Origin of the sequence: Mixta mediterraneensis, from assembly GCF_030283135.1 — a bacterium.
Taxonomy (GTDB): Bacteria; Pseudomonadota; Gammaproteobacteria; order Enterobacterales; family Enterobacteriaceae; genus Pantoea; species Pantoea mediterraneensis.
The window spans coordinates 1-57,671 of sequence record NZ_JASUAZ010000007.1 but is presented as its reverse complement, the minus strand read 5'-3'; the positions used below and the strand labels follow the sequence as shown (position 1 = coordinate 57,671).

The 57,671-nt window shown below is 52.2% G+C and carries 45 protein-coding genes, 9 pseudogenes and 1 other annotated feature (1 of these 55 running past the window's edge); of the genes and pseudogenes, 20 read left to right on the top strand and 34 right to left on the bottom strand.

Annotation, left to right across the window (positions count from 1 at the left end):
• The 3 genes from QRY16_RS06895 to QRY16_RS06885 all read left to right on the top strand — a co-directional run.
• Positions 1-117, top strand: partial view of an acyl carrier protein phosphodiesterase gene (locus QRY16_RS06895; RefSeq protein WP_289776090.1) — the end only. Its footprint begins 465 nt before the window's first position; the window shows 117 of its 582 coding nt (coding positions 466-582); its start codon lies off the left edge, out of view; it ends in the stop codon at positions 115-117.
• A gap of 341 nt (positions 118-458) precedes the next feature.
• The gene (locus QRY16_RS06890) at positions 459-1,271 is read left to right on the top strand and encodes an inositol monophosphatase family protein (RefSeq protein ID WP_193403621.1); all 813 of its coding nucleotides are present in this window, start codon (positions 459-461) and stop codon (positions 1,269-1,271) included.
• Between the two features lie 15 nt (positions 1,272-1,286).
• Positions 1,287-2,561: a histidine-type phosphatase gene (locus tag QRY16_RS06885; RefSeq protein ID WP_289776089.1), complete on the top strand. Its 1,275-nt coding sequence runs from the start codon at positions 1,287-1,289 to the stop codon at positions 2,559-2,561.
• 599 nt (positions 2,562-3,160) lie between these two features.
• Here QRY16_RS06885 and proY read toward each other — a convergent pair.
• The 6 genes from proY to phoB all read right to left on the bottom strand — a co-directional run bounded on the left by proY (position 3,161) and on the right by phoB (position 10,530).
• Positions 3,161-4,516: a proline-specific permease ProY gene (gene proY / locus QRY16_RS06880; RefSeq protein ID WP_289776088.1), complete on the bottom strand. Its 1,356-nt coding sequence runs from the start codon at positions 4,514-4,516 to the stop codon at positions 3,161-3,163.
• Between the two features lie 66 nt (positions 4,517-4,582).
• A complete protein-coding gene (gene brnQ / locus QRY16_RS06875) occupies positions 4,583-5,902 on the bottom strand; it encodes a branched-chain amino acid transport system II carrier protein (RefSeq protein WP_289776087.1) in 1,320 nt (439 codons plus the stop codon).
• 389 nt (positions 5,903-6,291) lie between these two features.
• Positions 6,292-7,395: a cobalamin-independent methionine synthase II family protein gene (locus tag QRY16_RS06870; RefSeq protein ID WP_289776086.1), complete on the bottom strand. Its 1,104-nt coding sequence runs from the start codon at positions 7,393-7,395 to the stop codon at positions 6,292-6,294.
• 172 nt (positions 7,396-7,567) lie between these two features.
• Positions 7,568-8,494 (bottom strand): PstS family phosphate ABC transporter substrate-binding protein, encoded by a 927-nt coding sequence (locus QRY16_RS06865; protein ID WP_289776085.1) that lies wholly within the window; start codon positions 8,492-8,494, stop codon positions 7,568-7,570.
• An 18-nt stretch (positions 8,495-8,512) separates the two neighbouring features.
• Positions 8,513-9,826 carry a phosphate regulon sensor histidine kinase PhoR gene (gene phoR / locus QRY16_RS06860; RefSeq protein ID WP_289776084.1) on the bottom strand — a complete coding sequence of 438 codons (1,314 nt, stop codon included), beginning with the start codon at positions 9,824-9,826 and terminating at the stop codon, positions 8,513-8,515.
• Positions 9,827-9,840: 14 nt separating this feature from the next.
• The gene (gene phoB / locus QRY16_RS06855; RefSeq protein ID WP_193403628.1) at positions 9,841-10,530 is read right to left on the bottom strand and encodes a phosphate response regulator transcription factor PhoB; all 690 of its coding nucleotides are present in this window, start codon (positions 10,528-10,530) and stop codon (positions 9,841-9,843) included.
• 253 nt (positions 10,531-10,783) lie between these two features.
• Here phoB and sbcD point away from each other — a divergent pair, with 253 nt between their 5' ends.
• The 3 genes from sbcD to QRY16_RS06840 are packed head-to-tail and all read left to right on the top strand — an operon-like array spanning position 10,784 to position 16,000.
• Positions 10,784-11,983, top strand: coding sequence for an exonuclease subunit SbcD (sbcD, locus tag QRY16_RS06850; protein WP_289776083.1), 1,200 nt, complete (start codon positions 10,784-10,786; stop codon positions 11,981-11,983).
• A complete protein-coding gene (locus tag QRY16_RS06845) occupies positions 11,980-15,654 on the top strand; it encodes an SbcC/MukB-like Walker B domain-containing protein (RefSeq protein ID WP_289776082.1) in 3,675 nt (1,224 codons plus the stop codon). Before sbcD ends, QRY16_RS06845 begins: the two co-directional genes overlap by 4 nt.
• 10 nt (positions 15,655-15,664) lie before the next feature.
• Positions 15,665-16,000 carry a cell envelope integrity TolA C-terminal domain-containing protein gene (locus QRY16_RS06840; RefSeq protein ID WP_289776081.1) on the top strand — a complete coding sequence of 112 codons (336 nt, stop codon included), beginning with the start codon at positions 15,665-15,667 and terminating at the stop codon, positions 15,998-16,000.
• 308 nt (positions 16,001-16,308) lie between these two features.
• Here the strand turns inward: QRY16_RS06840 and QRY16_RS06835 are convergent.
• Positions 16,309-16,698, bottom strand: a pseudogene (locus tag QRY16_RS06835) (ROK family protein); the annotation flags it as partial.
• A gap of 118 nt (positions 16,699-16,816) precedes the next feature.
• Positions 16,817-17,740, bottom strand: coding sequence for an IS5 family transposase (locus QRY16_RS06830; RefSeq protein ID WP_289776080.1), 924 nt, complete (start codon positions 17,738-17,740; stop codon positions 16,817-16,819).
• 316 nt (positions 17,741-18,056) lie between these two features.
• On the opposite strand from QRY16_RS06830, the gene QRY16_RS06825 reads away from it, so the two are divergent.
• On the top strand, positions 18,057-19,598 hold the full coding sequence (locus QRY16_RS06825; protein WP_289776079.1) for an amidohydrolase family protein: 1,542 nt from the start codon (positions 18,057-18,059) through the stop codon (positions 19,596-19,598).
• A 194-nt stretch (positions 19,599-19,792) separates the two neighbouring features.
• Here the strand turns inward: QRY16_RS06825 and QRY16_RS06820 are convergent.
• The 3 genes from QRY16_RS06820 to QRY16_RS06810 form a co-directional block, all read right to left on the bottom strand.
• A protein-coding gene (locus tag QRY16_RS06820) for an IS3 family transposase (protein ID WP_419776114.1) occupies positions 19,793-21,006 on the bottom strand; the annotation gives its coding sequence in 2 pieces (ribosomal slippage) (positions 19,793-20,718 and positions 20,718-21,006; 1,215 coding nt in all).
• Positions 20,609-20,725: a sequence feature (AL1L pseudoknot), on the bottom strand. (Overlaps the previous gene by 117 nt.)
• A gap of 51 nt (positions 21,007-21,057) precedes the next feature.
• Positions 21,058-21,933 carry an NleE/OspZ family T3SS effector cysteine methyltransferase gene (locus QRY16_RS06815; RefSeq protein WP_289776077.1) on the bottom strand — a complete coding sequence of 292 codons (876 nt, stop codon included), beginning with the start codon at positions 21,931-21,933 and terminating at the stop codon, positions 21,058-21,060.
• Positions 21,934-21,999: 66 nt separating this feature from the next.
• Positions 22,000-22,614 (bottom strand): recombinase family protein, encoded by a 615-nt coding sequence (locus QRY16_RS06810; RefSeq protein WP_289776076.1) that lies wholly within the window; start codon positions 22,612-22,614, stop codon positions 22,000-22,002.
• Between the two features lie 161 nt (positions 22,615-22,775).
• Between QRY16_RS06810 and QRY16_RS06805 the strand changes: the two genes are divergently transcribed.
• Entirely contained in the window at positions 22,776-25,805 is a 3,030-nt protein-coding gene (locus tag QRY16_RS06805; protein ID WP_289776075.1) for a Tn3 family transposase, read from the top strand.
• A 27-nt stretch (positions 25,806-25,832) separates the two neighbouring features.
• On the opposite strand, the pseudogene QRY16_RS06800 reads toward QRY16_RS06805, so the two are convergent.
• Positions 25,833-26,369, bottom strand: a pseudogene (locus tag QRY16_RS06800) (ROK family protein); the annotation flags it as partial.
• 146 nt (positions 26,370-26,515) lie between these two features.
• On the opposite strand from QRY16_RS06800, the gene rdgC reads away from it, so the two are divergent.
• Positions 26,516-27,427, top strand: coding sequence for a recombination-associated protein RdgC (gene rdgC, locus QRY16_RS06795; protein ID WP_289776074.1), 912 nt, complete (start codon positions 26,516-26,518; stop codon positions 27,425-27,427).
• A 97-nt stretch (positions 27,428-27,524) separates the two neighbouring features.
• Here the strand turns inward: rdgC and ppnP are convergent.
• From ppnP to aroL, 6 genes and pseudogenes are all read right to left on the bottom strand, one after another.
• Positions 27,525-27,815 (bottom strand): annotated as a pseudogene (ppnP, locus tag QRY16_RS06790) (pyrimidine/purine nucleoside phosphorylase).
• A gap of 106 nt (positions 27,816-27,921) precedes the next feature.
• A pseudogene (locus QRY16_RS06785) lies at positions 27,922-28,113 on the bottom strand (AroM family protein); the annotation flags it as partial.
• A 569-nt stretch (positions 28,114-28,682) separates the two neighbouring features.
• Positions 28,683-29,876: pseudogene (locus QRY16_RS06780) on the bottom strand (OPT/YSL family transporter); the annotation flags it as partial.
• Between the two features lie 223 nt (positions 29,877-30,099).
• Complete coding sequence (locus tag QRY16_RS06775) at positions 30,100-30,852, bottom strand: IclR family transcriptional regulator (protein WP_289776073.1); 753 nt, start codon at positions 30,850-30,852, stop codon at positions 30,100-30,102.
• Positions 30,853-31,121: 269 nt separating this feature from the next.
• A complete protein-coding gene (locus tag QRY16_RS06770) occupies positions 31,122-31,313 on the bottom strand; it encodes a YaiA family protein (RefSeq protein ID WP_193403637.1) in 192 nt (63 codons plus the stop codon).
• A 116-nt stretch (positions 31,314-31,429) separates the two neighbouring features.
• The gene (aroL, locus tag QRY16_RS06765) at positions 31,430-31,954 is read right to left on the bottom strand and encodes a shikimate kinase AroL (protein WP_289776072.1); all 525 of its coding nucleotides are present in this window, start codon (positions 31,952-31,954) and stop codon (positions 31,430-31,432) included.
• Between the two features lie 283 nt (positions 31,955-32,237).
• On the opposite strand from aroL, the gene QRY16_RS06760 reads away from it, so the two are divergent.
• A complete protein-coding gene (locus QRY16_RS06760; protein ID WP_193403639.1) occupies positions 32,238-32,891 on the top strand; it encodes a DUF2076 domain-containing protein in 654 nt (217 codons plus the stop codon).
• Between the two features lie 2 nt (positions 32,892-32,893).
• On the opposite strand, the gene QRY16_RS06755 is transcribed toward QRY16_RS06760, so the two are convergent.
• Genes QRY16_RS06755 through QRY16_RS06745 form a run of 3 tightly spaced genes read right to left on the bottom strand, consistent with a single transcriptional unit; the run spans position 32,894 to position 34,315 of the window.
• Positions 32,894-33,343, bottom strand: a complete 450-nt coding sequence (locus QRY16_RS06755; RefSeq protein WP_193403640.1) for a YaiI/YqxD family protein — start codon at positions 33,341-33,343, stop codon at positions 32,894-32,896.
• A gap of 9 nt (positions 33,344-33,352) precedes the next feature.
• A complete protein-coding gene (locus QRY16_RS06750) occupies positions 33,353-33,796 on the bottom strand; it encodes a DUF421 domain-containing protein (RefSeq protein ID WP_193403641.1) in 444 nt (147 codons plus the stop codon).
• A 9-nt stretch (positions 33,797-33,805) separates the two neighbouring features.
• Positions 33,806-34,315 carry a hypothetical protein gene (locus QRY16_RS06745; RefSeq protein ID WP_289776071.1) on the bottom strand — a complete coding sequence of 170 codons (510 nt, stop codon included), beginning with the start codon at positions 34,313-34,315 and terminating at the stop codon, positions 33,806-33,808.
• A 91-nt stretch (positions 34,316-34,406) separates the two neighbouring features.
• Here QRY16_RS06745 and proC point away from each other — a divergent pair, with 91 nt between their 5' ends.
• A complete protein-coding gene (proC, locus tag QRY16_RS06740; protein WP_289776070.1) occupies positions 34,407-35,219 on the top strand; it encodes a pyrroline-5-carboxylate reductase in 813 nt (270 codons plus the stop codon).
• A gap of 185 nt (positions 35,220-35,404) precedes the next feature.
• Here the strand turns inward: proC and QRY16_RS06735 are convergent, their stop codons facing one another.
• The 4 genes from QRY16_RS06735 to QRY16_RS06720 form a co-directional block, all read right to left on the bottom strand.
• Positions 35,405-36,931 carry an FAD-dependent oxidoreductase gene (locus QRY16_RS06735; protein ID WP_289776069.1) on the bottom strand — a complete coding sequence of 509 codons (1,527 nt, stop codon included), beginning with the start codon at positions 36,929-36,931 and terminating at the stop codon, positions 35,405-35,407.
• A 253-nt stretch (positions 36,932-37,184) separates the two neighbouring features.
• A complete protein-coding gene (locus QRY16_RS06730; RefSeq protein WP_193403936.1) occupies positions 37,185-37,487 on the bottom strand; it encodes a PsiF family protein in 303 nt (100 codons plus the stop codon).
• A gap of 122 nt (positions 37,488-37,609) precedes the next feature.
• The gene (iraP, locus tag QRY16_RS06725; RefSeq protein ID WP_193403645.1) at positions 37,610-37,864 is read right to left on the bottom strand and encodes an anti-adapter protein IraP; all 255 of its coding nucleotides are present in this window, start codon (positions 37,862-37,864) and stop codon (positions 37,610-37,612) included.
• A gap of 211 nt (positions 37,865-38,075) precedes the next feature.
• Positions 38,076-38,237, bottom strand: coding sequence for a hypothetical protein (locus QRY16_RS06720; RefSeq protein ID WP_289776068.1), 162 nt, complete (start codon positions 38,235-38,237; stop codon positions 38,076-38,078).
• Between the two features lie 263 nt (positions 38,238-38,500).
• Between QRY16_RS06720 and QRY16_RS06715 the strand changes: the two genes are divergently transcribed.
• A complete protein-coding gene (locus QRY16_RS06715; RefSeq protein ID WP_289776067.1) occupies positions 38,501-41,638 on the top strand; it encodes a beta-galactosidase in 3,138 nt (1,045 codons plus the stop codon).
• Here the strand turns inward: QRY16_RS06715 and QRY16_RS06710 are convergent.
• Positions 41,520-42,794 carry a multidrug efflux MFS transporter gene (locus tag QRY16_RS06710; protein WP_289776066.1) on the bottom strand — a complete coding sequence of 425 codons (1,275 nt, stop codon included), beginning with the start codon at positions 42,792-42,794 and terminating at the stop codon, positions 41,520-41,522. The genes QRY16_RS06715 and QRY16_RS06710 overlap by 119 nt on opposite strands.
• A 437-nt stretch (positions 42,795-43,231) precedes the next feature.
• Here QRY16_RS06710 and QRY16_RS06705 point away from each other — a divergent pair, with 437 nt between their 5' ends.
• The gene (locus QRY16_RS06705; protein ID WP_193403937.1) at positions 43,232-43,483 is read left to right on the top strand and encodes a biofilm development regulator YmgB/AriR family protein; all 252 of its coding nucleotides are present in this window, start codon (positions 43,232-43,234) and stop codon (positions 43,481-43,483) included.
• Positions 43,484-43,800: 317 nt separating this feature from the next.
• On the opposite strand, the gene QRY16_RS06700 is transcribed toward QRY16_RS06705, so the two are convergent.
• Together QRY16_RS06700 and QRY16_RS06695 are read right to left on the bottom strand one after the other, a co-directional pair.
• The gene (locus tag QRY16_RS06700) at positions 43,801-44,097 is read right to left on the bottom strand and encodes an I78 family peptidase inhibitor (protein ID WP_193403649.1); all 297 of its coding nucleotides are present in this window, start codon (positions 44,095-44,097) and stop codon (positions 43,801-43,803) included.
• A 284-nt stretch (positions 44,098-44,381) separates the two neighbouring features.
• Positions 44,382-46,985: a bifunctional diguanylate cyclase/phosphodiesterase gene (locus tag QRY16_RS06695; protein WP_289776065.1), complete on the bottom strand. Its 2,604-nt coding sequence runs from the start codon at positions 46,983-46,985 to the stop codon at positions 44,382-44,384.
• 217 nt (positions 46,986-47,202) lie between these two features.
• Between QRY16_RS06695 and QRY16_RS06690 the strand changes: the two are divergent.
• The 6 genes and pseudogenes from QRY16_RS06690 to QRY16_RS06665 all read left to right on the top strand — a co-directional run bounded on the left by QRY16_RS06690 (position 47,203) and on the right by QRY16_RS06665 (position 50,629).
• Positions 47,203-47,840 (top strand): annotated as a pseudogene (locus QRY16_RS06690) (lysostaphin resistance A-like protein).
• Positions 47,841-47,956: 116 nt separating this feature from the next.
• Positions 47,957-48,127, top strand: a complete 171-nt coding sequence (locus QRY16_RS06685; protein ID WP_193403652.1) for a hypothetical protein — start codon at positions 47,957-47,959, stop codon at positions 48,125-48,127.
• Between the two features lie 99 nt (positions 48,128-48,226).
• Positions 48,227-48,457 carry a hypothetical protein gene (locus tag QRY16_RS06680; RefSeq protein WP_193403653.1) on the top strand — a complete coding sequence of 77 codons (231 nt, stop codon included), beginning with the start codon at positions 48,227-48,229 and terminating at the stop codon, positions 48,455-48,457.
• 559 nt (positions 48,458-49,016) lie between these two features.
• Positions 49,017-49,154 (top strand): annotated as a pseudogene (locus QRY16_RS06675) (MurR/RpiR family transcriptional regulator); the annotation flags it as partial.
• Positions 49,147-49,686, top strand: a pseudogene (locus QRY16_RS06670) (oligopeptide/dipeptide ABC transporter ATP-binding protein); the annotation flags it as partial. The pseudogenes QRY16_RS06675 and QRY16_RS06670, both read left to right, overlap by 8 nt.
• A pseudogene (locus QRY16_RS06665) lies at positions 49,679-50,629 on the top strand (oligopeptide/dipeptide ABC transporter ATP-binding protein). The pseudogenes QRY16_RS06670 and QRY16_RS06665, both read left to right, overlap by 8 nt.
• A gap of 80 nt (positions 50,630-50,709) precedes the next feature.
• Here QRY16_RS06665 and QRY16_RS06660 read toward each other — a convergent pair.
• From QRY16_RS06660 to QRY16_RS06635, 6 genes are all read right to left on the bottom strand, one after another.
• A complete protein-coding gene (locus QRY16_RS06660; protein ID WP_289776064.1) occupies positions 50,710-50,841 on the bottom strand; it encodes a hypothetical protein in 132 nt (43 codons plus the stop codon).
• 267 nt (positions 50,842-51,108) lie between these two features.
• Positions 51,109-51,537, bottom strand: a complete 429-nt coding sequence (locus QRY16_RS06655; RefSeq protein ID WP_193403655.1) for an OsmC family protein — start codon at positions 51,535-51,537, stop codon at positions 51,109-51,111.
• Positions 51,538-51,594: 57 nt separating this feature from the next.
• Positions 51,595-52,779, bottom strand: coding sequence for an FMN-dependent L-lactate dehydrogenase LldD (gene lldD, locus QRY16_RS06650; protein ID WP_289776063.1), 1,185 nt, complete (start codon positions 52,777-52,779; stop codon positions 51,595-51,597).
• The gene (gene lldR, locus QRY16_RS06645) at positions 52,776-53,564 is read right to left on the bottom strand and encodes a transcriptional regulator LldR (protein WP_289776062.1); all 789 of its coding nucleotides are present in this window, start codon (positions 53,562-53,564) and stop codon (positions 52,776-52,778) included. Before lldR ends, lldD begins: the two co-directional genes overlap by 4 nt.
• A complete protein-coding gene (gene lldP / locus QRY16_RS06640; protein WP_289776061.1) occupies positions 53,561-55,216 on the bottom strand; it encodes an L-lactate permease in 1,656 nt (551 codons plus the stop codon). The genes lldR and lldP overlap by 4 nt, the downstream gene beginning before the upstream one ends.
• 387 nt (positions 55,217-55,603) lie before the next feature.
• On the bottom strand, positions 55,604-55,819 hold the full coding sequence (locus tag QRY16_RS06635) for a hypothetical protein (RefSeq protein ID WP_193403659.1): 216 nt from the start codon (positions 55,817-55,819) through the stop codon (positions 55,604-55,606).
• A 412-nt stretch (positions 55,820-56,231) separates the two neighbouring features.
• Here QRY16_RS06635 and dbpA point away from each other — a divergent pair, with 412 nt between their 5' ends.
• Entirely contained in the window at positions 56,232-57,614 is a 1,383-nt protein-coding gene (gene dbpA, locus QRY16_RS06630) for an ATP-dependent RNA helicase DbpA (protein WP_289776060.1), read from the top strand.
• Positions 57,615-57,671 lie beyond the last annotated feature (57 nt).

Genomic DNA, 57,671 nt, shown 5'->3' with positions numbered 1-57,671 from the left:
TTAGTCGCGCTGCGCGACTCCTATCAGGATTTTGTCACGCATTACCTTGCGCTGGAGAAACTGTTTTATCAATTCTATCCCCGGTTGATGGCGCTGGCGCAAACTCAGCAATTATAACTTTATCCGGTTCTTCATACGTTTTACCGACGCCATCCCTGCGCCCGGTTGTGATAACCGCCTACCCGGCGGGCGTAAATAAGTCCGTCCGTCGCATTACGCCGATCCTGTCGTACTGTTAAGCAGGTTCAGCCTTTCATCTGATGGCCGTTCTGTACCACATCTTAAATTGTCCGTTTACTGTAAAAAGCCTGCGGATGAACTTCTCCCCTTCTTGCCATCGGTACTCATCTACGGCTTAATGAAGTCTTTCTTAACTTTTGTTAAGTAGGCCACACAGCCAGACCGCCTGTTCAGGCGTTTCTTCCGTTCGATATGTCTTAAAATCATAAGAGGGAAAGATGTCATCCGCTTCTCATTCTGAAACAGACGTGCGTTACCGTTATGCCTGCGAAATTGCTCAGGCGGCAGCCAGCCGCGCTTATTCCTGGTATCAACAACGCCAAAAATTAGTGGTGGAACATAAGAGGGATCTACAGGACGTGGTCAGCGAAGCCGACCGTAACGTGGAGGATTTAATCAAAACGCTTATCGCTGAACGTTTTCCAGAGGATGCCGTGTTAGGCGAAGAAAGTGGGGGCGATACTCAAGGCGCAACCTATGTCTGGGTGGTCGATCCGATTGATGGCACTGCCTGTTTCGTTAATGGCCTGCATAACTGGTGCGTTTCGCTAGCAGTATTGTGCGAAGGCGAAGCAGTGATTGGCGTCGTATGCGATCCTAATCATCAGGAGCTGTTCCATGCACGCCAGGGGCAAGGCGCATGGATGAACGAAACGCGCATTCAGGCGCACAGCGCACAGCATTTAAGCGAGGGCTTATTTGGCTTAAGTAATTCAGGTCGCGTGCCGTCAGAAAGCGTGACCACGCTGATCACCGCTTTAATGCTGGAGGGCGGTATGTTTATCCGTATCGGGTCTGGTGCGTTGACCAGCGCCTGGGCTGCGGCGGGACGGTTGATTGGCTATTACGAAGCACATATGAATCCGTGGGATAGCCTGCCGGGCATCGTTCTGATGCGGGAAGCTGGCGGGATCACCAATGATTACTTGCGTAATGATGGTCTGAAAAACGGAAACCCGGTGCTGTTAGCCAATGCCGCGCTTTATCCACGGCTAAAAGCATTGATCAATAACAACGCGCTACACGATTAGGAACAGAAATCTGTTATGGCTTCCTCACTATTCCGTTGGCGAGCATGGATATTTTGCTCGCTATGGCTGCTAACCAATCCATTACATGCGGAGGGGCGTTATCAGCTGGAGAAAGTGGTGGAGCTAAGCCGACACGGCATACGTCCTCCTACAGCCGGTAATCGCAAAGAGATCGAAGCAGCCACGCAACGTACCTGGACGAAATGGCGAACGCCAGATGGCGAATTAACCGAGCACGGTTACAGCGCGGTGATGAATAAAGGACGCTGGCAAGGCGAACATTATCGGCAGCTGGGCCTGCTCAGTGCCGGTTGCCCTTCTCCTGCGGATATCGCTGTTCGCGCCAGTCCCATGCAGCGCACGATTGCCACCGCTAAGGCCTTGGTTAACGGTGCGTTTCCCGGCTGTAGCATCCCCGTTCATCATGTAAAAGACGATATCGATCCGCTGTTTCAGGCAGATAAGCTGGAGGCGACGCAAACAGATCCCATCAAGGAGCTGGCCGCGAAACGGGCGAAGGCGGGCAATCTTCCTGCGCTTCAGCAGCGTTTACAGCCCACCATTCAGTTACTGAAGCGGGCCGTTTGCGCATCGGTTAAGGATTGTCCTTTCTTTGACCGTCCCTGGCAGTTTAAGCAGACCAGAAGCGGTCACACTTATGTGCAAGGGCTGAGCGCCATGGCCAGCATGGTAGAAACGTTGCGCCTGGGCTACAGCGAAAATTTACCTTTTGACCAACTGGCATGGGGCCACATTACCTCAGCCGCGCAAATTACCACATTGTTACCGCTGTTAACTGCTAATTACGATCTGAGCAACGATATATTCTATCTGGCGCAACGGCGCGGTTCAGTTTTGCTTAATGCGATATTGCAGGGTATTAACCCCGGCGCTGACGCACTGCCCAAAACACGCTGGCTGCTATTTGTCGCGCATGATACCAATATCGCCATGGTGCGAACGTTAATCGATTTCCACTGGCACTTACCCGGTTATTCGAGTGGGAATATTCCACCAGGTAGCAGCCTGGTGTTTGAACGCTGGCGCGACAGCCAGAGCGGCGAACGTTTTATACGTATCTATTTCCAGGCACAAAGCCTGGATGCACTGCGTCAGTTGCAGCCAATTGATGCGGCCCACCCACTTTTACGGGAAGAGTGGTATCAGCCAGGCTGTAAGCTGACTCCGGTCGGTACGCTTTGCCCTTATCAGTCCAGCATCGAACAACTGCGTAATCGGCTGGATCCAAAGGCGATCGTCCCGGTCGATTACGCTCTTCCCTCATCCTGATCCTGAATGAGCAGCGGGCAAATGGACAGTAAACTTCACAATCAGTTAATTAAAAATGATTAATCCAGACGATACTTTCTGGTATTTATCTCATTTTCGTTAAAAACATATCCAGCTATATTTTTTTGATTTAGGATAGCGCTGTCAATCATCCCTTTTTATTACTCTTTTTTGTTAACACTTCGGCGACTGGATTCGCCGTTTTTATTTATTAATAAGCCTGTTTATTAACTTCAATGTTCATGTAAACACTAACATTAAAAAATATAACGTTTTGACCGGCCCAGAGGCGGGCAATAATGCTTCATCGCGATTTCCTGCAGACAGGCTATTTTCTTTTGGTATCAGTTTATTATCGGGCAGACTGAAAAAGCTTTTTTATTTTCGACGGCCCTTACCGCAATACGGCCAGCTGGCGCCGGCAGCATGGGACGATTCCTTTCTGTACCTGATGGTATCTTTATTATTTCATTCCACAGCCGTTCTTAAATTTGCTATTAATAAGCCGTTATTACGTGCTGAAGCACAATTTTAATAATACTGTTTTTTATGAGCGGCAAAAAAAGTAAAACGCCCCTGTTTTAGAGGGGCGTTTCCGTTTATTTCGCCTGCTTACGTACCAGCTTATAGCCCAGCAGTAGCAGCACAATCCATACGCAGCCAGCGTAAAGCGACACACGCGTATCCGGGAAATAACCGATCAGGCCGATAATAAAGGCCAGAAACGCTACCCCTACCCAGGCGGTCCAGCTGCCACCAGGCAAGGCGAATTGCAGCTTACTGGCCGCTTCCTGACCAATTTTGCGACGAAAAGCCATCTGTGACAGCAGGATCATGATCCACACCCAAACCGTAGCAAAGGTCGCCAGTGAAGCGATTACCAAGAAGATTTTTTCCGGCATCAGGTAGTTAAGGTATACCGCGATCAGCATGGCGAACATCATCACCACCACCGTAACCCACGGAATACCGCGCCCGGAGACTTTCATAAATACTTTCGGTGCATGGCCCTGCTGCGCCATGCCGTGCAACATGCGCCCTACACCAAATACATCGCTGTTAATCGCAGACAGCGAGGCAGTCAGCACCACAAAATTTAGGACAGAAGCCGCAGCGGCAATGCCAAGATGCTGGAAGGTCAGCACAAACGGACTGCCGGATGTACCGACCTGGTTCCACGGATAGATCGACATGATCACAAACAGTGTGCCGACATAAAACACCAGAATACGCAGCGGCACCGAGTTGATAGCACGTGGAATCGATTTGGCGGGATCTTTGGCTTCACCGGCTGTAATACCGATGATTTCGATTCCCCCGTATGCGAACATCACCATTTGTAGCGACAGCAACATCCCCACGATACCGTGAGCGAAGAAGCCGCCGTTACTCCATAGGTTATGAATGCCGGTTGGCTGTCCGCCATTGCCGATCCCCCAGAAGATCATGGCAAAACCGGCCACAATCATCACAATGATGGTGGCGACCTTAAAGAAAGAGAACCAGAACTCAACTTCGCCAAATACCTTCACGCTCATCAGGTTAACCGCACCGATAATCAGCACCACGCTCAGTACCCAAATCCAGTGCGGCACATCGGGAAACCAGACGCCCATGTAAATGCCGAAGGCGGTAACGTCAGCAATGGCAACAATCAGGATCTCAAAACAGTATGTCCAGCCCGTGATATAACCCGCCATCGGGCCGAGATAATCCTGGGCATAACGTGAAAACGAACTGGCCTGCGGATTGTTCACCGACATCTCGCCCAGCGCACGCATAATAATGTAAGCCACCGCGCCACCGATGATGTAAGCGAGCAATACGCTCGGTCCGGCCATTTTAATGGCATCTGCGGAGCCGTAGAACAGCCCGGTTCCAATCGCCGATCCCAGCGCCATAAAACGGATATGGCGCGTGCTCAGTCCGCGTTTGAGCTTGTTGATTTCTTGCATAACAACACTACCTTGCAAATGAAAAAACCACGGGCAAGCCCGTGGTTAGAGAAAAAACGTTTACTGTTACGAGTGAATCTTGACCTGTGCGCGTCCTTTCACCCGGTCCACCAGCGCAACAATCAGCAGGATAACCAGCGAGGGCGGCAACCAGGCAAGCCCCTGATCCGCCAGCGGCAGGTTCTGGCTAAAGGCCGGCAACACCGCTTTAAATTCGGTAGTTTTAATGGCATCCACAATACCGAACAGCAGGCTAATCAGCATGGTTGGCGCAATAATGAGGCTACTCTTGTTCCACCAGCGCAGGGTGAAGCTCAACACGACCAGCACGATGCACGGCGGATAAATCGCAGTCAGTACCGGAATCGAAATCTGAATCAGATGGCTCAGACCAAGGTTCGACACCACCATTGAGAACAGGCCGAGGACGAACACCAGCGTTTTATACGACAGCGGCAGGTACTGTGCAAAAAATTCAGCACAGGCACAGGTCAGGCCTACGGCGGTAACCATACAGGCAACAAAAATCAGTGCCGCCAGGAAGAAGCTGCCCATACTGCCGAACGTCTGCTGAACGTAAGCGTGCAGAATAGCGGCACCGTTAGCGTTCTGATCGACCAGCGAGCCGCTACCTGAACCCAGCCTGAACAGGCTGAGATAAACCAGCGTCAGGCCAATACCGGCAATCAGCCCCGCCAGCACGGTATAACGCGTCAATAAGACTGGATTTTTAATCCCGCGTGACCGTGCGGCGTTAACAATAACAATACCGAAAACCAGCGCACCCAGCGTATCCATCGTCAGATAACCATTAACGAAACCGCTGGAGAAAGCCGCACGTTGATAATCAGCCGTTGCCGGAATAATATCGCCCGCTGGCCATATCAGCGCAGCAAGGCCAAGCACGGTCAGCGCAACAATTTTCAGTGGCGCGAGGAAATGACCAACGGTATCCAGCAGTTTTCCCGGATAGAGAGAAATTCCGATGACCAGTGCGAAGTAAATCAGACTGTAGCTAAACAGCGGCAGCGAGCCGTCTCCCGTCAGCGGCGCAATGCCCACCTCAAAGGACACTGTGGCGGTACGCGGGGTCGCGAACAGCGGACCAACGGCCAGATAGCACACCGTTGCCAGCACCAAACCGGCTACTTTGCCAATCGGCGAACTGAGCGCGTCGATGCCGCCGCCCACGCGCGCCAGCGCAATAACGGTGATCACTGGCAAACCCACAGCGGTAATAAGGAATCCGATCGCGGCGGTCCAGACATGTTCGCCGGACTGAATGCCAACCATCGGCGGGAAAATAATGTTGCCCGCGCCCACAAACAGGGCAAACGTCATGAAGCCCAGCGCGAGAATATCTTTCGAAGTTAAACGGTGTGTCATACGGCCTGTCATTGTTGTTGCGGTGGAAGTTGAATTTGCATTGCCCTCGCTGCGTCAAAACAACGATTTGCCAGCCAATATCAGCGCATTATGCTCGTCGTGAGATGAAGCGCAGGTGATTTAAGCTGCTTTTTTTCTGTTCACGGAGGGTTAAATCGACAGCGGCGCTAAGTAGAACGTTTATAGCGAAGAAAGGCAATACAGGATCGGAAAACCAGAGGTTTATTGTGAATTTATATGTATAACCAGATAATGGCTCTAATATTTGGCGTAAGCACATCAGATGATGTGCTTATTTTTTCTTCAGGCCGTAAGAAGTTCCAGCATTAACGGAGGTTAATCTGCACAAAAGGCGCGTTTTACGCGCCTGTTTGCGTAACGTTACAGCATCACCACACCTGATTCGCAATATCGACAACCAGACGAATCTTTTGCCATTGCTGCGCCTCGCTCAGGCTGTTGCCCTCTTCCGTTGAGGCGAAGCCGCATTGTGGGCTGAGGCAGATCTGGTCGAGACTCACAAACTTCGCCGCTTCAGCCAGACGCGCTTTCACCTGGGCCGGATCTTCCTGTTCACCGTTTTTAGTGGTAACTAATCCCAACACGACTTGCTGATGCCCTGGCTTGATGAAGCGCAGCGGTTCAAAACCGCCAGAACGCTCGTTGTCATATTCGAGAAAAAACGCGTCAATATTAACCGTACCAAACAGGATTTCAGCCACCGGCTCATAGCCTCCTTCTGAAATCCAGGTTGAACGGAAATTACCGCGACAGACATGCAGCCCAACCGTCAGATCGGCGGGCTTACCTTCCAGCGCTTTGTTCAGCACGCGGGCGTAGATACGAGCCAGCTCTTCGGGATCATCGCCGCGCTCACGGATCTGACGTTTCTGATCTTCAGAACACAGGTAGGCCCAAACAGTGTCATCCAGCTGTAAATAGCGGCAACCTGCGGCATAAAAAGCGCTAATTGCGTCTTTATAGGTTTGTGCCAGATCGTCAAAATACGCAGCCAGATCCGGATAAACAGTGGAATCGATCACATTGCGACCGCCACGGAAATGCAGCACGCTGGGGCTGGGAATGGTCATTTTAGGCACTGCATCACCCGCGATGCTTTGCAAAAAGCGGAAATCTTTCAGCATGGGGTGATTGCCAAAGCTCAGTTTGCCCGTTACTTTCACGCCACGCGCTTTAGTCTGTACCCCATTGAACTGGATGCCCTGATCGGCCTCATAACGTTCAACGCCTTCCAGACCATCGAAAAAGTCGAAGTGCCACCATGCGCGACGAAACTCACCGTCAGTAACCACTTTCAGGCCATTTTCGCGCTGTTTTGCTACCACATCACGAATAGCTTCATCTTCTACACGACGCAGTTCAGTGGCATCAATTTCACCGGCGGCGAACTGTTCGCGTGCCTGTTTGATAGCGGCAGGACGCAGAAAACTGCCAACGGTATCGGCACGGAAGGGGGCGGTATTTCTTTGCATGATCGCTCCTGGCTCACCTGTCACATGATTGCGGCAGGTAATAATTTCATAGAGTTAAGTATAGCCATCCGGATGGCTATATGGCCAACGAAAGAGTGACATGCGAGCTTCTCAGCCGCAACAGAAGAAAATTCAACGCGCGTGAGGAAAATTCATGTTGCAGCCAGGGAAATTAATTATCGTCAAGGATGGCGCGCGTCTGCGCCAACTGGCGGTCCGATAAAGGCAGATAGCCCGCCTCGCTCACGCGGTGCTGACCTTGCGATGACAAAATCTGCTGTAAAAATGCCGCCACCAGCGGTGGCAAAGGTTTGCCGGGTGCTTTGTTTACATAGAGGTAAAGCGGACGTGCCCAGGGATAATGGCCGCTGCGAATACTTTCCGCATCAGGCATCACCGCATCTCCGCTGGCATTGACCACAGACAACATTTTCACACCGCTGAGGTGAAAACCAAAGCTGGTGTAGCCGATACTGCGCGGGTTGCCCGCCACTGCCTGTACCACTGCGGCTGAACCGGGAAACTCTGCAACATCACTGCGAAAATCACCGTTACATAGCGCCTGCTGTTTGAAAAAACCCCACGTCCCGGAGGCCGAATTACGGCCATAGCGCTGTAAACTACGATCGGCCCAGTCAGCCTGTTTCACGCCGAGATCTCCCCAATGGGCGGGGATGTGGGTTGCGCCGCACAGACGCGTAACAGAAAAAATCGCATCAAGCTGGCGCGGATCGATCTGCTGCAACGGGTTGCGCTGATTCACCACCACCACCAAAGCATCCATTGCCACCGGTACTGCCAGCGGCGGATAGCCGTATCGCGCCTCAAACGCCTGGCGCTCGTCAGCCTGCATTGCTCGGCTCATTGCCCCAATCTGAGCGGCTCCCGCAGCCAGCGCAGTAGGTGCGGTAGACGAACCGGATGCCTGCACCTGCACATTGACGCCTGGCGCCTGACGGCTGAAACCCTCCCCCCATAACGTCATTAAATAACCGAGGGTGTCTGAACCGACACTGCTTAAATTGCCGGAAAGCGTACCCGGCTGTGCCTGGGTTACCGCAGGCAGCAAAAACAAGAGGGAGCAAAGAAACGTGCGCATGAGAAGGTCCCTTAACCGTTAATGAACGGCATTCTCCTGCATCCCGACGCTGACAATCAACCTTGGTGCCAGCGTAAAGGTAAAGCAGGTTTCCTGGTAAGGGATGCTGGTGATGTCCAGCCGTGCGTTGTGATGGCTGAGCGCATGTTTAACAATAGCTAATCCTAAACCGCTGCCGCCGGTGGCACGCGAACGCGCTTTATCAACCCGATAGAAACGCTCAGTCAAACGCGGCAGGTGTTCTGGCGGAATGCCCGGCCCGTTATCGCACACTTTGAATATCGCGCCTTGCGGGCCGCGCAACCAGCTAATATCAATGCGCGTGCCGTCCGGTGTATGGTTAACCGCGTTGTACACCAGATTAGAGATAGCGCTGCGTAGCTGTTCATCGTTGCCAAACACTTTCAGATGCGGATCGGTGTGAAAATGGATCTCGTGACGCCCGGCGCTCAGGGTTTCAGCCTCACGTTGTAGCAGTTTGAGCATTATCGGCACATCGACTTTTTCTTTCATATCGATGACTGGCGCAGCTTCAATGCGCGACAGCGTTAACAATTGTTTCACCAGGCTGTCCACACGGCGCGTCTGCTCTGACATGGTATGCAACGCCTTGCCACGCGATTTTTCGTTCATCACCGAATCGTTCATCATTTCCAGATAACCTTGCAGCACCGTTAATGGTGTGCGCAGTTCGTGACTCACGTTAGCAAAGAAATTACGTCGCGCGCCTTCCAGCTGATGCATTTGCGTTACATCACGCGCCACCGTCAGCCACTGGCCTTCGCTGTACGGCATGACGCGAAATTCCATATGATGCTGATTATTTAGCACCAGCGTCAGGGGTTTATCAAAATCGCATTTACGAATATAGCGGGAAAATTCGGGGTAACGCAGCAGGTTAAGGATGTTCTGCCCGTTATCTTCCGGCCAGCGCAGGCCCAGGTGTTGCTGCGCTAAGCCATTACACCAGAAGATGGTGCCTTCTTCGGTAGTCAGAATGACCGCATCCGGTAGCGACTCCGCACCGCTGCGAAAGCGCTTGATCAGGCTGCCTAACTCCCGGCGCCGTCGTCGGTTACGCAGCTGCATCTGATATAACCCATAAAACAGCGGCTCCCAACTGGCGCGCCCGGTGGGCGGCGTCATGGTGCGATCTAGCCATAACCAGTGCGACAGGCGCATCAAATTATGAAAATGCCACCCCAATAGCGCCAGTACGCTGAACAACAGCCACCACGGTAAATAGCCGAATAGCAGGCCGAGAATCAGCGCAGGCAGACACGCCAATACCAGTTCTGACAGTAATCTCTTCCAGGAGAGGCGTTCCAGCACGGTTAAGGCTCCGTTTAGTAGCGGGCAGAGAAACGATAACCTGTTCCGCGGACGGTTTGCACCATGCGATCGTGCCCGGAGACTTCCAGCGCTTTACGTAAACGGCGAATGTGAACATCAACGGTGCGATCTTCAACATAAACATTGGTGCCCCAAACGTGGTTCAGCAGCTGTTCACGGCTGTAGACCCGTTCCGGGTGAGTCATAAAGAAATGCAATAACTTATATTCAGTCGGTCCCATTTCCAGCGGGGTCGCTTCCGACATAACGCGATGCGATGAAGGATCCAGACTTAGCCCCTGCATCTCAATTATCTCTTCCACCGCCATTGGTGAAATACGGCGCATTACCGCTTTAATACGCGCCATAAGTTCTTTCGGCGAAAATGGCTTAGTGACGTAATCATCAGCACCTACTTCCAGGCCGCGAACGCGATCCTCCTCTTCACCACGTGCTGTCAACATCATTACCGGGATGTCGCGCGTCATTGCTTCGCGTTTCAGATGCTTAATAAATTGTATGCCGCTGCCGCCGGGCAACATCCAGTCCAGCAGAATTAAATCTGGCCAGGGTTCAATCAGTTTCCCGACCGCGCTGTCATAATCTTCCGCCTCAATTGGCTGATAGTCGTTCTGCTCCAGGACAAAACACAACATTTCACGGATGGGGGCTTCATCTTCCACAACCAAAATGCGCTTAGCCATTAGTACTCCTGCTGATATGACGGCTTCTTGATATTTGCGGCGCCATTATGCGTCAGATTTGTGACACTTTTATGAAAAACATAGCCCGTTAAACAAGGCTTTAATAGCCATTTATGACAATAACGCGGCATTTTTTCTTTTTGGTCACCGTCGCGCATTTATCGAAAATTTTTTGTGCAGCCGTCAGCGGACACCTGCATCTTTAAACATGATGGGTATAATCGCCGTGCGATTTGTTACGGCAGGGAGTTTTATGCGCATCATTCATACTGCGGACTGGCATCTGGGGCAGTTCTTTTATAATAAAAGCCGGGCAGCTGAACATCAGGCTTTCCTTGACTGGCTGCTGGTAAATATTGAGCAGCACCAGGTCGATGCGCTGATTGTGGCGGGTGATCTGTTTGATACCGGGACACCGCCGAGCTATGCCCGTGAAATGTTTAATCGCTTTGTGGTGGCGCTGCAACCCAGTGGCTGCCAACTGGTTGTGCTGGCTGGCAACCACGATTCGGTTGCTACGCTGAATGAATCACGCGAACTACTCGCCTGCCTGAATACCCGTGTGATCGCAACGCCGCAGGGCAACGACGATGTGCTGGTGCTAAATACGCGACGCGGCGAGCCGGGCGCGCTGCTATGCGCTATCCCTTATCTGCGTCCGCGCGACATCATGCGCAGTCGGGCCGGTCAGTCGGGCCGTGAGAAACAAATCAGCCTGTTAGAAGCCATTTCGGAACATTATCAACGTCGCTTTAGCGCCGCACAGGCACATGCGCTGTCATTACCCATTATCGCAACAGGCCATCTCACCACCGTGGGCGTGAGTAAAAGCGAGTCGGTACGTGATATTTATATCGGCACCTTAGATGCCTTCCCCGCCTCCGCTTTTCCCGCCGCCGATTATATCGCATTAGGCCACATTCATCGTGCTCAGCGCGTTGCCAATAGCGATCACATTCGCTATAGCGGTTCGCCGATCCCATTGAGTTTTGATGAGCTGGGCACGGAAAAAAGCGTATTTCTGCTCGATTTTTCACCTAACGGTTTGCAGAGCATTACGCCGCTGGCGGTTCCGCAGTTTCAACCCATGCAAATGCTCAAAGGCTCGCTGGCGCAGATCGAACAACAGCTGGCGGATTTCCAGACATATCAGGATGAGAAACCGGTGTGGCTGGATATTGAAGTCACGACGCAAGAATATCTCAGCGATTTGCAACGGCGGATTGAAACGTTGACGGACGGATTGCCGGTAGAAGTACTGTTACTGCGCCGCAGCCGCGCGCTGCGTCAGCACAGCCTTGCCCGGCTTGATAACGAAACGCTGAGCGAGCTGAAAGTAGAAGACGTTTTTGCCCGCCGCTTAGCGCTGGACAGTGAAATGGATGAGCAACAGATCCAGCAATTAAATACGCTGTTTCGCCGCACGCTGGCGGAGATGGAGGAGCAATCATGAAGATCCTCACGCTGCGTTTTAAAAATCTTAACGCGCTAAAAGGCGAATGGTTTATCGATTTCCGGACCGAACCATTTGCCAGCAATGGTTTATTCGCCATTACCGGCGCGACCGGCGCGGGTAAAACGACGTTGCTGGATGCCATTTGCCTGGCGCTATATCACCAGACGCCGCGTCTTGGCGCCATTTCACAAACCCAGAACGCCCTGATGACGCGTGACTGTGCCGAATGTCTGGCAGAAGTCGAATTTGAAATCAAAGGTGAAGCCTGGCGCGCTTTCTGGAGTCAGAACCGCGCTCGCGGCACGGCGGATGGCAAATTACAGGCGCCCCGCGTTGAGCTGGCCCGCTGTGCCGATGATCAGATTGTTGCTGATAAAGTCGGCGATAAATTAAAGCTGACTGAAACCCTCTCCGGCCTCGATTTTGCCCGCTTCACCCGTTCCATGATGTTGTCGCAAGGCCAGTTTGCCGCCTTTCTGAATGCTAAAGCGGGTGAACGCGCTGAGCTACTGGAAGAGCTGACCGGTACTGAAATTTACGGCCTGATTTCAATAGCCATTTTTGAACGCCATAAAGAGGCGAAACGCACGCTGGATTTATTACGCAGCCGGGCGGGTGGTATGGCACTGCTTGATACCGACACGCGCGCAGCACTGCAACAGCAGCTCGCTACGCTAAGCGAAGCCGAAAAAACCTTAAGCACTCAATACACCGATGCGCACAAACAGCAGCAATGGCAGCAACAGGCACAGCAATATCGCGCTGATGTGCAGCACAGCAGTGACGCTTTACAGGCCGCAGAACAGGCGTGGCAGGCTGCCGAAGCCGATCGGCAACGTCTGGCACGCAGTGAACCGGCGGAGAAACTGCGCGCCAGGCTACAACAGCGTGATGATTTACAGACCGGGCAGCGCGAGATCATTGCAGCACAGCAGCAGCTTACGCAGCAGCATCAGGACGCCGTAAACCATCAACAGCGTGAACAACTGGCTTACACCGAGGCACAACAGGCACGGGAACAGACACTGCAACAGCAGCAGCGTCAGGAAATTTTGCTGACAGAACAGGTGATGCCGCTTGATCAGCAGATCGCTACCCTGCAACAGCAGCAACAGCAGCAGCAATGTGACCAGCAACAGCAACAGCAGGTGTGCGAGCAGGCGCAACAGGCGTTTGTCTACGAAAGCACCCACCAGGCGACGTTACAAAAAGAGATTGCCGCCCAGCAAACCTTACGTGAACAACTGGCCGATGTCGCACAATGGAGCGCCTCTCTGCCACTGTGGCAGGAGCGATTTGCCCAACTGACGCAGCGTGAAAATCTGCTTGCCGAACTTGCCCGACAATCTCAACAGCAGCAGCAACAATTCACGCAACAACAGCAACAGTTCAGCCAGCAGGCGCAGCAGGCAATGCCACTGCAACAGGCAGAACAGCAGGCCCGGCAAGCGGCAACAGAAGCGGAGCAAGCACTAACTTCGCTACAGCAACGTTATCCACCAGAAACGCTTCATCAGTCGCTGACGCAATTGCAAACCAGCCGTGACGCCCGGCAAAAATTGACGCTGCTGGCCTCGCAATGGCAGTCACTGCAACAACAGCTTAGCCAGCGTCAGCAGCGCCTTGCCGCACTGGAGAAAACCCATCAGCAAGACGAAACCGAATTACAAAAGCTGCGCGATCTCTGGAAACGCGTGTATCAGCAGGAGAAAGACGTCGAAAAAATTTGCGCGCTGGAGCAGCATATCGCCGATCTCGCCGATCACCGGGCGCGGCTGGAAGCCGATCAACCCTGCCCGCTGTGCGGCTCCTGTACCCATCCGGCGGTTGAGGCTTATACCCGACTGGAAGTCAGCGAAAATCAGCAGCGGCTGGCAGCACTTAAGGTTCAGGTTGAGGCATTAAAAGAAGCGGGCACCGCCAAAAAAGAGCAGATAAAACAGTCTGCGCTTCAGCAACAGACGCTACGCGAGGAGATTGCCGATTTAACGCGCCAGACAGAAACACTGCATCAGCAGTGGCAGGCGCTTAGCCGTGAGCTGGCACTTACCTTCTCCCCTGGCGATCAGGCCGCGCTGGCAAGCTGGCAGCAGCAGCAATCCGCACAGGAAACCGCGCTGCATCAACAGATCCAGGCGCAGGATGCCGCTGAGCGTTCGCGCCAGGCGGCGAAAGAGCACCATATTCAACAGCTACAGGCTTTACAGCAGCATCAGCAGGCACAGCAGTTGGCCCAGCAAGCCTTAAAGAATCAGCAGCAGGCACTGGAAGCGCTACAACAGCGACAGCAGCAGGAACAGGCCAGCTGGCAGCAACGCAATGATGACTTACAACAGCAGCTGGCAAACGTCGCGTTATCGCTACCGGCCGCAGAAGAAAGAGCGCGCTGGTTAGCGACGCAACAGCAACGTTGGCAGCGCTGGCAAGAAAGTGAGCAATCACTCGCTAAGCTGCAACCTCAACTGACGCGCGCTGAAAGCCAGGTTACCGCGCTGCAACAACGGCTTACTATCGAACAACAACGCCTCAGTGCGCAGCAGCAGCAACTGACCCAGCTTACCGCGCAGATTACCGAACGGCTTCAGCAGCGTGAAGCGCTGTTTGGTAACCAGCAGGTAGCAAGTGCGCGTCAGCAAATGCAGGCCGCGCTGCAACAGAAGGAGTCTCAGCTAACGCAAAGTTTAAGCCGCTGGCAACAGACGCAAACACAGGTCAGCAGCCTGAACGGGCAGTTAGCCGTCATCGAGACCCAGCTGAAAACGCTGGCAAACCGACTGGCCGATGCGGAACAGGCATTTAGCCGCGCCTTAGCCGCAGCCGAATTTAAGGATGAAGCCAGCTTGCGCGCCGCTTTGCTGGATGAACAAACGGCGCAGCAGTTACGTAGTCAGCTGCAACAGCTGGAGCAGCAGCGGCAACAACAGCGGGCGCGGTTGACGGAAGTGCAACAACGCTTCACTGCACATCAGCAGGCGCAACCGGAAAATATGCCGGAATCTGCTGACGCCTTGCGCGAACAGCTGGAACGTTTGCGCCTGGCGTTGCGTGAAAACGCCAGCCAGCAAGGCCAGGCACAGCAGCAGTTACACAGCGATGCGGCTCTGCGCGCCCAGCAAGCGGCATTAATGCAGCAGATCGAGCAGGATGACGCGACGCTGGCACAATGGAGTTTACTCAATGATTTGATCGGCTCCGCCAGCGGCGATAAGTTCCGCCGGTTCGCCCAGGGCTTAACGCTGGATCATCTGGTGGCGCTGGCCAATCGCCAGTTGGATCGCTTACACGGGCGCTATCTGCTACAACGCCGCGCACTGGATGTGCTGGAGCTGGACGTCGTTGATACCTGGCAAGCCGATGCCGCTCGCGATACGCGCACGCTGTCTGGCGGCGAAAGCTTTCTGGTCAGCCTGGCGCTGGCGCTGGCATTGTCCGATCTGGTCAGCCACAAGACGCGCATCGAATCTTTGTTTCTTGATGAAGGCTTCGGTACGCTGGATGCTGAAACGCTGGATACGGCACTGGATGCGCTGGATGCGCTCAATGCCAGCGGCAAAATCATCGGGGTGATCAGTCACGTCGAGGCGATGAAAGAACGCATCCCGGTGCAGATTAAAGTGCAGAAAATGAACGGGCTGGGCTACAGCAAACTTGAATTGCCCAGCCCGTGAGGAGAGAACAATGACAAGATGGATAAGGGTCAGCACCCTTGCCATACTGCTGGCGGGGTGTAGCCATGCGCCGTCAAACGTGGCGGACAGAGAAACGAAGGCTTATTTGCATCACGTGCAAAGTGCAATTACGCATAATTTTGGCGATACCCGCCACTATGCCGGGAAACGCTGTTTAGTCACGGCGCAACGTCGCGCTGATGGCCGTTACAGTGTGCTGCGCACCGAGGGCGATGAAGCGCTGTGTCTGAAAGCATGGCAAAGCGTGAGCAGCGCGCGCAATCTGCCGCTGCCACCGAAAAATGCCCCGGAACAGCTAATGATTGCCTTTCCACCGGCTAATTAACGCCTTCAAAGGGATTGATCAGCAAACGCGTCAGCGCAGTCAAGCGTTATGCCATTTCGGTTTTCACCTGCGATGCGGCCCACGCGCTAAGCCGGGCGCAACGCGGGAACCACAAGACAGGGACGGACACTCGCGCTTTATCGCTGATATGCGCGGCTTGTTCGGCATTATGGCTGCCGTTTTCACCGCTATCGCCGCGCGAGGCCGTATATTGCGGAAGACTAAACCGGCGTGTTCGCCAGAGCGGGGATTAAAAAGCGGCCGGTAGTAAAAATGTGACGGCCTGACAGCCAGGCCGCCGGATGCGTTTACGCTTGCAGCGGCCATAGCCAGGCCGCGCCCCGCACGCCGCTGGAATCGCCATGAACAGCTTTCAGTACCGGTGTCTCGCACTCACCGCCAAACACCCATTTTTTCATCAGGGTCGGTACCGTTTGATACAGACGGTCAACGTTGCTCATGCCGCCGCCTAACACTATTACGTCGGGATCAAGCAGATTAACCACCTGCGCCAGCGATTTCGCCAAACGCATCTCATAGCGGCTCATCGCCAGCTCCGCAACGGGATCCTGCTGCTCCAGCAAGGTAATGATCTCCGCGCCTTTACGCGCTACGCCGCTCAAACGCTGATAGTCGGTGGCAAAACCCGTCCCTGATACAAACGTCTCGATACAGCCCTGCAGCCCGCAATAAGGGGTTCTACGCCGGAACCGCCGAAATTTCCGACCTACTATTTTTAGTGATCTTTCGTAACCTGGGGGGCTTTGTTGAATAAATGAGAGTTAGTGAGAAGATGGTTCCCGCTGGTAGCATCTGTTATGCGATCCGCACGCTATGCGGCATACCCAGCATCGTCATCCGGTTCAGCGCTTTCACCATCGCCATCGCTTCACCCACCTGCGCGTCGTAGTCCCGCAGGCTCAGATGTCCGCCAACCAACGATTTGATACGGAACATCGCCGTTTCTGCCACTGAACGCCGGTGATAGCCCACTTTCTTTTTCCAGACATCGTTGCTGCCGCTCAGATGCTGATTCGCCACTGCGTGGTTACGCTCATGGTATTTGTCAGGCCAGTATTGCGCACCGCTTCGTGGCGGGATAAGCGGTCTTATCTTTTTCCGAAGCAACGCATCGTGGCAGTAGCGCGTGTCATAAGCGCCATCAGCCGAGGCTTCCTTTATTTTCCTGTGGGTCTGGTTAATCAGCTCCGGCAGTGCCTGCGCATCTGTCGTACCGCTGAGCGATAAACCGGCACAGACAATCTCGTGCGTCGCATTGTCTGCGGCAGGATGAAGCTTGCGCCACACCCTTCGTCTGTCCGCTCCATGCAGCCTGACTTTCCATTCGCCTTCGCTAAAGACCTTCAGGCCGGTAGCATCGATGACCAGATGTGAGATTTCACCACGGGTTGGAGTTTTTATGCTGATGCTAACGCGCTTTGCCCGCTTGCTGACCAGAGAGTAATCAGGGCAGCGCAACGGCATATCTATTAGCTTAAAAATCGAGTCAACGAAACCCTGTAAAGCGCGAAGCGACAGGTTGAACACACGCTTCATCATCAGAACGGTGGTAATAGCCATATCGGTGTAGTGAAGGGGGCGGCCACGACTTTCATGCTGTGCGCTTTCAGTCCATGCAGCAATAGCAGACTCATCAAGCCAGACTGTCAGCGAACCGCGCTGCCTGAGTGCTTTGTTGTAAGCTGACCAGTTGGTGATTTTAAACTTTTGCTTTGCCATAGGGCTCCGATGCAGAAACGACCGTAGCGCTCAGATCCGCCAATCACCTAAAAGTTCGATTTATTCAACAAAGCCGCTTACCGAACAATAATTCTCTATATCCAAACTGACCCCTTAATGCGACAGAACCGTTCTTCGACGGTACCGGCAACAATGCTGTTAACACGCAGAATATGGGGTTCTACGCCGGAACCCCAATGCGACAGAACCCTATGGGCTACCTTACTCAGCGGGGTCAGGTTATTTTTCTTGAAGCCTGCATATTAGAAAAACCTACGGTTGCTACCATTTGTACTACCTTATTGAGGAGAAATTAATGATTGAGGAGAAATTAATAGTGAATGACGTCAAAAATGCATGCACACGAACACCATATGGTTCGCGAAACCCAAGTATCACTGGTGTCAGCAACGATGAAGTAAATGTTAACACAGATAACCCTAGCCTTTTAGACTGCATTTCTTCTGTCAAAAATACAACAGACACTGTGTCCTCTCAGAAACTGTCTGAGAAAGGTATTCAGACATTGTCATACAATGACGTACATAATCACTCCTTCGGACCTGGTTATTCATACTCTCAGGTTTATGATATAACTAAAACTTTATCATCTAATGTTGAAGAGCAACTCCGTCTTTTTGATGAGGCGGGTGTTAATCAAATTGTCTGTGCCCCCATACCAACGGCAGTAGTCGGGAACAACGACTGCTGTGGTAACACTGACATAATGTCTGAATTAGAAAATAAGACATATTATTTACCTGATCAAATTCGTGATGGGAAGATTCCGGACTTAAGTGATTACAATAAAATTACCACGGAAACGGAGCAGTATTATAACACCAGTGTAGATTGGCAGGTTGGAAAGGCTTATAGCGAATTAAAAATAAGAGATACAGAAAATGAAAGGAGATTTAACGAAGGCGCAGATAAGAAAAAAGCACAATATCAAAAATATGAGAAGATCACAGACAGAATTCATCCTGCAATTACTGGAATTAATCTTAATGACAGTAATGCAGTGGTCGCCATGCTTCGTCTTAAAATGGAGTATCCAGGGATATTTCATATAATTGGCGAAGTCACAATGCACAAAGAATTTGTGGATAAACAGAATAAAGACTACACTCCTGCTTTTGATAAAACAGCCTCAGCTAATGCAATTTTCAGATTTGCAGGAGACTCAGGAATGCCTGTCGTACTACATTGTGATTCCAGCGATGTAAAAGAGTGTTTGAATCTCGGTACTCCAGGAAAAGGTGAATATTTTAGTTCAATCAAAAAAATGATTTCCTATCATCCACAAACAACGTTTATTCATGCGCATATGGGAGGTGTTGGCAAATATTCTCCGCCTGGTGATAATCATATAAATGTGCTCAGCAATATGTTAAATAGTCACCCCGGATATTATATTGATATGTCATGGGATGTTGTTGCTGAAAATTACTCACCAGTTTCCAGTCTGAAAGGGGATGCAAAAGTTAATGATGAGCTTGTGCGTGAAAAAAGAATAAAAGACATGGCTGAGCTGATTAATCATTTCCCCGAAAGATTTATTATGGGAAGTGATGCTCTGATTTCTAGGACCCCGGAGTCTATTAGCCGAACTTATAGCCTTTACTCAAATTACGGTTCTAATTCGGAAAGTATAGGGCAGCGAAAATATGGTTTATTTGACTATCTTAGGCCGGATAGCATGAACAAGGTTTTGACCGAAAACTTTGACCGTATTTTGAGTAAGGCAAAAAAAGACAATGATATTTTTGAGAAAAACAAGATGAAAGACTATCTGAAACAGATGCAAGCTTACACGAATGTAAACAAACGAGTCCCGAATGTGTGGCGTCAGAAGTAATGATGGTTCTGTCGCATTAACATTGACAAGTTAGCAAAATTGACGCTGCCTGTTTTTCAGGCAGCCAGAATATAAAATTGTTCCGCAGGTTTGCTCTGGTCAATTTATACTCGTGGTCAGGCTTTGTTGAATAAATGAGAGTTAGTGAGAAGTGAACCGCCCCGGTTTTCCGGGAGAGTATTTTAGTTGGGAACTCAGGCTGCCAGATCCTTATTCCCGATGGAAGCATAATATGCCCGTTCGGCTTCTGCCGGTGGGATATGCCCCAGCCTTTCCAGCAGCCGGCGATTGTTGTACCAGTCCACCCACGCCAGCGTCGCCAGCTCCACTTCGCCGCGGTTTTTCCAGCTTTGCCTGTGTATCACCTCCGCTTTGTACAGGCCGTTGATGCTTTCGGCCATCGCGTTATCATAAGAGTCACCCGTGCTTCCCGTTGAAGCCAGAAGCTCCGCCTCCTGCAACCGCTGTGTGTAGGCCAGCGACACGTACTGTGAACCTTTGTCGCTGTGATGGATGGTTCCTGATGGCCGACGGGCCCACAGCGCCTGCTCCAGCGCATCCGGCACGAACGTCGTCTCCATCGACGATGACACCCGCCAGCCCACGATGCGACCGGCGAACACGTCGATAATGAACGCTACGTATGCGAAGCCCTGCCAGGTGCTGGCGTACGTGAAGTCTGCCACCCACAGCTGGTCAGGGCGTTCAGCCACGAACTGACGGTTCACCCGGTCATGCGCGGCAGGGGTCTTACGGCTGACGGTGGTTCGCACCTTTTTACCTCGCAGTACGCCGGTTAGGCCCATGGACTTCATCAGCCTCGCGATGATGCATCGGGCCACGCTGAAGCCCTCCCGTAGCAGCTGGCGCCAGACCTTGCGAACACCATAGACGCCGTAGTTTTCGTCGTACACGCGCTGTATCTCCTGCTTCAGTTTCTCATCACGCTGGTCGCGATGGCTACGTCTGTCAGGATGCAGCTGATATTCACGGTAGCGGTAGTATGACGACGGGGCGATATCCAGCTCATGGCATACCGGTCCGACCCCGTATTCATCGCTCAGGGTATCCACCAGGAGGGCTATTTTTTCCAGAGGCGGTCGAACTCCGCCTTCGCAAAATAAGCTGAGGCCTGCCGCAGGATATCATTGCTGCGCCGCAGCTCGCGGTTCTCACGCTCCAGCTCTTTCAGGCGCTGGCGCTCAGTGGTGGAGAGACCACCATCACCGCCACCGGCATCACGTTCATACTGACGCAGCCAGATACGCAGGGTCTCCGGCGTGCAGCCGATTTTAGGGGCGATGGAACTCAGGGCTGCCCACTGTGAGTCATATCCGTCCTGGCATTCCAGAACCATGCGGACGGCGCGCTGCCGTATCTCGGGGGAAAAACGTGTATTTTTAGTCATCCTGTTTACCTCTCTCTCAGGGAGTTTAGTCTCCAGGATTCCCGGGGCGGTTCAGTACTTGTCATACATTTTTGACTGTAATGGGCGAGTGATGTCAGCTAATATACTGCTCCCCATATCAGGATCTATATCCATTGTGTCACATTGTAAGTGTTCCCCTATGTGAGTTCCTTCATCCATAAGCTTCCTTTTGTTCAGTGCCCCACAACCTATTATTATTCTTGTCTGGTGTGGACTATCATGGTTATGCGAAGTCACTGCCAGTTGCGAAGCAGATGAATTTAATTTTTGTATGTAACTATCAATTTCTTCTGGCAAATAATTAAATACCCTCCCCATCTCTCTTGCAATAGCAAGTTCCGACCATATTACTTTTAACTCATGTGGTGAGTCTCTCAGAGCATCCATTAACTCTCTCTTTTTATTGTATAATTCAATGAACCGTTCTGCGTGTTGCTCACCTTGCTCACAATCTTTTCTGTATACGACTATAATATATAAGAAACCATTGTTTTCTTTTGGAAAAATTTTACAGCCAATATTTGGCAATTCAAATAACGCGTGCAACACAGGTGAGCAGAGACTATCTACAGAAAACTGTCCCATCGGACGCTGTCCGGATATAACAGTTAACCAGCTCCCTTCTGATGTATTGGCTTCATCTCTGGATATGTGTGAAAAATAAGCCGGGCAGTTTGAGTATATGCGTCTCATCTCATGAGATATCGCTATTTTTTTACTTGTGTACCCATCAGTAAATACAGACTGCTCTCTGGTCGTACCTGATATGTAACTCTTGTCATATACGTTAGGACTTTCCATGAAGAAAGAATGGTTTATGTCAGGATAAATCTTTCTTATCATATCTGCTGGATTTATTTGCTCTGACAGTGAAACTTGCTGTGTATTAATACTGGTAACTCTCATATGCACCTCCAAAGTATAATTATATATTTTTATTTCATTTTTGTACTTTTTAATAAAGCAGAAACCCTAACGCCGGTTAAGTAATTTTTCTCCATCATGGCGTAGTTTTCCATCTGGCGATATATGTCGATACAGGGTCTGTCTGGTGATCCCCAGTTCCTGACACAGTGCATTGACTCTGGTCTCTGGCTGCCCCATTGAAGCTATTGCAAGCCGCAACTTGGCCGGGGTCATCTTGTATGGCCGTCCACCTTTCCTACCGCGAGCTCTTGCTGATGCCAGACCAGCAGTCGTTCTTTCAGCAATCAGTTCGCGTTCAAACTCAGCCAGTGCGGCAAAGATACCAAAGACGAGCTTGCCTGCAGCGGTTGTGGTGTCGATGGTCGCACCGTGACCAGCCAGCACCTTCAGGCCTATCCCGCGTCCGGTAAGGTCATGCACCGTATTAATTAGGTGGCGAAGGTCGCGCCCGAGTCGATCCAGTTTCCATACGATCAGTGTGTCTCCGGGGCGTAGTGCCTTCAGACAACCAGTAAGTCCGGGACGATCTTCTCTTTTGCCCGATGCCCGGTCCTCATAAAGGTGAGCTGCATCAACGCCAGCTGCGATCAGCGCATCACGCTGTAAATCATTCGTCTGCGAACCATCCGCTTTTGACACTCGCATATAACCAATTAACATTTACCACCTGTCACATATACGTTCGATTATGTGACATTGTGATTTTGGTACCAGAATCTGTCAACAACAGTCACATTATCCGTCATTTAAATTATGACACGTAAAGGCTGTATTTTAATGATAATGTGACAATTACGCTTGAGTAAGCATAAGGATCAGGGATGGCCACTAAAAATAAGCTCCTCAGCATTCTTTCAGATGCCGAACAGGAGGCACTGTATGGCCTCCCCGATTTCGATGATGCACAGCGGCTGGAGTTTCTGGCTCTGGATGAATCGGAGCTGGCACTGGCCAGTAGTCGTCAGGGACTTCATGCTCAAATTTATTGCATCCTCCAGATCGCTTACTTTAAAGCCAAACACCTATTTTTCCGCTTCGGCTGGAGTGATGTTAAGGACGACTGCAATTTTATCCTGTGCCGTTATTTTCACGGGGAGTCATTCCCGGATAAATTGCCCACTAAGCACGAGCGCTATGCGCAGCGGGAAAAAATCTGCGCACTGTATGGGTACCAGCCGTGGTCATCTTCGCTGTCTTCACCGCTTGAGCGACAGGCCACCCACATTGTTCAGCGCGATGTGACCCCCGGTTTTATCGCCACAGAGCTGATTATCTGGCTCAATGCGAATAAAATCATCCGCCCCGGATATACCACGCTCCAGGAGCTGGTGAGCCGGGTTCTTTCTGATGAAAGACAGCGGCTGGGGCGTATTCTGACAGAGCGGCTTGATGACGCTACCATTGCCGGTCTGGACAAGCTGATTGAACGCGATGATACGCTTTCCCGGCTCTCGATCCTCAGGCAGGACGCGCGTGACTTTGGCTGGCGCCAGATGGTTCATGAGCGGGAGAAACGGACCATCCTGGAGCCGCTGCCCCGCAAAGCCTGCAACATTTTACCGGTGCTGAATATTTCCCAACAAAATCTGCTGTACTACGCCAGCCTGGCAAATTTCTACACCGTTTACGATCTCCGCAATCTGAAGCAGGAGCAAACCCGCCTTTATCTGTTGTGCTATGCCTGGATCCGCTATCGCCAGTTCAGCGACAACCTGGTGGATGCGATGTTTTTCCATATGAAACAGCTTGAGGATGAGAGCCGCAGCGTGGCTAAACAGCTCATGGCTGACGTGCAGGAAAAACACCGGCGAGAATCCTCTAAAATCGGACGCCTGCTGTCGCTTTACGTTGACGACAGCGTTCCGGACCCTACCACCTTTGGCGAGGTCCGTCGTCGCGCCTGGAAAATCATGCCGCGGGAGACACTGAAAAGCACCGCACAGCGCATGAGTGTGAAACCCATCAGCAAGCTGGCGCTGCAGTGGCAGGCCGTGGACGGGATGACGGCATTAATCCGGCGTCATCTGCGGCCATTATATCTGTCACTTGACCTCACCAGCGTGGTCCAGGACAGCCCCTGGGCTGAAGCGCTGAGTTGGCTAAAAATGGTGTTCAGTAAAAAACAGACACTTTCGCAGCGGCCGCTGGCGGAATGCCCACCGGAAACGTTAGCCGCACGGCTTCGTCCGTACCTTCTGGAATACGGTGAGGATGGTGAGCCCACAGGCCTGAATGCCGGGCGCTATGAGTTCTGGCTCTATCGGCAGATAAGAAAGCGCTTTCAGTCAGGGGAATTCCACCTCAACGACAGTCTCCGACACCGCCACCTTTCTGATGAACTGGTACCGGAGGGGGAACAGGCCGCGGTGCTGGCTGACATGAATATCCCCTTCCTGCAGAAGCCGATTAAAACGCAGCTCAAAGCGCTGGAGTCCGAGCTGCACCGACAGTGGAAAGCGTTCAACCGGGAGCTGAGGCAGGGGAAGCTGAAACATCTGGAGTTTGATAAAGAAACGCGGAAACTGACCTGGCATAAATCCGTGGTCAGTCGTCATAAAGCGCAGAAGAAGCGTTTTTATGAGCAGCTACCGTTCTGCGATATAAGCGACGTCTTCCGCTTTGTTAACGAGCAGTGCCGGTTCCTCCCGGCGATGAAGCCGCTGCAGCCCCGTTATGCCAAAAAATATGCCGATGCAGACAGTCTGATGGCGGTCATTGTTGCTCAGGCGATGAACCATGGCCATCATGTGATGGCACGAACCAGCGATATTCCATTCCATGTGCTGGAAACCACGTACGAGCAGTATCTTCGCCTAGCGTCGCTTCTCACGGCCAATGACTGCATTACCGATACGCTTAAGGAACTGCCGATTTTTCCGCTCTATTCGTTTGACCCGGAAACCCTTTATGGTGCCGTTGACGGGCAAAAATTTGGCGTTGAGCGGCCAACGGTAAAGGCCAGACATTCACGTAAATATTTCGGCCGCGGTAAAGGTATGGTGGCCTACACGCTATTGTGTAATCACATCCCGATCTATGGCTATCTGATTGGCACAAATGACTATGAAGGTCACCATGTCTTTGATATCTGGTACCGCAACACCTCAGAGGTAAAACCGACGGCCATCACCGGTGATATGCACAGTATCAACAAAGCCAACTTTGCGATCCTGCACTGGTTCGGGCTTCGCTTTGAACCTCATTTCACAGACCTGAACAGGCAACTGCAGGAGCTGTACTGCACCAGAGAACCCTCGACATACAAAAAATGTCTGATTCAGCCCGTCGGGCAAATTGATCTGGACCTTATCACCCGGGAAAAAAGTAACCTCGAGCGTATTGTCGCCACGCTGGGGCTGAAGGAAATGACGCAGGGAACGCTGATCCGCAAACTGTGTAATTACACAACAACTAACCCGACAAGACAGGCAGTATTTGAATATGACCGGCTGGTTCGCAGCATTTACACACTGAAGTATCTGCGTGATCCGCTGCTGGAACGCAATATACGTCGCTCTCAGAACCGGATTGAATCTTATCACCAGCTGCGCGCTGCAGTTTCCAAAGTCGGCGGAAAGAAGGAGTTAACCGGGAAAAATGATCTTGAAACGGAAATCAGCAATCAGTGCGGGCGGTTGATCTCCAATGCGATCGTTTATTACAACTCCGCGATCCTGTCACGATTACTGGAACGACTGGAAGCAGAAGGGAACGCTAAAGGCATTGAGGCGCTGACCAGGATATCACCGGTGGCCTGGCAGCACATTTTATTGAACGGGCACTACACCTTCCAGAGCAACAATGAAATTATTGACCTGGATGCACTTGTTGTGGGGCTGAAACTGGGGTAACGGAAAAATCTGGGGTTCCGGCGTAGTACCCCAATAACACGGCACTTCTTCACGATAACGCAGCTCATCGGCATCCATCCAGGGCAATGGATTATGCCCCCATTCACCCGCGTTGCCGTTGCCGCCGATACGCGACTCTCCATTGATTGCGACGCCAGCACCCGACCCTGTGCCAATAATTACCGCGAAAACCAGCGGCTTCCCTGCGCCCGCGCCATCCACGGCTTCGGAAACGGCCAGACAATTCGCGTCGTTAGCAATGCGCACCTCACGCTTCAGCGCCTGGGCTAAATCTTTATCCAGCGGCTGCCCATTAAGCCAGGTTGAATTGGCGTTTTTCACCCGCTGGCTGTACGGCGAAATCGTGCCGGGGATCCCCACGCCCACGCTGCCAGTTTGAGCCGTTTTTTCTTCTGCCATCAAGACTAAATCGACAATCGCCTGCACCGTCGCTTGATAAGCGTCGCGCGGGGTATTCACACGATGGCGAAACAGTTCCTGGCCTTCATTTGATAACGCAATCACTTCAACCTTGGTTCCACCCAGATCAATACCAATACGCACGGGTTATTCCTCATTATTCGCTCAGGTGAGAGATACAGTAAAAGGCGCTTACCGGAAAGGCAATGAAACCTGACCGGTGTTTCGCTATCATGCGCGCTGACTCTGTTAGACTTGTGCGCCCGATCGCGCCACGGTAAGGAATCCTGATGTTGTGGTTTAAAAATATGATGGTTTATCGTCTGAATCGTGACATTCCGTTGTCCGCAGACGAGATGGAAAAACAGCTCGACGCCTTCACCTTTTCGCCGTGTGGCAGTCAGGATATGAGCAAAACCGGTTGGGTGCCGCCGATGGGCAACCGTAGCGATGCGCTCATCCATGTAAATAACGGTCAGATGGTTATCTGTGCCCGTAAAGAAGAAAAAATTCTGCCTTCGCCGGTGGTGAAACAGGCGCTGGAAGCGAAAATCGACAAGCTGGAAGCGGAACAGAGCCGCAAGCTGAAAAAGACCGAGAAAGATTCGCTGAAAGATGAGGTGCTGCACAGTTTGTTACCACGCGCCTTTAGCCGTTTCAGCCAGACTTATATGTGGATCGATACCGTTAACAACCTGATCATGGTTGATTGCGCCAGCGCGAAGAAAGCGGAAGATACCCTGGCGCTGCTGCGTAAAAGCCTCGGATCGCTGCCTGTGGTGCCGCTGACGCTGGAAAACCCTATTGAACTGACGTTGACGGAATGGGTGCGTTCAGGCGATGTACCTGCTGGTTTTGCCCTGCTGGATGAAGCCGAACTGAAAGCCGTTCTGGAAGATGGCGGCGTCATTCGTTGTAAAAAGCAGGATCTGGTGTGTGATGAAATCGCTAACCATATCGAAGCCGGCAAATGGGTAACCAAACTGGCGCTCGACTGGCAGGAACGTATCCAGTTTGTGTTGGCTGACGATGGATCGGTAAAACGTCTGAAATTCAGCGATACGCTGCGCGATCAGAATGATGATATTGATCGAGAAGATTTTGCTCAGCGTTTTGACGCTGACTTTATTTTGATGACCAGCGAACTTGCTGCATTGATCGGTAATCTGGTCGAAGCCTTAGGCGGCGAAGCCCAGCGCTAGATCCAATAATGTTGTTGATAACGCGCCAGAGCCGTTAACCCGGCCAGTACGTTTGTCGGCAATCTGAAATGGCCGCGTTTATCACGCGGCCATTTTTTTAGTCTTTCAGATAGCGACAGAGATAAGAACTCGGCTCGCCCACTTGTAGATGAAACTCGCTGTGACCCGGCACATTAAACACCGAACCCGCTTCAAACCATTTCCATTAGGCCTCGCCCGGCAGCAGCACTTTCAGTGAGCCGCTGACAACGGTCATCTCTTCCGGCTGCCCGGTGCCAAACGTATATTCGCCTTCGGCCATTACGCCAACGCTGGCACGGCCTGTGCTCGCACTGTCAAAACCGATGGATTTAACTTTTCCGTCAAAATACTCACTTACGTTGAGCATAATACTTCCTCACAGCACATTTAGGTGACTGGCAGTGTAGAAGGGAACTCACTGATCTGTCACGCGAAAAAAACAGCGATGTGACAGAGTGTGATCTCGCCAGATCTCACAGGATCAGCTCCGCTACCAGTACGTTTGACAGCAATACCGGTATCGCGAGCTGCTTTTGTAAAAAATCGCGATGCTGCTGGTGATACCCAATGCAGTCTAATACCACCACTTTCGCACCCTGCGCCTGCAATGCCTGCGCCGCTTTTAGCAACGTATTTTCATCCGCCAGGTACGGGCTGGCGACAGCTTAAAGCCGTAACTCCCTGTTCGGGTGCCGCCACTGGTCTTGGCAATCTTTCTGAATCTCGATAATCCATCGGTAAGCTCGTGAGCCAGTCGCTCCATCCATTTCGTAAAGCGAAAATATCCGGAATATTGCTGGCAGATGTAGTCCATCTGAGCTGTTAGCTGGATTAAAATGCGATTCACAACAGCTAACGAAGCGGATTATACTTGTTTACCTACTCATCCCGGAGGGAGCAACTGACGTGAAGGACACATATTACAACGACACCAGGATCAATTCGTTAATCCAGAATGAACTGAATGCGTTCTTTGAGGGCTACAAAGGTATCATCTATGCCTACGCCATTATGAAAAAGTAAGAATTGCCTTATCTGTTGATACAGGATTAAGAATCTATGTGACCTTCCCGTTTTTGCAATACCGACAGACCATACTTGCCAGGATTTTATTTTATTTTTTGCGCAGTCAGCACATAAACAGGGTACCCCTCTCTGCCCCGCATTGATTTGGCCATGTTGATTATTCTAATCTCGGCACATGCTCTTCTGGTTGATTTCTGCATAGCACTTGCGCATACCAGACCAAAGGAATGGAAACGATAAAAGCGATCATCGCGGCAATTAACTGGATGCGACGTCCCCACAACTCCTGCTGCATATCCGCGCCATTTCCGCGCAAAATAAAACCGGCTTTCAGGTCGTAGCCCATATCAGCAAAAGCCGGGCCTGTGGCCGCGGTAAAGCCACACAGCAGGCAAAGCGCTAACGGCGGAAAACCAAGCAAAATACCCACAATTAGCGTAATTAACGCAACAGCAAAAGCCGGGAACCAGCCTGAATGCATTGCGGCAATGCCGACAATCAGCTCGTGTACGAAAGCGGCAAACGCGGCATAACAGATAAACAGTAGCAACATGCCGATGCCCATTTCGCTCCACAATCCGCCCGCCAGCGCCAGCAGCGCGGAAATCAAGACGCAGCCAACCCCACCGAGACCCAGCGCACGCTTTACTTCAGCGCCACTACGACTTACCACCAGCGCATCCTGCTGGCGGCTGCGAATAACCATTACCACCTGAATCAAGGCCACTAAGCCCGCGCCCACCATGACACCATGCGGCAGATAAAGCGCATTAATATCAATACCCGCCACCGGTTGTGCATAAGCCCGAACCAGAAAGCCGATACCGAGCATACTAAGCGCCCAGATATTGCCGATAAATGCCGTACCAAAAGCAGACATGGGAATTTTTAGCATCGAGCCGACGATGCCACCGACAATACCCGCCACCAGTAGCCACGCCTGCCGACCGCCGCGATCGCCAGCTTTAATCGCTTCGGCTGCCGCGGCCCCTGGCGGCCACGCATTGCTGGCTGGAAAAACGCGCGTATCAAATAAGCGATAGAGTAAATACGCATCCAGCAGCATGGCGGCGCTGACGCCACAGAATAATGGCAACACCAGCTGGGGTTCGCCTAAAGCCCATGGGACCGCGATCGGCATTAATAAACTGTTTGCTGCACCAAAGGTGGCAGAAGAAATAGCGGTTTGCGCCAGATTTTGTATTTCAACAGAACGATAACGGCGAAAAGCCTGTAAAGGGATACGCGCTAATAACATGGCAAACAGCGCGCCAATAATAGACGTATTCGGTGTAACACCAATTGTGGTAATTAATTGAATGCCAATTATTGCACCTGCAATTGAAAGTAAAATTAAAACCAAAGCAAAGCCGGCCTGTTTTACAGGATTTACCCTTTCCATATAATCCCCGCCAATAAATACCCAGACGAAATGAAATGGCGCTTCGCGACTCTAATGGTTCGCTTGCGTCGTTTTTTAAATTCCCCTGTTTTGTCCTAAAGAAATCGCGCTGCTAAAGGCGGCCAGCCCAAAATATTTATGGACAGCATGAAAGAAACAGGCCCGAGGGCCTGAGTTTTCCCCGGTTTGGCGAAAGTATTACGCCGATAAAATCGTTGAGACATTACGCGCCATATTTATCGGCCATCTCTGTAGCCGTTGCGCGTAAAGCGTCTAATAGTGCTGGCGGGTATCCCGGCTCCGCCTCCTGCGACAGAAACGACAGGCAGAGCGCCACCGATTCGCCATGATGTTTGTTATTAACAATGACTGACAAAGAGCTAATACCGGCTAAGGTTTCGCTTTGCGCCAGTGACCAGCCTTGCTGGCGGATCTGCGCTAATTTTTCACACAGCTCGTCGACATTCCGCGGCGAATTCGGCGCTACCCTTTCCCACTGATCTTGATAACGGGCCCTAATATCTTCATCGCTTAACAGTGACAGCAATGCCCGCCCGGTCGATGTTGCGGCAGCAGGCATGCGACTGCCCGGCGGCGTGACTAACTGCGTAAAGTGACGACCATGAAACATCCGCATCACCAAAACTTCGCGTCCATCCAGCTTAGAGATGTAGCCCATGCAGCCAGTAATGGCCACCAGGCGCACCATCGCCGGTGATACGCTGTCAACCAGCGGCGCAGAAAGGTAGTGGCCTGCCACCGCCAGCAATACGCTACCAATATGAAAGCAGCGACTTTCTGGATCGCGATCCAGCAGCCCCTGATTTTCCATGGTAGCCAGCAGGCGCGACACGGTGCTTTTCGGCAGCGTGAGCGCCTCAACCACTTCGGTAAACGTCAGCCCCGCATGTCCCTGGGTAATACCTTTACGCTGGAACAGCCTGAGCACGGCGGCTGCATTTTCAAGGGTGGTCATAGTGCCAGTTTCAATATATGGAACTCAGTTCCTGTTTGGGTAAACCGAAAGTAAAACGTGAGATGAGCTCGGTCAAGCCGGAATTTTTCACCAGCCGATTTTCATACAGTTTAATTATTCGACAAATGGCCCACGGCTGGTGTTTTGTCTTACGGCAGGGTTAAAACGCAGGATGGGATGCAGGAAGAAAGGTGTTTTGCGGAAAATTGAAGTAAATATGGCGGGGACGAATAAAGCCGCTTACTGGCATCCTTGCCAGCGGGCCTGTCCTACTCTTTTTCTATATCTTCGTAGCGCGCCTTAGCATCTTGCGCTTCGGCTTCCGTTTTATATTCACTGATGAGCGAATTGGGGGTGGGATGATCGGCACGCAGTTCATACGAGATGACCCGACTGCCTTCCGGGCCTTTTTCTACCGGCACAATGCGCGCTTCACGTGGATACGGTGGTCTTGTTGGCATATTCAATCCCTCTTGGCTAAATGGCACTCCACCTGACAGGTGAGCACCTGTCAGGCAGTAAGTATAGACAACAGGAGATAAGGAGCGATTAAAGCAAGAAAAATCTGTAAGTTAGTTCAGCTGGCTCGCGCCAGCGAAAGGGATTGCAGAATTTCATCAACCACGCGTTCCGGCGCCTGCATAGCATTGACTTCATGGTGCGCTGCCGCACGATAAAGATGCGCGCGTTCACGCAAAACCTCGCCCATTTCTTCAGCTATCGGGCGGCCGGTTAGGGTTGGCCGCTGTTCCGCTTCGGGCTGATTTTCAAGTCGTTCCGCTAATACTTCCGGCGGGGCGCTTAGCCAGATGACCCGGCCCTGTTCCTGCATAAAGCGTCGATTCGCTTCCGCTAACACCATGCCGCCGCCGGTGGCAATAATGGTGGCAGGAGCGGTAACCGCCTTTAATGATTCAGTTTCACGCGCCCGGAAACCTTCCCAGCCTTCTTCCGCAACCATTTCCGCTACGCTGCGTTGCGTAACATATTGCAGATGGTGATCGGTGTCACGAAAGGCATAACCCAGCGCCTGCGATAACGCTTCGCCAACGGTGGTTTTGCCGCAACCGCGTGCGCCAATCAGAAAGATGGGTAATGACATCAGGGCAGTTCCTCCGCCGTGGCAGCCGGGAAAGGCTGCGCGTTCAGCTCAATAATGCAACGCATAATAACCGGATTTTATTATCACCTCCACCCATCAAGCATGAAATGCGTGCCCGGCCCAGTTAACTCGCCTTAACCGTTTGATTTATTTTAGCTATTTGATGCACGTTTTGTGCATCCTGCCTGGTTATACCGCCTTGCAACATTTGCTTACGCCTGCTGTTTTACTTTCCCCTTAATCGGCCCCATATACTCATAACAGTCGCAACAGGAGAGTCATCATGCAACGCGAAGAACAACAACTGATTGATGGGCTGTTTAGCCGTTTGAAACAGGCTGAAAGCCAAACCACGGCGCGCGACGCCGATGCCGAACAGCGGATTAAGCAGCATCTGCAGGCGCAACCGGGCGCACCTTACTATATGGCGCAGGCAATTCTGATTCAGGAAGCTGCCCTGAAAAAGCTGAACGACCGTATTAACGAGCTGGAAAGCCGTATGGCACAGCAACAGCAGCCACAGCAGAGCAGCGGCGGCTTCCTTTCCGGGCTGTTTGGCGGCTCGCGTCATCAGGCCCCCGCGCAGCAGCAGCCACTCTGGAATAGTGCGCCTCAGCAGCAACCGCAATATAGCCAGGCTCCCGCCGCTCGCGGCAGCGGTTTTCTCGGCGGCGCGCTGCAAACGGCGGTGGGCGTGGCGGGCGGGGTGGTAATGGCAGATATGCTGACCAGCATGTTCCACCATTCGCAGCCTGAGGAGATTGTAAATATCATTAACGAGCCGCCATTACCGGATGTGAATGATAACCTTGATACCTTTAACGGGGGCGATCAGTCATTTCTCGATCCCAACAGCGGCTGGGATCACAACTTTGCCGACAATAACGATCTGAACGACTTTGGCGGTGATGATTTCGACGACGACAACTTTGTCTAAACTCAGCGCTTCTGCTGTCTGAGCCAGCTGTCCAGCTCGTTCGCAAATTGTTGGCGGTCACGCGGACTCATCGCCGCCGGGCCGCCCGTTTGTACGCCGCTGGCGCGCATCGTATCCATAAAATCACGCATCGTCAGTCGCTCGCGAATCGTTGCTGACGAATAGCGTTCGCCGCGAGGATTTAATGCCGCAGCGCCCTTCTCCATCACCTCTGCCGCCAGGGGAATATCGGCCGTGATCACCAGATCACCCGGCTCCGCACGCCTGACAATTTCATTATCCGCCACGTCAAAACCTGCTGGCACCTGCAAGGTGCGTAGATAAGGCGACGGAGGCACTCGCAGAAACTGATTCGCAACGAACGTCACCAGGGTTTGGGTTCTGTCTGCCGCGCGGTACAACACCTCTTTTATTACATTTGGACAAGCGTCTGCATCAACCCAAATAGCCATTTCAATTCCTTATTCTCGGGAGATGATGGAGATCTTGCCGTTCTTCTCCAGAATGGCAAATTTAATTTGGTCCAGCCGCTCCAGGCCCTGCGAACTGCGCGCACTTTGCAGAATGTCATCCTCGCTGACACCGGCCTTTCGCGCGCGTTGCGAAAGCAGTTTGCCCTCTTCGACCAATATCAGCGAGGTTCCGTCAATCAGCATTTCAACGCGCGGAAACCAGTTTTTTAACATGCCAAACAGAATATCGATCACAATCAACGTAATGATGGTAATTGACGCGCCGGTGACGGAGAAATCATCTCCCAGCAATGCCTGCTGCGTAGCTTCACTGATGATTAGCAACAGAATCAGGTCAAAGGAGGTCATTTCCATTAAGGTGCGTCGTCCCGCCACTTTCAGCACTACCATCAATAATAAATACATGCTGGCCGCACGTAATACCGTTTCCATGCCGTTCTCCTAGGGGTAAACCAATGAAGTCAATTTAACCTGGCTGCTATCGTCGAGTTGTAGGGTGAAGGTAAACCGTCCGTAATTTTGGGGCTGTGCTGAGAGCCATATCGTTGCGTCCTGCTGCCCGGTCCGACGCAGCCAGCGTAAGATCAGCGTATGGGCATCGCTCCAGGCTTCGTCAGGCTGAGGTTGTAACGTTTGAATTTGCAGCGCATCAAGTTGTTCACCGCTCATCGTGATTTGATAATAATCCCCCTTCAGTTGATGCAGATGAAGGTTCATATCCATATTGCTGTCAAGGCGGCCAAACCGTTCGTAATCCACCTGCATTCGCCCATCGCTGCTGCTGACTTGCTGGTCGCTGAGAAAGCCTTTAGAAAACACCCCGCAGGCACCGGCAATAACAATCAATACCAACAGGGCATAACCAACACGCTGAATGCGCCATTCAAGGCGTTGCCACGGCATGTCCTCTTTTACCGGGTAGTCTCTGCTGCGCTGTTCGTCATGCGACATCGGGTATCCTCTCTTTGACTGACTTGTTATTAATCATGGCTGAAGTAAGCTAACCCGCTCAGAAAATCGAAAATTTCTTAAGGAAACGGCGATGTTAGAGAAGAGAATCGGGTTTATCGGCGGTGGCAACATGGCGAAAGCTATCATTGGCGGGTTGGTGAACAGTGGAAAGATCGCGCCGTCCAGCATCTGGATTTATGATCGCAAACCCGCTACCAATCAGGCACTGGCCGATCAATACGGCATTAACGCGGCCGGAAGCGCCGAAGCGCTGGCACGTGAGGTCGATATTCTGTTTGCCGCCGTGAAGCCGAACGTCATTCTGAAGGTGCTTAACGATCTCGCCGGACAGTTGCGAAAGGACGCAGTAGTGGTCTCCATTGCCGCAGGCGTAACGCTGGACTCGCTGGCGTCAGTTCTGGGACACGATCGCAAAATTATCCGCGCCATGCCGAATACCCCCTCCTTAGTCAGTGAAGGTATGACCTCCGTGACGCCGAACGTGCTGGTTGAGCAAGCAGAGCTTGAGGAGGTCGTCACTATTTTTGAGAGCTTTGGCAAGGCGGCAGTGTTAAACGAATATTTGATCCATTCCGTGGTGAGTGTGAGCGGTTCTGCGCCCGCTTATGTATTTATGTTTATCGAAGCGATGGCCGATGCAGCCGTGCTCGGCGGTATGCCGCGTGCGCAGGCTTACCAGTTCGCCGCGCAGGCGGTTAAGGGGTCGGCGCAAATGGTGCTGGAAACCGGCAAACATCCCGCCGAGCTGAAAGATATGGTGTGTTCGCCAGGGGGGACAACGATCGAAGCGGTGAAAGTGCTGGAAGAAAAAGGCTTCCGGGCGGCGGTGATCGAAGCTATGCAGCGCTGTATGGCGAAATCTGAAAAGTTAAGTGGCGCGTAAACGATCAGACTAAACCGCCTGAGGCTGGTGTGAGTTAAGGCTGACGTAATGGTGAAAAGGCCATTCGTTATCCGTCGACGCTCGGCCCCTTACCATTCCTGGTGCGGGGCACGTTGCCATTTGGGATGCGTTTCTGCTGGGTTTATTATTTTAAAACAGGCGCGCTGAAATATATCGTTCAGCTTTTAAGGCTTATTCTCTTCAAACAGCGCCAGCCCTTCTTCCACCGTCATCGGCTCCTGCATTTTTCTGACAAACTTTGCCGTCAGCGTATACATCCCGCATGAGCTGATCGCCGCTAACTGGCCTTGCTGACCATAAAAGGCGATAAATTTCTTATCCTCCAGCGAACCGACCAACTTATATTCGTCCCATTCCTTCGCATGTCCGACATATTCATAGCGGGTGCCAAACTGCGCGGTCCAGAAAAACGGTACGCGGTCATAGACGATATTTTGGTCAAGCATATTTTTTGCCGCGATGCGGCCCTGCTGATGCGCCACGCGATAGTGCTCAATACGCAACGGACCCTGTGCTGATGGATAGGTGGCTATATCGCCCGCAACCCAAATATTTTCAGCTACCCGCAGCTGCTCATCGGCCTGCAGGCTACCATCATCCAGCAGTGGCAAATCATGAATAAAGGGTGTTGCAGGTTTAATGCCGGTGGCGAATAACACTACATCGGCAGCAATCACCTTGCCGTCTTTCAAACGCAGCCCGGTAACGTGGTGCTCGCCTTCTAGCGATGCCGTTTCGCCCTCAACAAACTTCACGCCATTGGATTTGTGCAGGTCATAGAAATACTGGCCAATCTCTTCGCCAAATTGTTTAGCAAAGGGAACCGGATGACGTGCAATCACGGTCACCTCAACGTTACGGTTTCGAAGCGCTGAAGCCATTTCCATCCCGATAAAGCTATTCCCGACAATCACAATCTGTTGACTTTTATCCACTTCCGTTAGCAACGCCTCGGTCTGACGTTTATTGCGCAGCACATGCACACCGGCTAAATTGCTGCCAGGTAAATCTGGCCTCGTGGGTGTACCGCCGCTGGCAATCAATAATTTATCGAATTTAAGTTCACCACCCTCTTCAAAAATCAGCCGCTGCTGTTTGCTATCGACACGCGTGACGTTCGCCTGGAGGCGTTCGATATGCTCCAGCACATCGCCTCCCAGCAACTGTGGAACGTCATCGATTTTCATCTTACCTGCTGGCACAAATTTAGTTAGCGTGGTGCGGTCGTAAGGCGCATCTTCCTCGCGCTCTACCAGCACCACGCGACCTTTAAAGCCGTCATGACGTAGCGTCCATAGCGCGGCGCTTCCGGCGGCTCCGCTGCCCAGAACCGCATATACCGGCGAATCTGCTCCGCGGCCAATCGGTGCCGCAGGTGACATGGCTTTGGGGTTCACCATCACATTGCCGTTTTCAATGCGTACCGGATACTGCCTGAGATCGGCCAACGCCAGCGGCTCACACATTTTGCCGTCTGCTATTTGAAACACCGCTTTATGCCACGGACAGACCAGCTTATCGCCGCAAATAGCACCTTGCTCTAAAGGCGCGCCAGCGTGAGGACATTTAGCCTGGTAGGCGTGAACGCTTTCTCCGTCACGTATCAGCAGCACTTCGGTTTCACCCAGCTTCTTTTTGGTTGGCTGACGTTGCGGGAGATCGATCAAGGCGACAACAGATTGATAATTCACGACATGGCTCCTTTCGCTGTTCTCATTATTAATTACGCAGTAATAAGCGAAGCACTGCGTAATACCTTACAAACAGTAAGTGTGGCAAAAGATCCAGCGTGCTATTGTCTGAATGTAAATCGAAACGGCCAGTGCGTTGTTTATTGAGGTTTTTTAATAAAGAAAAGCGATTTAAGCGTAGCGCGGAAAAAAGGCAAAAATGAAATAACTGGCCCCCAATTAATCACGGCCACCGCAGTGGCCGTTACGCTAATTAACGCTTTTTCAAACACTGACTCATGTAACTTTTACGTGCTTCACCCGTCAGCTTTTTATCACCAGCGTCGCTGTTACAGATTTTCATTTTCATTTGTTGCGGCGTCATGCTGGACATTTTACTGTCTTTTTTCAGGCAATCACTCATAAAGGTTTTACGTGCATCGCCTTTCAGGCTTTGCGAACCAGCGTGTTGATTACACAGTGCCATTTTTTCCTGCTGCGACGTTTTTTCTGCCGCGCTGGCAATTCCACTAGCCAGTAATCCTGCCATGGCTATCGCTACCAAACAGCCTTTCATCATTGCTTCTCCTTTATCACAGGGACCCGATAAGTTTGGCAGGCAATAAAAGAAAGGGTGGATTTTTAAATGTGATCGGTAAGCGGATCGCAAAAGTGGCGATACCGCCCTCCGCCCAGACATTAAACGCGAGGATGGTTTAACAGTTTGTCGATGTAATTACGTAGTAAAATGGCGTTTTCATCAGAGGCATCAGCGCCGGCATTGATCATTGCTGTTTCAATACCGGCAGCGATCGACTTTTGCTGGTCAGACTCCATTTTTCGCAATATCGCTGTCACCACAACTTCCAGCGCTTCAATTTGCGCGACCAGTTCTTTAGACGCTTCTTCTTTCTCAGCAAGTTTATCCAGTAATTCAGCAATAAGGTATTTCATGCTGCAGCCTCAGCGGTGAGGAAAAGCTGAAGTTATCACCAGCCTGAATAAAAAAAAAGTTATTTTTTAGCTTTGTTTCAGCAAGTTAAAATAAAAAAAATAGCGAAACAGGGTTTTATTATTTTTATTAATCGCGAGCGAAACGTTTTCCTTAATCGCTTCCAGAAACGTTAAACGTTTCGCTCACCGTTAAATACCGTTTGTAGGAATATTAACGCGGGTCAACAAAGCCACGACCCGGACCGCCACCATGCCCGCCGCCATGTCCACCACCGCCCCAACCACCGCCGCCACCACCAGGAGGGGGGAAAATGCATCCGCTCAGCGCGGTAACCAATGCCACAACGGCAGCCAGCTTAACAATCCGTACCATATCAACCTCAGGGTGAAGAAAACGAGCTGAGTGTATGAGCGCCCTGAAATGCCAACAAGACAGAATCCTCTGTATCCCGTCGCTATTAACTTTTACTGACCAGCCTTAACATATTACTGGCAGTAACAAGACAAGAAACCCACACATCGCCTCGTAAGCCGCCGTCAGGCCCAGTAAAACTTTGCTTAAATCGTTAAGTCAGGCTCTTTACAGTCAGTAAAATTTTACGCATTGTGAGCGCATTACGTTTTAGAGATGTCAGCATGTCGAATGCTCAACTTGCTTTTGGTGAAATTATTGCCCGCCACGACTGGGAAAATCCGGTCATTACCTCGCTGCACCGACTGGATACGCATCCTCCCTTCGCCAGCTGGCGCAATGAATATGCCGCACGGGATGATCTCTCCTCACCTGCTCTGCAAAGCCTGAATGGGCAATGGACATTCAGTTATTTCCATTGCCCTGAAGCCGTACCACACAGCTGGCTGCTGCAGGATTTACCTGATGCAAAAACGCTGCCCGTTCCCGCTAACTGGCAAATGCACGGCTACGATGCGCCCATCTATACAAATGTGCAGTATCCGATTCCAGTCAATCCGCCCTATGTCCCCGTAGAGAATCCAACCGGCTGCTATTCGCTCACATTCAATGTGAATGCGGCGTGGCTGGAATCCGGGCAGACGCGCATTATCTTTGATGGGGTAATTTCGGCTTTTCATCTGTGGTGTAACGGAAAATGGGTAGGATATTCACAGGACAGCCGCCTGCCCGCTGAGTTTGATCTCAGCCTGATACTGCAGCCGGGTAAAAATCGTCTTGCCGTCATGGTGCTGCGCTGGAGTGATGGCAGCTATCTGGAAGATCAGGATATGTGGCGCATGAGCGGCATTTTTCGCGACGTCACATTACTGCATAAGCCGGACGTGCATCTGGCAGATGTTCAGCTTGAAACACCACTCAGCCCGACGTTTGACAGCGCCAGCCTGTGCGCATTGGTAAAGGTAAAATTGCCGCCAAATGAGCAGGAAAACTATCGCCTGCGCCTGACATTATGGCAGGGCGAACAGCAAATCGGCCAGTGTGAGCAACCGTTGGGTAGCGCGATTATTGACGAACGAGGCGCGTATCCCGAGCGCGCCCGGCTGCGCTTGCGGGTTGAGCAGCCAGCGTTATGGAGCGCTGAAACGCCGCATCTCTATCGCGCCACGCTGGCGCTGCTGGACAACAGCGGGCAGGTGCTGGAGGTAGAAGCCTATAACGTCGGATTCCGCTGCGTCACTATTGCTAATGGCCTGCTCTGTTTAAACGGTAAGCCGCTGCTGATACGCGGTACTAATCGCCATGAGCACCATCCGGTTAGCGGACAGGTAGTTGACGAAGCGTCAATGCGCCGCGACATTGAACTGATGAAGCAGCACAACTTTAATGCAGTGCGTTGTTCGCATTACCCTCATCATCCGTTGTGGTATCGGTTATGCGATCGCTATGGCTTGTATGTGGTGGATGAAGCCAATATTGAAACGCACGGTATGCAGCCGATGAATCGCCTGTCGGACGATCCCCGCTGGTTTGCCGCCTACAGCGAACGTGTGACGCGCATGGTGCAGCGCGACCGCAATCATTGCAGCATTATTATCTGGTCTTTAGGCAATGAAGCGGGCCACGGCAGTACCCATGATGCGTTATATGGCTGGGTAAAAAGCGCCGATCCCACACGTCCGGTCCAGTACGAAGGGGGCGGCGCTGATACGACTGCGACTGATATTATTTGCCCGATGTATGCGCGCGTCGATCAGGAGCAGCCTTTCCCCGCTGTGCCAAAATGGTCATTAAAAAAATGGATTAGCCAGCCCGGTGAAACACGCCCGCTCATCCTGTGTGAATATGCCCACGCCATGGGCAACAGCCTGGGCGGATTCGCGAAATACTGGCAAGCCTTTCGCCAGTTTCCACGCCTGCAAGGCGGCTTCGTCTGGGATTGGGCTGACCAGAGCCTGACGCGCTATGACGATCAGGGCCAGACGTGGCAAGCCTACGGCGGCGATTTTGGCGATAAGCCTAACGACCGCCAGTTTTGCATGAATGGCTTAGTCTTTGCCGACCGCACGCCGCATCCGGCGCTCTTCGAAGCGCAGCGCGCCCAGCAGTTTTTCCAGTTTAAGGCGGATGCTGATAATCCCTTCGCTTTTACAGTCAGCAGTGAATATCTGTTCCGCAGCAGCGATAACGAACGGCTGTACTGGCGCATTGAGCAGGAGGGCAATGTTGTGGCGCAGGGAGAAGTGGTATTAGCGATACCGCCACAAGGTCAGCAATCGGTGAACATCTTGCCACCCGATGCTTTAACAGGGGAATGCTGGCTGAATGTTGCTGTGCATCAGATAAACGCAACAGCCTGGGCCGATGCCGACTGGCGTGTGGCCTGGGATCAGTGGCCACTGCCAGCGGCGCTGAGTTTACCTGACTGGAATGAAACGGGTTGCCCGCCGGAGCTGGAGTTTAATCACGATTTGATTGCCGTCAGCCACCAGCAGCAGCGTTGGCATTTCTCGCGTCGCAGCGGCGAGCTGGTGCAGTGGTTGGTGAACGGTGAAGAAACGCTGCTGTCGCCGCTGCGCGATTGTTTTATTCGTGCGCCCCTGGATAACGATATTGGCACCAGCGAAGCCGGACATATCGATCCCCACGCCTGGGTTGAACGCTGGAAAACGGCAGGTTATGACCAGATGGAATGCCGCGTCGAATCGACACACGTTGATGCCTTAAACAACGCGGTACAAATCGCTACGCTGCACAGCTGGCATGCTAATGGCCAAATCGCCTTTATCAGCCGCAAGCGCTACGACATTAATGCACAGGGCGAAATGCAAATCAGCGTATCGGTGGAACAGGCTGCCGGTTTACCGCCGCCAGCCCGCATAGGTTTACGCTGTCAGTTAACCCATGTGCCTGAAAAAGTGGAATGGCTGGGCCTGGGTCCGCATGAAAACTATCCAGACCGCCAGCTTGCAGCGCAGTTTTCACGCTGGAATTTACCGCCAGACGCGCTCTATACGCCCTATGTCTTCCCCAGTGAAAACGGTTTACGCGGCGCAACAAAACAGCTTAACAGCGGTAGCTGGCAGGTCAGTGGCGATTTCGCTTTTTCGCTGAGTCGCTTCAGCCTTGAACAGTTGCGTGAGACGTCGCATCGTCACCTTTTGCAGCCTGAAGCGGGCTGCTGGCTGCATCTTGATGCCTGCCATATGGGCGTTGGTGGCGATGATTCATGGAGTCCCAGCGTCAGCCACGAGTTTTTGCTGACTCAACAGCGCTGGCATTATGTTCTGACGATTCATCAACAGGCCGCGCCAGTGGGGTTTTCGGACGGCGGTAAAAGCGACGCAGAAAAAATACGTTGATCAGTACCACAATGGCAGTGGCGAAGAAAACCCAGCGATAACCGGCAAGCGCCGAAACCGCGGCGCCGAGCATTGGCCCGGCGACGTTGCCCAGGTACATAAATGACTGGTTATATCCAAAAATGCGGCCGGTAATACTGTCGTGTGAATGCCGCACCAGCAGCGTTTGCACCGCAGGCATCATCGCGCCGTCGGCAAAACCCAGCAAAAAGCGCAACACGCCAAGCTGGGTCGCATTGGTGACAAAAGACATGGCGATAAACAGCAGCAGCGAAATTATCATGGTTGCCAGCAGAATACGCTGCGTACCAATGCGATCGCCCAGCCGTCCCAGGCGTGGTGCAGAAAGCAGTGCCGAAATACCTGGAAGCGCGGCAATAAAACCGCTGAGAAAAGCGATATTTTCAGCGGAAGGAGCCAGTTCACGCACAAACAGCGTCAGGATCGGATTCACCGATCCGTTACACATCTGGATCACCATCGTGGTAAAAAACAGGCAAACCATCAGTTTTGGATTCTCCAGCGAGCGAAACACTTCGCGTCCGCTGAGCTTGTCCTTTTTACTCACCGGCGTATAGTCAGTTTCTTTAATCAGAAACAGCGTCACTAAAAAGCTAATCATTAATAAAACAGCAGTGATGATAAATACCATACGCAAACCGACCCAGTCGGCCAGCAAACCGCCGAGCATTGGTCCCAGAATTACGCCACCAATCTGACCGGTGGCTACGCAACTTAGCGCCCACCCGCTGCGTTCACGCGGTACCTGCGCCGCCACCAGCGCCATTGCATTAGGAATATAGCCCGACGTTAATCCCATTAATGCTCTCAGCAGCAGAAGCTGCCACGCCTGCGTCACAAAAGCCTGCAATAAAATTACCGCCCCCATCCCGAACGCGGCGCGCAGTAACATCAACTTGCGCCCTTTACGGTCCGCCAGGCTACCCCACAACGGCGCGACCGCCGCTGAGACAATAAAAGTGACGCTGAACGTCAGACCAGACCAGAGGCTAAGCGCATCCGCGCCTTTAATACCGAGCTGTTCGATATACAGCGGCAGGAAAGGAATGATCTGGCTGATTGCCAGCCCAGTGAAAAAACAGCCAAACCAGACCGAAATCAGGTTTATTTTCCAGGATTCTCGTGTGCAAAACATAGGTATGCGGACAGCTTGCAGGTCAAATGAACGCTTAGTCTAACAATTGATTAACATTACTGAGCGACAAAACATGGCACGTTATGCAAAACGCAGTTTTACGCTGAGATTTAACGATACGCCGCGTGCATATTTTCCGGCTGCTTATTTTCTCAGTGGGATTATGTGCAAAAACAATCGTTCGCTTTTCTGATTATTGGCAGAGAATCGATCACATGAAAAAATATTTCAGCCTGTTACTGACAATTATCTCTGATAGTTCTATGTTTAAAAAACCGTCCGTCACGTGCGGTACGCAGACTATTCTGGTCAGCGCAAGGTTCTCAGGCAGGGTGCAGTCCACTGCCCGGACAGAGAGAACGCATGACTTAACCCAGCGCTATTGCCTGTTGCGCCGCAGCGTAATGGGTTCGTCGTTGTCTTAGCGGAGGTGGATGATGAGAGTGCAACCAAACAGTGCCAGCCGTGCTATCACCGACTATTTCAACAGCCCAGACTGGAATGTCCCGCCGGAATCCGCTCTGCTGGCAGCCATCCTGCGTGAATTAATGGCAGCGGGACAACCGGCTACCAATAAAGCGATTATTGCGCGCGTGATCGACAAGCTGGAATTTGAAGGTGATGAGAAACATCTGCAAAACTACCGTGCCCTGCTGGCGAAGTTACTTGAAACACAGCCACAAAAGTAATTAATCAGCAATATTTAATGTTCGGCACGTCAATTCCTTTTTACTGGCCTAAAAGCCGGCTAAAAAAATTCCCGCCGTGGCGGGAAGAAACAAGACGAGCATTGCATATTGAAAGTGACGAGAAAATCCTGGGCTGCGCGCGCATACTTCAAATTGCCAGTTGACGGGCAGCGTATTTTCACCCCGATCGCCGCGTTTTCTATGCTCACTGGGCTTAACAGCTTGCCGGTTTTCTGCAATTCGAATGCGTTCGGGCAGCGGAACTATCCTCGCCTGCCTCCATGACAACCGTATGACAATACCCGACCTATTCCGTATTAGCCGCAATAAACCCGATTGATGTTGCCGCTCTTGTCTGCCATAAAGTTCAGCCGGTTAAGATTAAAGTCCATCGTTACCGCTGAATTCCACGGAATGGCGCGAACCGGATGATCGAAGCGTTGGCTGCTTAACGAAGATAACGGCTTACCTACGTAATTTTGGTACTGCGAAGCGCCACAGCGATCGCTTTCTGGATCCTGAGGCACCGCAGCGGTTTTGGGGTTGCTGGCTGACTGACACGCGGTTAAGGCAAAGAATCCCATCACAACCAGCGCCTTTCCATAATGATTCACGTTTGATCTCCTCTTGGACGTGTTAACCCTGAGCCAAAGAGTAGCAAAGCGTGTCCGCATACCAAACCTTTGATTGTCAACCTGCCGTATTGGGCGAAAAAAGAGAACCGGCAGAAATAAAAAGCGGTCGGGATCACAATTTTTCAGACAAATCGCACTTGCCGTCTAAAAAAACACCTGTCGAGCGCTAAAATTACTTAAGTTTTTTCTGGGGTAATGATTATGGAACTTGCAATCTTTATTGGCTTCGCCGCTTTAATGACGTTTGTTGCTGTGAAAGTACGTTAAGCCTGATCCTGATGATTTAGCGTCGTCCTCTCCAGAAGCATACTGAACGCCGCGAGTGGCATTGGGCGGCCAAGGAAATATCCTTGCCCTTCTTCGCATGAAAGCTTTTTAAGCTGGTTCAGCTGTGCTTCTGTCTCAATCCCTTCAGCGGTAATGGTCAGGGCGAATGCACGCGCCAACGCAATAATGCCTGCCACCACCGATTGCGCCTGCTGTGATTCCGGGAAATCCTTCATCCATGAGCGATCAATCTTCAGGCCATTAAACGGAAAGGTTTTAAGGTAGCCGAGCGCCGCGTAACCGGTGCCAAAATCATCTACCGTTAAACGCACCCCCAATGCGCGCAAACCCTGCATGACTTCCAGCGCCTGCTTCGGGTGTTCGAACGTAACGTTTTCAGTGATCTCCAGCTCCAGCCGCGACGCCAGTAATCCGCTGACTTCCAGCACGTTAGCAATGCGCTGCACTAAATCGGTGCTACGAAACTCTACCGGTGAGATATTGACCGAAACGTAGCGATCGCCGCCCCATGCCAGCACATCTTCACACGCGCGTTTTAACACCCAGTCACTGATCGCCGCGACTAGACCGTTTTCTTCTGCCTGCGGGATAAAGCGGTCCGGCGTGATCCACTGATTCAGCGAGGTTTGCCAGCGGATCAGCGCTTCTGCCCCCGCTAGCTGTCCACTCAGCAGCTGATACCGTGGGTGGTAGTACAAACGAAACTCCTCATTTTTGAGGGCTCGCTCAATCCGACGCGCCATCTCGCGTTTGCTTTCGCGCTGGCTGGCCATTTCATTGGCATACCAAATCCACTGATTGCGCCCGGACACACGCGCTTCATTGAGTGCCATATCGGACATACGCAGCAGCGTTTCGGAATGGGACGCATCCTGCGGCGCACAGGCAACTCCCATGCTGGCGGTAAGATAATGCACATGCTGGCCCGTAGTGATCGGCTGTTGAACATCATGCAGCAGCTGGGCACAGCGTTCGTTGACTTTTTCTCGATCGCCTTCCCGCAGGATCAGCACAAACTCATCACCGCCAAGCCTGGCGGCCAGCTCATGTGGGCCAACCCAATTTTTGAGGCGCTGCGCCATCTGATTCAGCACTAAATCTCCCGCCGCATGCCCCCAGGTTTCATTGATCGGTTTGAACTGATCAAGGTCGAGGCTGATAACAGTCAGCGGCATATCCTGATTGTATTGCTCAAGGTGACGGGTGAGGAATTCCTGCAGTTGGATACGGTTTGGCAGGCCGGTTAAGACATCGTGACGTGACAGAAATTGAATACGCGCTTCCGCTTCCATACTCTGGGTAATATCCAATACCGTGCCGCGAAAGCCAATGCGCTTGCTGTTATACCAGACGGTTTTTGCTACCAGCTGACCAATGCGCCGATCGCCCTGAGCAGACATAAACTGACAGCGTAGCGGTATTTGCTGCGGCTCAGACTCCTGACGCATCAGCCAGGTCACTAAAGAATAGCTGGGATGAGTCAGCAGATGATCAATATGGCGGCCCAGCCAGAAGGGAATTTCATGCCCCGTCACCACGAAGAAACGCGACGACAAATAAATCAGCCGCCCCTCTTCATCGGTTTCCCAAATCCAGTCTGAAGCGGCTTCAGCAAGGTCGCGAAAGCGCGCCTCGCTGTTTGCCAGCTCTTGCTGGCTCACCGCCAGCATGGCGAAGCGGCGATCGGATAAAATCGCGTTGTGCAGCGCGTGGCGGCTGACGCGACGTGTAATCCACGCGATGATGATTCCCATCACCAGCAGCAGTGGCAGCAGAAACCAAATCAATTCCATTCCCGGCAACTTTGCCGTCCAGCGCAACACCAGCGGCTCGCCTCCCGGCACGTCTTCCACCAAACGCGGGATCATTTTGGCATCCACTTCGTTTTGGGCAAAGCGCGGACCGCTTACACCGAGCGCCGCGCCCAGGGCTTCCAGCTTGGCCGGCGTAAACAGATTGACAAAAACCAGCACCGATGGCGGACCCGCTTTTTTCGCCAGGCCCGACACTTTACCCGTACTGATTGGCGCAGCCACCACAATCGCAGGCTGATGATCCACCAGCGCGTTGCGCGCCACGGTGCCATTATTTAACGTGCGTGCTTTGGCAATCAGCGACAGGCTGCTTTCCCCCAGCCAGGCCTCCAGCTTCGTATCACTGAGCTTGCCATTAATCACTGAATACGTGGTGTGGCCGCTGCCATCAACCACAAAGACCCCTTCGTAGTGATATTCCTCATACAGGCCCGGCCCGATGTTTTCTTCATCGTAAGCCCAGGTTTTGTTCACCGTAATATGCAAATTACGCCAGGCTTCTCCCCAAAAGGCATAATCACGGACGTCGGTGATCATCGCCTCTTTACGCCCTTCCCAGGCTTGCATCATCAATATCTGATCATGCTCAATCGACAACTGGTTTTGCCGACTGGCGATAGTCAGCACCATGAGCACGGAAAGTATTAATACGCTGAATAGCAGCAGCGTAAGCGTGCGCAGGCTGCGCCGTGTAAAGCGGACGGTACGATCTTCAGTTCCGTTTAAAAAAGGGCGCAGCGGTGGTTCCTGGGGTACAAAAGTCATTAAGAAAGCTCACAACAAAGCGAAAAATTCGGCTCGGGTTTCATCGTGCTGACAATGTATGCTGCCTTGCCCGAAAACATTCCCTCAGTTATCGGCTCAGTGTGCTGGCGGTTTAGCCTGATCAGGTAAATAACGCGCAAATATTGTCTCTCCCGGTGACTCGACAGCGATCAGGCGCATTGCTACTATGCGCTAACCTTCGCTGGCTGGGCCGCTTATGAACACCAATTCCGACAGAGTGACGCTGACGCTGTTTTACGCCGGCAGCTTTGTGGTCTATTACCTCATTACTATGCTGATTACGCTGTTTCCTAACTACGGTGTGTTGCGTAGTGACGGTTTATTAGTGCCGGTGCTTTGCCTGTTCGAATTCGCGGTGATCTATCCGCTCTATCGCTTCTACTGCCAGCGTCGTGCCGACCTGCCTCTCGGTGAGTTGCGACCGTTACAGACGCTGCTGTTTATTATTGCGCTGTTTGTTTTGATGGCGGCACAAAGCCGGGGGGCTGGCTGGTTGAGCAAGCGCAGCAAGGGCGACATTCGCTGTTGATATTGCTGCTGACAGCAGTACTGCTGGCGCCGGTCTTTGAAGAGGTACTGTTTCGCGGCTTTTTGTTACAGGCGTTCTTACTGTGGGCGCCTCGTAGCCGGTTCGCCTGTATGTTATTAACGTCGCTACTGTTCGCGATAATGCATACGCAATATGTGCACTGGGAAACCCTTATCGCACTGACGCTGTTTTCTCTGCTGCTCTGCTACGCTCGTCTGCGCAGCAACAGCCTGGCACTCCCCATTTTTCTGCATACGTTAAACAATCTTATCGCGCTGCTGCCTGCCTGGTATTTCTCGGGTTAAGTTCTTTACCGCTCAGGCTGATAATGCTGTGCCGACACGTTTGTCTATACTGGATCACTAAAAAGGATAAAAAACATCACAGTCCGAGCCACCAGACCGTGTAAAGGAGTCGAGCCATGTTGATAGGATTTGTGTTGTTAGTGAGCGCCTGCGGTCATGATGCCTGTGATGCGTTGCCGGTATCGGAACGGATTTATCCCACAAAAGTTGTCTGTGAACAGATGGCAGATCGCATCCACAAAGTGCGACCAAACGTGGTACTGCTGTGTGGTGAAGTGCATCGCTAGAGTAGGGCCAGCAATAAGAAAGCCTGTCTACAACATTGCAAGGTGGCGCTTTAGCGTACAAAATATAAGCTGTTGTTCACTATTACCGTTGTGAATCCCATGAAAAAATCACGCCCCCGTCGTCCCAGCGGACGCTGGGTTTATTACATTTTGTATGATGGCATTCTGTGGCCGTGTCCCGTTCGCTGGGAGTGGGAGAGCGGCTACGGCGGCTGGCTGCCGTTTTATTACTCGCCGACATTCGAATTTGTGGCGGGCGATCCGGGCAAGGCGTATCGCATTGCCCGCAGCGATATACGTACTAAACGGCACGAAGGTGAATACGTCTGAAGGGTTTTAGCCCCGTTCACCATGACACTTCCTAAGCTCCTCCGGTATCCTTATTAACTAGAGAACCCCCAATAAAACCGGGGCATTGATCGCGCCCCGAATTTGTATGCATGTTTTATGCTCAGCATCATGCCTGCGGCGCATTGAAGATGTGGCTCTGCCCGCCCCCGAGTTCTGCCTTCTTGCCCGTAAAAACAGGCCGTTACCTACTGCCGCGCTCCATTTTATTGATGCAGTTAAAAACTATCTCCCTGTCTTTATTTGAATGAAAGAGCAGCGGCGCAGGCCGCTGTTCTTCCGCCTGCGCAATAGTGAAAATCCGGACGTATATCAAATTTCCCTGATGCAGAAGTTGCACAGTTGTGATGAGAATGCCATTAGTGTTGCGCCAGCATGGCACTCTGTCGCCTGCACGCTTTTCTCCGCCTAAGCCTTAAATATTCATATTCTTTTGAATTAAAAAGAAAACTAATGATTTTCTAAAAATGGCATACATCGTGCTTTGTTAGTTTTATGTCAGACATTCACGCAATGACAACCAAATAACATTGAAGCCAAAATGAACGCAAATACGAAATTCTTCAAAGCGATTGAGGCGGCTTACAGTCATCAGACGCCCAGCGAAAAGCGGATCAGTTCCTGGCTGTTGAGTAACAGGAAGCAGATCCCTTTTGAAACGGCTGACAGCATTGCGCAGGTATCCTTTCGAATTGTCTGGCGGTATGCGTCAGCGTGTCATGATTGCGCTGGCTTCCTCCTGTGATCCGGATTTGCTTATTGCGGATGAACCAACCACGGCCCTGGACGTGACGGTGCAGCGGCAGATACTCCGATTGCTGAAGCAAAAAGCGGTTTCAACCGGAACAGCCGTACTCTTTATCAGCCACGATATGGCCGTCGTGTCACAGGTCTGTGACAGGCTGTACGTAATGTATGCCGGCTCGGTCATTGAAAGCGGTCTTACCCGTGGCGTGCTGACGAAACCTTTTCATCCTTATTCTGTGGGACTGCTGGCGTGTTCGCCAGATGCGCGCGAACCTCGCGAGGAACTGGCTTCCATTCCGGGTACCGTGCCTAATCTGGCAAAACTGCCATCAGGCTGCGCCTTCCGTGAACGCTGCTTTGCAGCCGGTGAAGCCTGTGGTAAACCCCCTCAGTTACGGCCTTCAGGCGCTTTAGAGCAGCAGGTAGCCTGTTGGTACTCACAGCAGGAGAATGCCCATGTCTGAAGCTCTGCCTGAACTAAACGACGTTCACGTAAATTTTCCTGCAAAAACCAACTGGCGGGGAAAGGTCACCGAGCGCGTTCATGCGCTGAACGGACTGGACATGGTTGTTCAGCGGGGCGAGCCCCTGGGAATTGTGGGCGAATCAGGATGCGGTAAAAGTACGCTGGCAAAACTTCTTATGGGCATGCTCAAACCCACCTCGGGCCGTTTCGAACTAACAACCTCTCCCGGCTCGTGGTCTGGGCGCAGCATGCAAATGGTTTTTCAGGATCCCCTCTCTTCCCTTGATCCCCGCCTGCCCGTCTGGAGAACCATTACAGAGCCGGTATGGATTCAGTCGCGTTCTGGCGAAAAAGAGCGGCGTAAGCTCGCCGACTCTCTGGCTGCGAAAGTCGGTATTCGTCCTGAATATCTCGACAGACCTCCGCATGCTTTTTCAGGTGGTCAGCGCCAGCGTATTGCCATTGCACGCGCTCTTTCGGCACAGCCTGACATTATGGTTCTGGACGAGCCAACTTCAGCGCTGGATATTTCGGTCCAGGCGTAGATCCTGAATCTGCTGGTCGATTTGCAGCAACAGCAGAATCTTACCTATGTTCTTATTTCACATAACGTGTCCGTCGTTCGCCATATGAGCGATCGCGTGGCGGTGATGTACCTCGGCCAGATTGTCGAAGTTGGCGAAGCGAAACAGGTCCTTGACGCTCCCGGCCATCCTTATACCCGTCTCCTGATGGAATCAGTACCGCGGATTGGTGCTGCACTGGATGGCGCGCCCAGTAATACCGAATTGCCAGGGAACCGGAAGCTGCCAGAGGGCTGTTATTTCCGGGAACGCTGCCCTTATGCAACGGCTGCCTGCGGCAATCCTCAGTCGCTGCGGCTACTGGGGAACGGTACTGCGGTCAGGTGCTGGAAAGCTGAAAATCTTGCACAGCTATAAACCTTTCAGAAGTGGTTAAAAATGTATGGCAGTACATTACTGCCAGATAAAGAACCTTCAGGAACAGCAGATTATAAACATTATCGTACGGAAGCGGTGTGGTAGGGGCTGTAACCGCCTGGCAACGGCCTCTGGCGGGACACGGTTACCGAACGTGAAGCCAGCCCCGCTTCAGAGACAAGCGCAGGCAGTGCCGGGATACGCTGTACCATGACCGCGCCAGGCGTGCCTGTTAAAGCCGTAAAGTGGGCCGCCTGTCGTAGGAGGCACTTATCTCAGCACTCTGTAGTTGAATACTGACCACGCGCCTCAGACTTGACTGTTAACCAGTTTCACAACGCCATACCCTGCCCCATTTATACCTGCTCAGGCCAGAAAGCGAAGATGCGCCCTGAGGCGCATCTGGTGCAGTTCATAGCAGAACCGTGCTGTCCTGGCATAATACTCAAACCACCAAAAAGGCGGTCTGTGCTGCACGCTTAGTTATTCAACGTATAATCAAGCGTAATTTCAGCATTCAATACCTGTGAAACCGGGCAGCCTGCTTTCGCTTTATTGATAATTTCATCGAATTTCGCTTTATCAATGCCAGGCAGTTCGATGGTGCTGGTTAAAGCCACCTTCGTAATGGCAAAGCCTTCGCCTTTCTTATCCAGAGAAACATCCGCCGTCGTGTCAATGCTTTTCGGGGGATGGCCCGCCTCGCCCAGCATCAGCGATAACGCCATTGAGAAACAGGCTGCATGCGCTGCACCAATCAACTCTTCCGGATTGGTGCCCTTTTCCCCTTCAAAGCGGGTGTTAAAGCCATAAGGTTGCTGGTTCAGTACGCCGCTTTCAGTGCTTACGTTGCCTTTTCCCTTAATATCGCCTTCCCAGTGCGCCGATCCTTTCTTATGAATGGTCATGTCGTTCCTCCTGTTGGTAAAGAAGGTAAGTATAGACAACACATTTGTTTTCGCGCGTCAGCTCACCGCGCGTGGTTGCACAGGAGCTGCCTCGCTAAGCAGCGCATTAGTCTGCACCAGCGAATCCCGGCTGATTTCACTGATTGATTTGGCACCGGTTAACGTCATTGCGACACGCATCTCTTTCTCAATTAAGTTGAGCAGATTTTCCACGCCGCGCTGGCCATGCGTCGCTAACGCATAGATAAAGGCTCGCCCCAGCAGCACCGTATCGGCACCCAGCGCAATCATGCGCACCACATCTAATCCGTTGCGGATGCCGCTGTCCGCCAGAATAGTGAGGTCGCCCTTCACCGCATCAGCGATAGCAGGCAGTGCGCGCGCCGAAGAAAGCACACCATCCAGCTGACGTCCGCCGTGGTTGGAAACCACAATGCCGTCTGCGCCGAAGCGTACCGCATCACGTGCATCTTCTGGATCAAGTATGCCTTTTATAACCATCGGGCCATCCCAGAATTCGCGGATCCACTCCAGGTCTTTCCATGAAATGGAGGGATCAAAGTTGCTCGCCAGCCAGCCGATGTAATCTTCCAGCCCGGTCGGCTTGCCAAGGTAGGCAGAAATATTACCGAGATCGTGTGGTCGCCCCTGTAAGCCAACGTCCAGCGCCCATTGCGGATGCGTTATTGCCTGTAAATAGCGGCGCAGCACGCCGTTTTTGCCGCTCATCCCGGAATGCGCATCACGGTAACGCGCGCCAGGCGTAGGCATATCCACCGTAAATACCAGCGTTGAGCAGCCTGCTGCTTTGGCACGCTCCAGCGCATTACGCATAAAACCACGATCGCGTAGCACGTAGAGCTGGAACCACATAGGACGATTAATTGCTGGCGCAACTTCTTCAATCGGACATACGGAAACGGTCGATAAAGTAAACGGAATGCCTTTCAGCGCTGCCGCACGCGCCGCCTGTACTTCACCACGCCGCGCATACATGCCGCACAAACCGACCGGCGCCAGCGCGACCGGCATGGAAAGCGTTTCGTTAAACAGCTTCGTTTCAAGGCTGAGATCCGACATGTTTTTTAAAATACGCTGGCGCAGCGCGACACCGGCCAGATCGTCCACATTGTGATGCAGGGTGTGCTCGGCGTAAGCCCCCCCGTCGGCATAATGGAACAAAAATGGCGGCAGAATGCGTTGCGCAGCGGCGCGGTAATCGCTGGCAGCAGAGATAATCATGAGTCGTTTTCCTTACGGTTGCGTGATTCATTGCCCGGCAAGCGGGTAATACGCGCCTGACGCGCTTCATCTTCATGCAGATTTTTCATGGTGGTGTGAATAAAGCCGAGATGCTGCATAGCAGCCTGACGCGCCCCTTCGGCATCCCCCGCGAGAACAGCATCCAGCATTACCCGATGCTGTTCGGTGATGCGGGCAAAAATTACCGGCTGGGTATACATACGGAGGCGGCTCTGCATCACGGACGATTGCAGCAGATCAAACAAGCCGCGCATGGTTTGCAGCAACACCACGTTATGCGAGGCTTCGGCGATGGCGAGATGAAAGCGTAGATCGGCCTGGGCGGCGAGATCGGGATCGTCGCTCTGTTTCATTTTGAGCGTGGCGTCAAAAGCGTATTGCAGCTTCTCTTTGTCGGATTCAGTGGCACGCAATGCGGCGTGCCAAGCCGTGCTGGCTTCAATGGCGTGACGCGCTTCAAGAATGTCATAGCGGTAATCGGGATCGTCCCTCAGCAGTTGCCGAATCGGCTCTACAATCCGCTGTTCCGACCATGGGGCAGGCTGCTGTCGTAACCAGGTGCCCCCGCCGCGCCGACTGATCAGCATGCCACTGCTGATCAGCTGTTGAATTGCCTCGCGCAGCGATGAGCGCGAGACGCCAAGTTCGGCAGATAACTGGCGCTCGGCAGGCAAACGCATACCCGGCTCCAGCTGATGTTCACGGATATATGACTTCAGGCGTACCACCAGATGTTCCGCCAGGGGTGGGACAGGTTGTGTCATGGAACCATCCAGGAAAAAACGTAAGCCTGCAGCGTGGTGATCACGCCCACCATACAGGTGAATATCAGGCTGTGCTTAACCGTAAAGCGGAATAAATCGGACTCTTTACCGACTAATCCCACCGCCGCGCAGGCAATGGCGATCGATTGTGGCGAAATCATCTTACCGGTAACGCCGCCCGTGGTATTCGCCGCGACCAGTAGCACATCCGGGACGCCAATCTGTTGTGCCGTTGTTGCCTGTAACGCGGCAAACAGCGCGTTAGATGACGTGTCCGAACCGGTAAGAAACACGCCCAGCCAGCCAAGAAACGGTGAGAAGAACGTAAAGGCGTCACCAGTATGCGCCAGCGCTAAAGCCAGCGTCGCCGACAAGCCGGAATAATTGGAGATAAAAGCGAAGGCCAGCACCATGCCAATTGAGTAAATCGGTAACGCCAGCTCTTTCAGCGTTTCGCCAAACGTCTGTAGCGCTGCTTTCGGCTTCATGCGTAAGAACACCATCGCCATGATTGCGGCCAGCAAAATTGCCGTGCCGGTCGCAGAGACAATATCAAACTTAAAGATAGCCGGATAAGGCGTGGCGCTGTTAACCACCGGCGGCATACGCGCTACCAGATCATTCAGCAGCGGCACCGGCACGCTAAATACCCAGTCAGCCAGCGGTCCCTCCTTAGCAAACAGAGCTTTGAAGGGTGGAATGCTCCACAGGGTTACGGTGGCAGTGAGAAACAGGAACGGCATCCAGGCGCGGATCACCTGCCCGGTACGGTATTTTTTGCGCGTCAGATCCTGATCGACCACTGACGCCCCCACATCATTGAAGCGGAAAATACGAACCGGCTTCCAGCGACGCAAAAACAGGGTTAAACACACCAGTGAGGTGAGCGAAGAGATGATGTCTGGCAGTTCCGGGCCGAGAAAGTTAGCGCTGAGAAACTGTGCAATCGCAAAGGAGCCGCCTGCTACCAGCACCGCCGGCCAGGTTTCTTTGATGCCGCGCCAGCCATCCATGATCGCCATGATCCAGAACAGCACGATGATCGTCAGCAGCGGCAACTGGCGACCGGCCATTTGGCCGATCTCGAAACTGTCCAGGCCGGTGATCTGCCCCGCAACAATGATCGGGATGCCCATCGCTCCAAACGCCACTGGCGCGGTATTCACAATCAGGCATAAACCAGCCGCGTACAATGGATTAAAACCAAGCCCAACCAGCAGCGCAGCAGTAATCGCAACCGGCGCACCAAAGCCCGCGGCGCCTTCAAGGAAGGCACCAAACGAGAAGCCCACAATCAGCATTTGTAAACGCTGATCGGGCGTAATCGACAAAATTGAAGCGCGAATAATGTCAAACTGCCCGGTTTTTACCGAGATTTTGTACACAAATACGGCGGCGATGATGATCCATGCAATTGGCCATAAACCGTATAAGAAGCCGTAACCCACCGAGGCTAAAGCCTGTCCGGTTGGCATACGATAAAGCAATAACGCCACCAGCAACGCCAGCACTACCGTAGCCGTTGCCGCCACATAGCCTTTCAGTTTTAGCTTTATCAAGGCGAAGAAGAAAAAAATAATAGGGATCAATGCGATCAGGCTGGACAACCAAATATTGCCGAGCGGATCATAGTTTTGTTGCCAAACCTGCATGCTGTTATCTCCAGAGGAACGGTAAACAGGCGTGCGCAGCCATGTCAGCGCGCCCGCAACGTTTACAAGCCTGTTTTGGTCAGACCAAAAAAAGGGTTTGAAGCGTACTGGCAACAGATAGTTAATGGTTTGTTAAGTTCAGGCAATATTAATGCTATGAATTTTCCTGTTCTGTGAAGCAGGAAAATTTTTCGGCCCGTTTGGTAGGACCAAATTTATCGATTCGTTGCTGGTAGCAGCCTAAAAGAGAGTGGCATATGAGCAGGTTCAGCAATACTGCCATCGCACCCTGCCCGTTGCCTGTATAGCGGTATTGTGATCTTTAGTAGGCCAGATAAGAACAAAGCCTCCCGAAGGAGGCCTTGAGAAGGCTGACCCGTAGCAGTGTTACACGCTTTTTATCAGGCTCGCTTTTGACATCAATTCCATTGCCAACGCATATAAGCGACGATCTTCCTGATCACAGGGCTCATCTTCCGCATAACAGCCGATCATCGAAGCAACTTTGTCAGCCGACAAGCTCTCCCCATGAACGTGCAACGTCAACACGGCGCGGCCCACTATTTTAAGCACATCTTCATGTGGTCCCTGGATACTACTCAATGAAAAAATCCTCTAACGGTCGTTGTGACAGGAATATGGCGCGCTAAATATAAAGCAATTAGCTTAAGATTTTTATCGGCAAGGTAGGATGTATTTTTTAATGATTAATTGTATTACTGGAGCAAATAAAACAGATTCATCTGATTTAATTAAAAAATAATTTTAAAAAACGGATAATTATAAAGTTATTTCTGGCCTTGCTCTTTTTTTTAAGGCAGCACTTTATTACGCCTTCGCCCTTAACTGATTAAAAAAAACCAACCATAACAGGTAAACTTCAGGTGATTCCTAATGCCCGCCAGGCGGACATATTCATATTGTTAACCTTCAAGGTTGCCGTTGCCGTCGAACGCACTTTCTGCCAGACTTGCGCGCGCAATAATGCCCTATTTTTAGCCTCAGAGGCCGCGCCGTGACTGCTTTTTCTACCCTCAATTCCCTTCCCGACAGCCAACTCAGTAACCTGCGCGAGATGGGCTACACCAGCATGACGCCGGTTCAGGCTGCCACGCTACCCGCCATTTTACAGGGGCGTGACGTGCGTGCGCAGGCGAAAACCGGTAGCGGAAAAACCGCAGCCTTTGGCATTGGGTTGTTGCACGCTATTGACAGCGCACAGTTTCAGACCCAGGCGCTCATTTTATGCCCAACGCGAGAACTGGCGGATCAGGTCAGCAATGTGCTGCGCCAGCTGGCGCGCTTCACGCGCAACATCAAAATTCTGACGCTGTGCGGTGGTCAGCCCATCAGCGCCCAGCGTGATTCTTTAAGCCACGCGCCCCACATCGTGGTTGGCACGCCGGGGCGTATTCTTGATCATATCAAGCGCGAAAATTTAAAGCTCAATAACCTGCGCACCCTGGTACTGGACGAAGCGGATCGTATGCTGGAGATGGGTTTCCGGGATGATATGGAAACGATTATCGAAGCCACGCCGGCAGCGCGCCAGACGCTGCTGTTCTCGGCGACCTGGCCGGAAGGCATTGCTGCCATCAGCACGCGTTTTCAACGCGACGCCTTAAGTGTGGTAACGGAAGAAGTCAGCGAGCTGCCAGACATCGAACAGCAGTTTATTGAGGCCAGCAACCACGAAAAGCTGCCACTACTGATTGCGTTACTGAGCGAGCGTCAGCCATCATCCTGCGTCGTGTTCTGTAACACCAAACGCGAATGCGATGAGGTTGCCGCGGCGCTGAACGATCGTGACATTAGCGCGCTGGCACTGCATGGCGATTTAGAACAACGCGATCGCGAACGCGTATTAATCCGTTTCGCCAACGGTAGCGGCCGCGTGCTGGTAGCAACCGATGTGGCAGCGCGTGGCCTCGATATTAAATCGCTGGCGCTGGTAGTAAATTATCAGCTGGCATGGGACCCGGAAGTGCATTTGCACCGCATTGGACGCACCGCTCGTGCCGGTGAAGAAGGAGCTGCAGTCAGTTTCGTGGCGGCCGATGAAATGGTCCGGGCGCATGCGCTGGAAGACTTTTTACAACAACCGCTGCCCTGGATTGCCACCAGCACGCTGAAAAAAGGCAGCAGTAAAGCGCTACCCGCAGCCATGATGACGTTGTGCATTGATGGCGGTCGCAAAGCCAAAATTCGTCCAGGCGATATTCTGGGCGCACTAACCGGCGAGGCGGGTTATCGCGCCGATCAGATTGGTAAAATCGATCTGGCACCTAACCATGCTTATGTCGCCATTGAAGCCGCCCAGGCAAAATCGGCCCTGGTAAAGCTCAGGCAGGGAAAAATCAAAGGCAAAACCTGCCGCGCCATTTTGCTGAAAGACTGAGGCAGGCAGAGGTTGGAAAGACGGGCGAGGCATAACCGCGCCCGGAAGTGCTTAGGT

Excerpts from the sequence above, each read along its gene's own strand:
- QRY16_RS06810 (WP_289776076.1), bottom strand. The coding sequence starts at position 22,614 with ATGTTAATTGGTTATATGCGAGTGTCAAAAGCGGATGGTTCGCAGACG.
- lldD (WP_289776063.1), bottom strand. The coding sequence starts at position 52,779 with ATGATTATCTCTGCTGCCAGCGATTACCGCGCCGCTGCGCAACGCATT.
- QRY16_RS06830 (WP_289776080.1), bottom strand. The coding sequence starts at position 17,740 with ATGGCAAAGCAAAAGTTTAAAATCACCAACTGGTCAGCTTACAACAAA.
- QRY16_RS06695 (WP_289776065.1), bottom strand. The coding sequence starts at position 46,985 with ATGACTTTTGTACCCCAGGAACCACCGCTGCGCCCTTTTTTAAACGGA.
- QRY16_RS06760 (WP_193403639.1), top strand. The coding sequence starts at position 32,238 with ATGCAACGCGAAGAACAACAACTGATTGATGGGCTGTTTAGCCGTTTG.
- proC (WP_289776070.1), top strand. The coding sequence starts at position 34,407 with ATGTTAGAGAAGAGAATCGGGTTTATCGGCGGTGGCAACATGGCGAAA.
- QRY16_RS06660 (WP_289776064.1), bottom strand. The coding sequence starts at position 50,841 with ATGGTACAGCGTATCCCGGCACTGCCTGCGCTTGTCTCTGAAGCGGGG.
- QRY16_RS06720 (WP_289776068.1), bottom strand. The coding sequence starts at position 38,237 with ATGGTACGGATTGTTAAGCTGGCTGCCGTTGTGGCATTGGTTACCGCG.
- QRY16_RS06755 (WP_193403640.1), bottom strand. The coding sequence starts at position 33,343 with ATGGCTATTTGGGTTGATGCAGACGCTTGTCCAAATGTAATAAAAGAG.
- brnQ (WP_289776087.1), bottom strand. The coding sequence starts at position 5,902 with ATGACACACCGTTTAACTTCGAAAGATATTCTCGCGCTGGGCTTCATG.
- QRY16_RS06705 (WP_193403937.1), top strand. The coding sequence starts at position 43,232 with ATGAGAGTGCAACCAAACAGTGCCAGCCGTGCTATCACCGACTATTTC.
- QRY16_RS06715 (WP_289776067.1), top strand. The coding sequence starts at position 38,501 with ATGTCGAATGCTCAACTTGCTTTTGGTGAAATTATTGCCCGCCACGAC.
- QRY16_RS06710 (WP_289776066.1), bottom strand. The coding sequence starts at position 42,794 with ATGTTTTGCACACGAGAATCCTGGAAAATAAACCTGATTTCGGTCTGG.
- QRY16_RS06750 (WP_193403641.1), bottom strand. The coding sequence starts at position 33,796 with ATGGAAACGGTATTACGTGCGGCCAGCATGTATTTATTATTGATGGTA.
- iraP (WP_193403645.1), bottom strand. The coding sequence starts at position 37,864 with ATGAAATACCTTATTGCTGAATTACTGGATAAACTTGCTGAGAAAGAA.
- QRY16_RS06775 (WP_289776073.1), bottom strand. The coding sequence starts at position 30,852 with ATGACCACCCTTGAAAATGCAGCCGCCGTGCTCAGGCTGTTCCAGCGT.
- QRY16_RS06865 (WP_289776085.1), bottom strand. The coding sequence starts at position 8,494 with ATGCGCACGTTTCTTTGCTCCCTCTTGTTTTTGCTGCCTGCGGTAACC.
- aroL (WP_289776072.1), bottom strand. The coding sequence starts at position 31,954 with ATGTCATTACCCATCTTTCTGATTGGCGCACGCGGTTGCGGCAAAACC.
- sbcD (WP_289776083.1), top strand. The coding sequence starts at position 10,784 with ATGCGCATCATTCATACTGCGGACTGGCATCTGGGGCAGTTCTTTTAT.
- proY (WP_289776088.1), bottom strand. The coding sequence starts at position 4,516 with ATGCAAGAAATCAACAAGCTCAAACGCGGACTGAGCACGCGCCATATC.
- QRY16_RS06840 (WP_289776081.1), top strand. The coding sequence starts at position 15,665 with ATGACAAGATGGATAAGGGTCAGCACCCTTGCCATACTGCTGGCGGGG.
- QRY16_RS06685 (WP_193403652.1), top strand. The coding sequence starts at position 47,957 with ATGTTGATAGGATTTGTGTTGTTAGTGAGCGCCTGCGGTCATGATGCC.
- QRY16_RS06825 (WP_289776079.1), top strand. The coding sequence starts at position 18,057 with ATGATTGAGGAGAAATTAATAGTGAATGACGTCAAAAATGCATGCACA.
- QRY16_RS06885 (WP_289776089.1), top strand. The coding sequence starts at position 1,287 with ATGGCTTCCTCACTATTCCGTTGGCGAGCATGGATATTTTGCTCGCTA.
- QRY16_RS06805 (WP_289776075.1), top strand. The coding sequence starts at position 22,776 with ATGGCCACTAAAAATAAGCTCCTCAGCATTCTTTCAGATGCCGAACAG.
- QRY16_RS06680 (WP_193403653.1), top strand. The coding sequence starts at position 48,227 with ATGAAAAAATCACGCCCCCGTCGTCCCAGCGGACGCTGGGTTTATTAC.
- lldR (WP_289776062.1), bottom strand. The coding sequence starts at position 53,564 with ATGACACAACCTGTCCCACCCCTGGCGGAACATCTGGTGGTACGCCTG.
- QRY16_RS06815 (WP_289776077.1), bottom strand. The coding sequence starts at position 21,933 with ATGAGAGTTACCAGTATTAATACACAGCAAGTTTCACTGTCAGAGCAA.
- QRY16_RS06770 (WP_193403637.1), bottom strand. The coding sequence starts at position 31,313 with ATGCCAACAAGACCACCGTATCCACGTGAAGCGCGCATTGTGCCGGTA.
- QRY16_RS06890 (WP_193403621.1), top strand. The coding sequence starts at position 459 with ATGTCATCCGCTTCTCATTCTGAAACAGACGTGCGTTACCGTTATGCC.
- QRY16_RS06730 (WP_193403936.1), bottom strand. The coding sequence starts at position 37,487 with ATGAAAGGCTGTTTGGTAGCGATAGCCATGGCAGGATTACTGGCTAGT.
- phoB (WP_193403628.1), bottom strand. The coding sequence starts at position 10,530 with ATGGCTAAGCGCATTTTGGTTGTGGAAGATGAAGCCCCCATCCGTGAA.
- QRY16_RS06655 (WP_193403655.1), bottom strand. The coding sequence starts at position 51,537 with ATGACCATTCATAAGAAAGGATCGGCGCACTGGGAAGGCGATATTAAG.
- QRY16_RS06870 (WP_289776086.1), bottom strand. The coding sequence starts at position 7,395 with ATGCAAAGAAATACCGCCCCCTTCCGTGCCGATACCGTTGGCAGTTTT.
- lldP (WP_289776061.1), bottom strand. The coding sequence starts at position 55,216 with ATGCAGGTTTGGCAACAAAACTATGATCCGCTCGGCAATATTTGGTTG.
- QRY16_RS06745 (WP_289776071.1), bottom strand. The coding sequence starts at position 34,315 with ATGTCGCATGACGAACAGCGCAGCAGAGACTACCCGGTAAAAGAGGAC.
- rdgC (WP_289776074.1), top strand. The coding sequence starts at position 26,516 with ATGTTGTGGTTTAAAAATATGATGGTTTATCGTCTGAATCGTGACATT.
- QRY16_RS06845 (WP_289776082.1), top strand. The coding sequence starts at position 11,980 with ATGAAGATCCTCACGCTGCGTTTTAAAAATCTTAACGCGCTAAAAGGC.